Source organism: Klebsiella sp. K5-45 (assembly GCF_030128605.1).
In the GTDB taxonomy this organism is placed as follows: Bacteria; Pseudomonadota; Gammaproteobacteria; order Enterobacterales; family Enterobacteriaceae; genus Klebsiella; species Klebsiella quasipneumoniae.
In genome coordinates this window covers 391382-440770 of record NZ_JAKUZW010000005.1, presented here as the reverse complement: position 1 = coordinate 440770, position 49389 = coordinate 391382, and the positions used below count along the sequence as shown (strand labels likewise).

The window sequence follows — 49389 nt, the reverse complement described above, 5'->3', positions numbered from 1 at the left end:
GCTTTATTGTAGGTGGGCCAGTTGGAGATTTTGAACTTTTGCTTTGCCACGGAACGGTCTGCGTTGTCGGGAAGATGCGTGATCTGATCCTTCAACTCAGCAAAAGTTCGATTTATTCAACAAAGCCCTATTCCGCATCTCTGCATATAATTTGCCAGGAAAACTCTTAAAGTAAAGTCGAGAACCGGTAGTGTGAGCGAATTAAAAACAAAAAGTGCCCGTGGCTGCTATGGTTAGGCGCCAAAGATTCTTTTACTTTCAGAATTTCCTTATTTCATATGAAGGTCGCGATGCCTGGCCGTGTTTTACCCGGCTTCTCCGCCCGCAGCGGGGGTGGAAGGCTTAACGCTTTAATGCCACAATACTTTTTTATCAGCTTGTGGGATGAATGATGAAACAGTTAGTTTTTGCTGGCATGGTGGTGGCGCTGGCCGGATGCGTGCAGGTTGATCGTTACGAAGACGTTGTTAAAGCCCCTGCGCCGGCAGGCCTGGAAGGCTACTGGCAGACGAAAGGGCCGCAGAGTGAGATGATGAGTCCGGACGCCATCGCCAGCCTGATCGTCACCAAAGATGGGGACACCTTCGACTGCCGCCAGTGGCAGCGCGTGATCGCCCAGCCGGGGAAACTGATGAACCGCGATAGCGATATCTACAACGTGACCGCTTCCCTGGATATCTACCCGATCGAGCGCGAGGGCAACACCCTTTCCTACGATCGTATGACGTTGACCCGCGTTGAACGTCTCACCCCGGAGTGCGAGAAAGCGTGGGCTAAAGCGCGTGCCACCGCTCCAGTCAGCGCGCCGACCACCGCGCACTAAGATTCCGGCGGGCCACCGCTGGCCCGTCCGGCGTCAGATGACTACAGCACCGCCTCCAGCACCCACACGCTGACGCTTCCTCCGTTACAGGTAAAGGTGGCGCAGCCTTCGCCGTCGGTTTCGACAATCTCTTCCCGATTGCCCAGGAAATCCCGCCAGCGTTTGTTGCCATAATTCTCGCCCAGCGTCAGGGTCTTTTCTCCCTCATCACCATTGGACATCACCACCACGCAGCCGGGATCCTCGTCCGTGCCGCTGCGGCTGAAGGCAATGCAGTTGGGGTGATCGAACCAGAGAGTCTGCACGCCGTGGGCAAAACGCTGACGGGCGTCGATCAGCTCGTGGAGTTGTTCGATAACGGGCATTTCTATGGCGTAGGTTTGTCCGTCGCCGCCGGTATCCTCATAGGAGGCGCCGAAGAGATCGGCATAGAAGACCGAGGGTACGCCATTTTCACGCAACAGGATCAGCGCATAGGCCAGCGGTTTAAACCATGGCTCAACAGGCGCCTCGAGCGCCTGCAGCGGCTGGGTATCATGGTTGGTGACCAGGGTGACGGCATGGAAGGGGTCGGCTTCCACCAGCGTCCCGCTGAAAATCTGGCTCATGTCGTAATCGCGCCCCTGGCGGGACGCTTCATGAAATTTCATCTGCAGCGGGGCGTCAAACAGCATCGTCTTGCCCTCGACCAGATCGATATACTGCTGGAGCTTTTCCACTTCATGGGACCAGTATTCCGCAACAATAAACAGCGGCTGCGGGGCTACCTCCTGAACATGCTCGATCCACGCTTTGTAAAACCATGCGGGGATATGCTTCACAGCGTCAAGACGAAAACCGTCGCAACCGGTTTGCTCCATCACCCAGCGCGCCCAGTATTTGATCTCTTCGGTGACGGCGTGATTACGAAAATCGATATTGGCGCCCATCAGGTAGTCGAAGTTGCCAAGCTCGTCATCGACCTGTTCATTCCAGCCTTCGCCGGTGTAGTCGTTGACGATTTTAAATACACCGTCTTCCGTCGGATTCTCGATGTGGTCAATGCCGCTAAAGCACTTGTAGTCCCAGACAAACTGCGAATACTGTCCGGCGCGCACCGGGAAGGTATAGCGAGTCCATGCCTCGCACTCGATGATCGTCTCGTCAATTTGCGTGCGATCCTGCTCATCAACGCGCTGCACGCGCAGGGCCTCTTTTTCATCGGCGCCCATTTTATGGTTCACCACCACGTCCAGCAGCACGGCGATGTCGTGCTCCTTCAGGGCGTTGATTGCCGCCAGCAGCTGGGTCTTATCGCCATATTTGGTGGCGACAGAGCCCTTTTGATCAAACTCGCCGAGGTCGAAGAGATCGTAGGTGTCATAGCCGACGGAATAGCCGCCCGAGGCGCCTTTGTAGGCGGGGGGCAACCAGACCATATTGATGCCGATTTCGTTAAGACTGGGGGCCAGCGCTTCGACTTCACGCCACAGTTCGCCGCCGGCGGGGTAGTACCAGTGAAAACATTGCAACAAGGTGGGGTTTTTCATCTTCCATGCTCCAGACGTCAACAGGCTGACCTTTGCAGTATGGGAGATATCCCGCAAAACGGGTGAGGAAAGCCCTGAATTTCGCTATACCCTAAAGCGGATCATATATAATAAATTTGCATAAGATGTAGCGTAACGATGTTGGTGTCGGGCCGTTAAGCGCTTTACACTACAGGAAAATCCTAACCTTCGGGGTATCTATGAAATTAGCACTTCTGGGTCGTCAGGCGCTGATGGGCGCGATGGCCGTTGTTTTGATGGCTGGCGTTAGCGTGAAAACTTTTGCGGCGGAAAACCTGCTCAATCAGATTAAAGAGCGCGGCACCCTGCGCGTGGGCCTCGAAGGCACCTATCCTCCTTTTAGCTTCCAGGGCGATGACGGTAAGCTGACCGGCTTTGAAGTGGAGTTCGCCAACGAGCTGGCGAAACATCTGGGCGTGAAGGCTGACCTCAAACCGACCAAGTGGGACGGTATGCTGGCCTCGCTGGATTCCAAGCGCATTGACGTGGTGATTAACCAGGTCACTATCTCTGATGAACGTAAGAAAAAATACGATTTCTCCACCCCGTACACGATCTCCGGTGTGCAGGCGCTGGTGAAGAAAGGCAACGAAGGCGCGATTAAAACCGCGGCGGATCTGAAAGGCAAGAAAGTGGGCGTCGGGCTGGGCACTAACTATGAAGAGTGGCTGCGTCAGAACGTCCAGGGCGTGGATGTCCGCACCTATGATGACGATCCGACCAAATACCAGGATCTGCGCGTAGGCCGTATTGACGCGATTCTGGTTGACCGTCTGGCGGCGCTGGATCTGGTGAAGAAAACTAACAACACGCTGGCGGTAACCGGCGAAGCGTTCTCCCGTCAGGAAGCTGGCGTTGCACTGCGCAAAGGCAACGATGACCTGCTGAAAGCGGTAGATGGCGCGATCGCGGATATGCAGAAAGATGGCAGCCTGAAGGCCCTGTCAGAGAAATGGTTTGGCGCTGACGTGACAAAATAAAGGCCAGCGGTGAAAAAAGGCGCTCCTGGAAGCGCCTTTTTTTATTTAGCGCGTAACTGTGTGCATAATGAAGCATAACTGAGTCAGGAGGGGCCATGTCACTGCAAAATTTAACCCGCTTTCCGCGTCTGGAATTGATCGGCGCGCCGACGCCGCTGGAGTATCTGCCGCGTCTGTCCGATCACCTCGGGCGCGAAATATTTATCAAACGTGATGATACGACGCCGTTGGCGATGGGGGGAAACAAACTGCGCAAGCTGGAGTTTCTCGCCGCCGATGCGCTGCGCGAAGGGGCGGATACTTTAATTACCGCCGGCGCGATCCAGTCTAACCATGTGCGCCAGACGGCGGCGGTCGCCGCCAAACTGGGCCTGCACTGCGTGGCGCTGCTGGAAAATCCCATCGGCACCCGTGCGGAGAATTATCTGAGCAATGGCAACCGCCTGCTGCTGGATCTGTTTAATACCCAGGTTGAGATGTGCGATGCCCTGACCGATCCCGCTGCGCAGCTCGACGAGCTGGCGACCCGTATCGAAGCGCAGGGGTACCGCCCGTATGTCATTCCGGTCGGCGGTTCAAACGCCCTTGGGGCGCTAGGCTATGTGGAAAGCGCGCTGGAAATCGCCCAGCAGTGCGAAGACGCGGTGGAGATTTCGTCGGTGGTGGTGGCCTCCGGGAGCGCCGGCACCCATGCCGGACTGGCGGTCGGCCTTGAACAGCTGATGCCGCAGGCGGAACTGATTGGGGTGACGGTGTCGCGCGCGGTTGCCGACCAGCTGCCGAAAGTGGTAGCGCTGCAGCAGGCCGTGGCCAACAGCCTTGAGCTGCAGGCGAAAGCCGACATCATCCTGTGGGACGATTACTTTGCCCCAGGCTACGGGACGCCAAATGAGGAAGGAATGGCCGCCGTGAAGCTGCTGGCGCAACTGGAAGGTATTTTGCTCGACCCGGTTTATACCGGCAAAGCGATGGCCGGACTTATCGATGGCATTACGCAGAAACGCTTTAAGGATGAAGGGCCGATTTTGTTCGTCCATACCGGCGGAGCGCCGGCGCTGTTTGCCTATCATCCTCACCTCTAATACAGAAACCACAGCATGCAAGAAAGTATTCAACTGGTCATCGATTCTGCGCCTTTTCTGCTGAAAGGCGCCGTCTTTACGCTGCAGCTGAGCATTGGCGGGATGTTTTTCGGCCTGGTGCTGGGCTTTATCCTGGCGCTGATGCGCATGTCGACCCTCTGGCCGGTAAAATGGCTGGCGCGCATGTATATCTCCATTTTTCGCGGGACACCGCTTATCGCCCAGCTGTTCATGATCTACTACGGCTTGCCGCAGTTTGGCATTGAGCTTGACCCGATCCCGGCGGCGATGATCGGCTTATCGCTGAACACGGCGGCCTACGCGGCGGAAACCCTGCGCGCGGCCATCGCCTCGATTGACAAAGGGCAATGGGAAGCGGCGGCCAGTATCGGTATGACCCCCTGGCAGACGATGCGTCGGGCTATTTTACCCCAGGCGGCGCGGGTCGCTTTGCCGCCGCTCTCTAACAGTTTTATCAGCCTGGTAAAAGATACCTCGCTGGCGGCGACGATCCAGGTGCCGGAGCTGTTCCGTCAGGCGCAGCTTATCACCTCGCGTACGCTGGAGGTCTTCACCATGTATCTGGCCGCCTCTCTGATCTACTGGGTGATGGCGACGGTACTCTCCTCGCTGCAGAACTATTTTGAAAACCAGCTGAACCGCCAGGAGCGTGATCCGAAATGAGTGCGATTGAAGTAAAAAGCCTGGTGAAAAAATTCCATGGCCAGACGGTGCTCCACGGTATCGACCTGGAGGTGCAGGAAGGCGAAGTGGTGGCAATCATCGGCCCCAGCGGCTCGGGTAAAACCACCCTGCTGCGCAGCATTAATCTGCTGGAGCAACCGGAGAGCGGCACTATCCGCGTCGGCGATGTGACGATCGACGCTGGTCGCAGCCTCGGGCCGCAAAAAGGGCTTATCCGTCGGCTGCGCCAGCACGTTGGCTTTGTCTTCCAGAACTTCAACCTGTTTCCCCACCGGACGGTGCTGGAGAACATCATTGAAGGGCCGGTCATCGTAAAAGGTGAAGACAAGCAGGAGTCGATGGCGCGGGCGCGCGATCTGCTGGCGAAAGTGGGCCTCAGCGGCAAAGAGAACAGCTATCCGCGCCGCTTCTCTGGCGGGCAGCAGCAGCGGGTCGCGATTGCCCGCGCGCTGGCCATGCGTCCGGACGTGATCCTGTTTGATGAACCGACCTCGGCTCTCGATCCCGAGCTGGTAGGGGAGGTGCTCAATACCATCCGCCAGCTGGCGCAGGAGAAACGTACCATGGTTATCGTGACCCATGAAATGAGCTTCGCTCGCGACGTTGCCGATCGGGCGATTTTTATGGATCAGGGACGCATCGTTGAACAAGGCGAGGCCAAAGCGCTGTTCGCCTCGCCTCAGCAGCCGCGTACCCGCCAGTTCCTCGAAAAATTCCTGATGCAATAGAGCAGGCGCAGGCGCGGCGGCTCGCCTTCGTGTGAGCCGCCGCAATGAGCCCAATTCCACGCTGGGGTAACACCCCATCGTCACGTCTTTGTGCTATTTACTCCCCTGGCCGTATACACCGCTTCCCATCCCCCCTTGTAGGGTGTAGAAAATGAAGGGAGGGGCCTTAGTTTCAGCGCAGCGAACTGGGAAAAGGCAAGTCTTCAGGCTAATAAATGCGACAGCTACGATATTTTATACATATAAATAAGATTTATGTGTTAGTTTTCTGTATTTATAATAATGATTATCAATCAGGAGTTATTTGCACAGCTATGAGGGACAATGATTTTTTCAGCTGGCGGCGGGATATGCTGCATCAATTTCAGTCCATGGCCGCCGCTCAGGAGGTTTATAATCTCCTGCAACGAGAAACAGAAACGCTGGAATATGATTTCTATACGCTTTGTGTGCGTCACCCGGTGCCTTTCACTCGCCCCCGCGTCACGTTTCAGTCGACCTATCCCCGCGCATGGATGTCTCATTACCAGGCAGAGAATTATTTCGCCATAGATCCCGTATTACGCCCGGAGAATTTTATGCGTGGCCATCTGCCGTGGGAAGATGGGCTGTTTCGCGATGCGCAGGCGTTATGGGACGGCGCGCGCGACCATGGTCTGCAAAAAGGGGTGACACAGTGCCTGACGTTGCCGAATCATGCTCAGGGTTTTCTCTCCGTCTCCGCGAACAACTGTTTGCCGAACGCTTATGCTGAAGATGAGCTGGAGCTGCGCTTGCGAACGCTGACGGAGCTGAGCCTGCTGACGCTCTTGCGTCTTGAAGATGAGATGGTGATGCCGCCGGAGATGAAATTCAGCCGGCGCGAACTGGAGATCCTCAAATGGACCGCGGAAGGAAAGACCTCTGCGGAGGTGGCGATGATTCTCTCGATTTCGGAAAATACGGTCAATTTCCATCAGAAGAATATGCAACGGAAATTTAACGCGCCGAATAAAACGCAAATTGCCTGTTACGCTGTGGCGACAGGGTTAATCTGAAGGCGCCTGCCGTTCTGCGTGCCAGACGTGATACCGGCTGTCAGTCATACTTTCAGCCGGTACAGGATTACTGCCGATAAGCTTGTTTAATTTGCTTAACGGTGCTGGAGAATACGGCGGCCTGAGCCTCATCTTCCATCTGCGCGATCTGCTTTTCCATTTTAATAATCACGCGACCCGCATCTGCCTGGCCCATCGCCTGCAGCATCAGCGTCATCATCGCTTTCAGGCAGGAGACTTCCTGCGCCAGTTCCTGATTATTTTCTGCAGTGGAAAAATCTGGTGTGCTCATCGATATCCTCGTTTACTCGCTGCGCTATTGCGCTCTACTCAATGTGAAGGCCGCGCAGTATACCACAAGCGACAGAAAAAAAAGGAGTGCTTAATTTCTGTTCTCTCATCTGAGCTGTGAATGGTTTTATGCTTCAGATAAGACGTAATAGCCATCGTCAGGCCAATAATTGCCACTATCTATTTAGTACGTTAATAATTGTTACATATTTAGCTTCGTATTTATGCGCTACGTAATCTGTTGTGTTTTTTGTGCCTTCTGTATGGGGATTGTTAAAAAATAAGACTCGTGCAACCGACTGTTCGCAATGACTTTCCACTGAGTGTGCACAGACATTGCCATAAATGAGAGCCAAATCGAGGCGAGGGCATTTTTTTGCCTTTTAAAATAGCAATAAAACCCGGTAATATGTGGGAGATAAAGTATCAGTAGCGTTATCCCTCATTCTGGAGATTATTCCTTTGATCAACGTTCTTCTTGTTGATGACCACGAACTGGTGCGCGCAGGGATACGACGCATTCTGGAAGATATAAAAGGGATTAAAGTCGCTGGCGAAGCCTGCTGCGGCGAAGACGCCGTCAAGTGGTGCCGGGCTAATTCCGCCGATGTCGTCTTGATGGACATGAACATGCCCGGGATCGGGGGTCTGGAAGCGACGCGCAAAATTGCGCGCTCGGTAGCGGGCACGAAAGTGATCATGTTGACCGTGCATACTGAGAATCCCTTACCTGCCAAGGTCATGCAGGCGGGGGCGGCAGGTTATCTCAGTAAGGGCGCCGCGCCACAGGAAGTGGTGAATGCGATTCGCTGCGTCGCGTCAGGGCAACGTTATATTGCCTCTGATATTGCTCAGCAAATGGCGTTAAGTCAGATTGAACCGGAAAAAACAGAATCGCCGTTTGCCAGTTTGTCTGAACGCGAATTGCAGATTATGCTGATGATCACCAAAGGTCAGAAGGTGAATGAGATCTCAGAGCAGCTGAATCTGAGTCCTAAAACGGTTAACAGCTATCGCTATCGGATGTTCAGCAAATTGAACATTCATGGCGATGTCGAGCTGACCCACCTGGCAATTCGCCATGGCCTGTGTAATGCGGAGTCGTTAGCAAGCCAGTGAGTGATGTTTTTGACGCAAAAGCTTTCCTGAAAACGGTAACTAGCCAGCCCGGTGTGTATCGGATGTATGATGCTGGCGGAACCGTCATCTATGTTGGCAAAGCCAAAGATTTGAAAAAGCGGCTCAGTAGCTACTTCCGCAGCAACCTCGCGTCGCGTAAAACGGAAGCGCTGGTGGCGCTGATCGCGCAAATCGACGTGACCGTCACCCATACCGAGACGGAAGCGCTGCTGCTTGAGCACAACTATATCAAGCTGTACCAGCCGCGGTACAACGTGCTGTTGCGCGACGATAAGTCGTATCCTTTTATTTTCCTCAGTGGCGATACCCATCCGCGTCTGGCGATGCATCGTGGCGCCAAACATGCGAAGGGCGAGTATTTTGGTCCTTTTCCCAACGGCTATGCCGTGCGCGAGACCTTGGCGCTGCTGCAGAAGATCTTTCCCATCCGTCAGTGTGAAAACAGCGTCTACCGCAATCGCTCCCGTCCCTGTCTACAGTATCAGATTGGCCGCTGCCTCGGGCCGTGCGTGGCGGGGCTGGTCAGTGAAGACGAGTATGCACAGCAGGTGGAGTATGTGCGGCTGTTTCTTGCCGGCAAAGATGACCAGGTGCTGACTCAGCTCATCGCGCGGATGGAGAAGGCGAGCCAGAACCTTGAGTTTGAAGAGGCGGCGCGCATTCGCGACCAGATTCAGGCCGTCCGCCGCGTGACTGAGAAACAGTTTGTCTCTAACACCGGCGACGATCTTGACGTGATCGGGGTTGCCTTCGATGCCGGCATGGCTTGCGTCCATGTACTGTTTATCCGCCAGGGTAAAGTACTGGGCAGCCGCAGCTACTTCCCGAAAGTGCCTGGCGGCACCGAGCTGGGCGAGGTCGTCGAGACCTTTGTCGGCCAGTTCTATCTGCAGGGCAGCCAGATGCGCACGCTGCCGGGGGAAATTTTGCTCGACTTTAACCTCGGAGATAAGACGCTGCTGGCCGAGTCGCTGTCAGAACTGGCGGGGCGTCGAATCCATGTGCAGACCAAGCCGCGCGGCGACCGGGCGCGTTATCTTAAGCTGGCGCGCACCAATGCCGCGACGGCGTTAACCACCAAATTGTCTCAGCAATCGACCATTCATCAGCGTCTGCAGGCGCTGGCCTCCGTGCTGGAGCTGCCGGCGGTGAAGCGGATGGAGTGCTTTGATATCAGCCACACCATGGGCGAACAGACCGTCGCCTCCTGCGTGGTATTTGACAGCAATGGTCCGCTGCGCGCGGAGTACCGGCGATACAATATCGCCGGCATCACCCCGGGCGATGACTATGCGGCGATGAATCAGGTCCTGCGCCGTCGCTATGGCAAAGCGATTGATGACAACAAGATTCCTGATGTGATCCTGATAGACGGCGGCAAGGGGCAGCTGGCGCAGGCGAAAGCGGTATTTGCGGAGCTGGACGTCCCCTGGGATAAACATCATCCGCTGCTGCTGGGCGTGGCGAAAGGTAGCGATCGTAAAGCCGGCCTGGAAACGTTATTCTTTGAGCCGGAAGGCGAGGGGTTTAGCCTGCCACCGGATTCGCCGGCTCTGCACGTGATCCAGCATATCCGCGATGAATCGCATGATCATGCAATCTCCGGCCATCGCAAAAAACGGGCGAAAGTGAAGAACACCAGCTCGCTTGAGACTATCGAGGGGGTGGGGCCGAAGCGTCGCCAGATGCTGCTGAAGTACATGGGTGGACTGCAGGGGCTGCAGCAGGCCAGCGTCGAAGAAATTGCCAAAGTACCGGGCATCTCTCACGCTCTGGCAGAAAAGATCTTCTACTCGTTGAAACATTAGGGGCTCTGTAGCAACATAGGGCTAATTTTTACTTACAACAGATAGTTACCCGTCACTATGCAATTTAATATCCCTACGTTGCTTACTCTGTTCCGCGTCATCCTGATCCCGTTCTTTGTGCTGGCGTTTTATCTGCCCTTTAGCTGGGCGCCGTTTGCCTGCGCGCTGATTTTCTTTGTTGCCGCTGTGACCGACTGGTTTGATGGTTTCCTCGCCCGACGCTGGAACCAGAGTACCCGGTTCGGCGCCTTCCTCGATCCGGTGGCCGATAAAGTCATGGTGGCTATCGCCATGGTGCTGGTCGCTGAGCACTATCACACCTGGTGGGTCACGCTGCCGGCGGCGACGATGATTGCCCGGGAAATTATTATCTCCGCGCTGCGCGAGTGGATGGCGGAGTTGGGAAAACGCAGCAGCGTGGCGGTCTCGTGGATTGGCAAAGTAAAAACCACCGCTCAGATGACCGCCCTGGTGTGGATGCTGTGGCGTCCTTATCCGTGGGTGGAATGGGCAGGGATCGCGCTTTTCCTCGTGGCGGCGGTGCTGACGCTGTGGTCGATGCTGCAATATTTGAACGCGGCGCGCGGCGATTTGCTTGATCAGTGATCGTTTCGCCGTTATTTTCAGCAAACGATGCAAAGTTGCGAAAAATACCGTTGACTCACCGCGAGAGATAAGTAGAATGCAACGCATCGAACGGCGGCACAGTCTTCCAGACGATAACAAAATCAAGTGATTAGCAAATAACTTGATGATGCGGGAATAGCTCAGTTGGTAGAGCACGACCTTGCCAAGGTCGGGGTCGCGAGTTCGAGTCTCGTTTCCCGCTCCAAATTAATAGCATCGGCATAGGCGGGTGCTTCAGTATCAAAGGCGCGTTAGCAAAGCGGTTATGTAGCGGATTGCAAATCCGTCTAGTCCGGTTCGACTCCGGAACGCGCCTCCACTTTATATCCCGAGCCCGGATGGTGGAATCGGTAGACACAAGGGATTTAAAATCCCTCGGCGTTCGCGCTGTGTGGGTTCAAGTCCCACTCCGGGTACCATTGGGATAAAAGCAGAATAATCAAAGCAATAAGCAGTGTCGTGAAACCACCTACGGGTGGTTTTTTTGTTTTTAAATCCCTCTTCATCACGACATGTCATCCTGTTTCTCTTGTCCATCTTGCGCTACACCCGAATTATTGTCACTGGTTAAGCCTGCGCCTGGAGATACGGGGTGCCGCTCTGAATCCGGGCAAGGAGAAGCTTGAAGTCAAGGTCTGTGACCGGCACAGACTTCTGGCGTAAAGGCTTACCGTCGCGAAGCAGGTCCGAGTCGCGGTGGATAATCGGCTTAACGGGTGGGGGATAAGGCGTTCGGGACGATCTCGCTCCCCCAGGCCAACAGGGAGGAAGCGAGTGGGAAGAATACGAGACAGCGGACCGGTGTTGGAACCGTCTCTATAGTTCGAGTTTGAAAGAAAGTACTTTCGATATAAATACCATCTCATCCGTAAGCGAAGGGAATTTGCCGGTAAATTTTTCTTCAGACTCCGGGGTAAAACGATATAGCGAATAATTATCCCCGGACGCGATGCTCTCCAGCTGAAGGTGAGGGGGGTTCCGCAGTGAAAAAGCTAACAGATAGAAGTTCGTCGTGTGCTGAGCCAGTTCAGCGACTAATGCCGGGGGCACCTTTACAAGATTGATCTCTTCTCTGCAGCAAATGACAAAAAGCTTGCCATCCGCGCTTTTTAATATGTTCCTGAACCTCTTTACTGCCCGGACGTAATACGCCTAAACGGTTCGAGGGATCGCGATGGGTGAAAATCGTCCCACAGGCAATCGATGACCATCGCGGGGCAGGAAAAAATCCAGTCAAAAGGCAGAGAGGTGTTTTCAGATTGAATTTTTTCAGTGTCCGCGATGTTAAACAATGGCTTCCTGGCGACACAATGTGCTTTACAGCCAACCGCTCTTGAGTCTCCGTCCCTGATACACAATGTGGCGGGAGACACATATTCTCGAATGCCATTCTGGATGTTGTTAATCCCATGAACTCGTCACTGTTTATCAGCGATGCGTTAAGAAGTTGCGCTGATTCTGCAAGCGGCTTGTCAGAAGTTGCGTGATAATAGTTTTCAGGACCGTCAGGATCTCCAGGTCGACCCAGTAATATTTTATACGTTGACTTTATTAATCATATTTCTAGATATTTTTCCTGGTTGTCATCTGCCATTTTTTATCCATTTGAAGCCGTAGTGGTACCTTATTTAATTGCTGCTTATATATAACAACATCAATCATGCGGTCTTATGGCAAATTGATTTAAGATTGGCAATGCAGCAAAAATAGCGACTGCAGGGAACGGCGTCGTTGAATATCCTCGGCAGAATCGGGTGGCTATCGATGTCTGGGCTGAAAGCGGCAATATCGCGAATGGGATCACCCCGTAGTGGGGAACCACCCCATTGTCACCGGCAATCGCTGATTTGTCCCAGGACAAAACCATCTCTCCCTGCTACTATCGTCCGGACACTTCTCCCAGCCTGCCGGAGGCATCATGTTCACAGGGCTTTGCGCATTTCCGTTAACGCCGCTGCATCAGCAAAATATCGATGAAAAAGCGTTTATTCGTATTCTTGCTCGTCTTACCGATGCGGGAGTCGACTCCCTGGGCATCTTAGGTTCAACCGGCAGCTACGCTTATCTCAGTCGTGAGCAGCGCAAGCGGGTCGTGCAGGTGGCGAAGGCGCATGCCGGGTCGACCCCGATGATGGTCGGCGTCGGCGCCATCGCCACCAGCGAGGTGCTGCGGCTGGTGGAAGATGCCCAGCAGGCCGGGGCGGATGCATTGCTCCTGCCGATGATGTCCTATCAGCCGCTGTTTGCGGAGGAGATCTATGCTTTTTACGAGGAGGTCTGCCGGCATGCCTCGGTGCCGGTTTGCCTGTATGACAATCCCCGTACCACCCATGTGACGTTATCGGATGAGCTGCAGGGGCGTATTGCCGCCTTACCGGCCATCGCCTCGATTAAAATTCCCGGTCTGCCCGCGCCACAGGCCAGCGAACGGGTGGCGGCGCTGCGTCGTCATCTGCCTTGCGGCGTCACGCTTGGCGTGAGCGGTGACGTCCGGGCGACAGCGGGCTTGCAGGCCGGCTGTGAGGTCTGGTACTCGGTTTGCGGCGGACTCTTTCCCTGGATCTCACTGGCGCTGGTAAAAGCCATCCGTCACGGCGACGCGGAACAGGTGGCGGCGCTGAATAAGCAACTGGCGCCCCTCTGGCGGTGCTTTGACCGCTACGGCGGCAGCCTGCGGGTGATCGCCGCCGCTGCGGCCATCCTGGGATTGTGCGACCCTGACTCGCTTCCCCGCCCCTTGCTGCCGTTAGGGGAGGAGGCCTGTCGCGACGTGGCGGCGGCGCTACAAGGGCTGGCCTGATTGTGTCAGGGCGGCGCAGGCGCAATGGGCGCTGCCGGGTGGCTTTCTGCCGGCATTTCGGCTACTGTAGGCCCGATTTTTACCATGCGAGCCTGTGAATGAATACCGGACCCTTAAACGAAAACGAACTGGAATGGCTGGACGAGACGCTGGCGAAATACGCCACCGAAGGCGCTATTCTGGATGTCTCTGAACTGGATGGCCTGCTGACGGCGATCCTCTCGGCGCCCACCGCTATTGAACCCGCCCAGTGGCTGTTGGCGATCTGGGGTGGCGCAGATAATGTGCCACGCTGGGCCAACGACCGCGAGCGCGATCGCTTTGTCAATCTGACGCTGCAGCATATGAGCGATATCGCCGAACGACTTGAGTCTTATCCCGATCAGTTCGAACCGCTGTTCGGCACCCGCGAAGCGGAAGGTCAGGAGCTGACCATCGTTGAAGAGTGGTGTTTTGGCTATCTGCGCGGCGTGGCGCTGAGCGACTGGTCGACGCTGCCCGCTGAACTTCAGCCTGAGCTGGAGGCGATTGCGCTTCACGGTAGCGAAGAACAGTTTTCCGCGCTGGATAATCTGACGGCGGATGAATTTATCGCCAGTATCGAGCGTATCACCCCGGCGGCGCTGGCGCTTTACCAGTACTGGATGGTGAATCCGCAGCCGGAGGTGGTCCCGCAGCCGGTAAGAAATGAGACGAAAGTCGGACGTAACGATCCCTGCCCGTGCGGCAGCGGTAAAAAGTATAAGCAGTGTTGCTTAGCGAAATGAAAAAGGGGCCGGCTGGCCCCTTCTTTTATCCCACCGCCGGTAACAGCCCGGCGACGATGCAGAACTGGATCGCCACGATGCCGATCCCGCACAGCAGGACCAGCCACAGCGCCGGGGCGCCGCCGGCCACCCGCCAGGCGGCCTGCGGATGCAGTCGGCGACTCTTCATGACCAGCATGGCCGGTAACATCAGGGCCAGAACGGCCAACGCCACCCCGGCGTAGCCCAGGGCCATGACGAAGCCGCGGGGATAGAACAGGGCGAACGCCAGCGGCGGCAGAAAGGTGATCATCCCGCTCTGCAGACGCCCGCTGACGTTGTTTTTGCGCTGAAACATATCGGCCAGATAATCAAACAGCCCGAGCGAGACGCCGAGGAAGGAGGTCGCCAGCGCAAGGTCGGCAAACAGGTGTACTGCCAGCTCCACGTGCGGTGACGCTACCACTTCGCGGATCGCCTCCAGCAGACCGTTCAGACCGGCATGTTGCGCCAGCAGGGCGGTAAAGGCTGGGGCGTCGATACTGCCCAGCGTCGCCAGCTGCCAGAAAATATAGGCCACCAGCGGAATAAAACTGCCGATAATAAACACCCGACGCAGTTTACGGATATCGCCCCCCAGATAGCTGACGATACTCGGCACGCTGCCGTGAAAGCCGAAGGAGGTAAAGATCACCGGAATGGCCGACAGCGCCAGGCCTTGCTCAACCGGCAGCGTGAGCAGATTCACCTGATGAATGTGCGGCATCAGCAGGGCCAGCATAATCACCAGGAAGACGATTTTGGCGCTAAACAGGAAGCGATTGAACAGGTCGACCAGCGCGGTGCCAATGCACACCACCGCCCCGCCGAGCAGGGTGAAGATCAGTACGCCTGCGGCCGGCGGCAGCTGCCAGTCCAGCCACTGGTTTAGGCTGGAAGCGAGTAATTCGCCGGCGCCACTAATGTAGGCCGCCGTGAGGGCGTATAACAGAAACAGCATGCACAACCCGGTGATCCACTGTCCGTAACGGCCCAGATAGCGCGCCGCCAAAGAACCGAGCCCCATATCGGCAGGGACATGCTGGTAGACTTCCAGTAGCAAAAGGGCGGTATAGCACATCAATGCCCACAGGGTGAAAAGTAAACCCAGCGTGACGGTAAACCCGACGCCTGCGGCGGCCAATGGCATTGCCAACATTCCTGCACCGATTGTGGTGCCGGCTACGATTAAAATACTGCCCAGAGTGCGGTTCTTCACGCTTTTCGCTATCCCTACAGCAAATCACAATAATTTATGCCGCGCAGAGTAGGGGATATTGCGTCTTTCGTCAAATCAGGGTTACAAGCAGTGTAATTAAAACTTTACGAACTCGAAAGGGCGAAAGCCTGCGCTGGCGCAAGGCACGGGCCGCCGGTCTGGCCTAAGCTGACGTTTTTTCCGGAGGGGTTATGTCTTCTATTCATGGTCATGAAGTGCTGCAGATGATGCTGGCGTCGGGGGAGTGCTGGACGGCAGCTTCGCTGGAGGCGGCCATTCACCGTCGCTTTGGCGCAGAGGCGCGCTTTCATACCTGTTCGGCGGAAAATCTGAGCGCTGCGGAGCTGGTGGCGTTTTTAGAGCAAAAAGGTAAATTTATTGCCAGAGCGACAGGGTTTACCACCGCAGAAAATAAGATTTGCCAGCATTAAAAATGCCGCGACGGAGAAGCGTCGCGGCGCGAGCAATTAATTCTGCGTATCGAGAGTGGCCAGCTCTTTGTCGATAAAGTACAGACCTTCACCGCTTTTCCCGGCGAGGGTCAGTTTGTCAATTACCGATTTAAATAATTTCTCTTCTTCATGCTGTTCGGCGACATACCACTGCAGGAAATTAAAGGTCGGGTAATCCTGACTGGTCATAGCCGCGTGCGCCAGTTCATTAATTTTTTGCGTGATCAGCTGCTCGTGCTCATAGGTCTGGCGGAACAGTTCATCCAGTGACGCATACTCGGCAAACGGGGAGGCGATGGCGTTGATGCGCGGCAGGCTGCCGGTGTCGGTCAGGTAGTCGAACAGGCGCTGCATATGGGTCATCTCTTCCTGGGCATGGCGACGCAGGAAGGCCGCAGCCCCTTCAAAACTATGGTAACTGCACCAGGCGCTCATCTGCTGATAAAGAAGAGAAGAATAAAGTTCAAGATTCATCTGTTCATTCAGTTTGTCGATCATTTCCGTTTTCAGCATCGTCGCGCTCCTGGAATTAAAAAATAGATGTTATCGGCTGCCACTATAATTTGTTATTTAATTATTTGCAAAAAGTAAATTTAAAAATATTTTATTTAAAATGCTAATGGGAATAACACGCATTGGCAATTTAATAATAAATGAGAATAGTTTTAATTTATTATTAGTTTTTTGCGGAAGCGAAACGACGCCCTCTGCGGGTTGCCTGGTGGGGAGCGCCAGGCGGAGTCGTCCTGATGAGGGGCGACACGGTAACCTGAGCGGCAGAGGCGGTGAAAGTGTGAAGCGCTGCGTAATTTATAAAACAACTTTTCATAAAATTTGAAAGTTTGTTTTCCAGGTAGTAGAGTGCAGTCAACGCCAATGACATTCTGCGGGCAGGCCCGCACAGCATTCAGGAGAGTAAACCATGAAGATTGCACTGATGATGGAGAACAGCCAGGCGAACAAAAACGCCATCATTCTCAAGGAGCTTAACGCGGTTGCCGACGAAAAAGGATTTCCGGTCTTTAACGTCGGTATGAGCGATGAGAACGATCATCATCTGACCTATATTCACCTCGGGATCATGGCCAGCATCCTGCTGAATTCGAAGGCGGTTGACTTCGTGGTCACCGGCTGCGGTACCGGCCAGGGAGCACTGATGTCGCTGAACATCCATCCTGGCGTGGTCTGCGGCTACTGTATCGACCCGGCGGACGCGTTCCTGTTTGCCCAGATCAACAACGGTAACGCGCTGTCGCTGCCGTTTGCCAAAGGTTTCGGCTGGGGCGCCGAGCTGAATGTGCGCTTTATCTTTGAAAAAGCCTTTACCGGTCGTAACGGGGAAGGCTACCCGCCGGAGCGCAAAGAACCGCAGGTGCGTAATGCCGGGATCCTCAACCAGGTCAAAGCGGCGGTAGTCAAAGAAAATTATCTCGACACCCTGCGCGCCATCGATCCGGAGCTGGTGAAAACTGCGGTCTCTGGCCCTCGCTTCCAGCAGTGCTTCTTCGAAAACTGCCAGGATAAAGCGATCGAAGCGTTCGTCCGTCAGATCGTCGGGTAATCGTTATCAGGGCCAGCGCCGCTGGCCCTTCCATCATTCAGGTTTTCTTCGCCGACACGCTGCTGCCTGCCGTTTTAGCCAGATGCAGGCTGTCGATCATCCCCACCAGACAGATCACCGCGATAAACACAAACGCCAGGCGAAAGCTGATCCCCGGCACGGCGGAAAGGTGCAGCCAGTCGCCGACCTGTTCCCCCAGGCGAATGCCGATCGCCCCAAGCGTGATCCCCAGCCCCACCGCCAGCTGCGACGCGGTACTGAACAGGGTATTGGCATCGCTCATCTGCGCGGCGGGGACATCGGCAAAGGCCAGCGTGCTCACGCCCGTGAACTGAACAGAGCGAAACACCCCGCCGAGATAAAGGATCAGCATGATCGCCCAGACCGGGGTTTGCGGCGTGAGCAGCGCGCATGCCAGCAGCGAACAGACGTTCAGCGCGCCGTTGACCAACAGCAGGCGACGAAAGCCCAGCCAGCGGATCAGCGGCGTGGTGGCGGGTTTAATGGTTAAATTGCCGACAAATACCGCCAGCACCAGCAGGCCGGAGTGAAAGGGATCCATACCGAACCCCACCTGGAACAGCAGGGGGAGCAGAAAGGGCACCGCGCTGATGGAGGCCCGGAACAGCGAGCCGCCGTACATCGTCACCCGGAACGTCGGCACCTGCAGGGCGTCGAGACGAACCATAGGCGCCGCCGCCCGGCGGAAATGACGAATGGAATATAACAGACAGCCGAAGCCCAGCGCCGCGAGGGCCAGCGTGGGCCAGATCTCCGGCTGGCGAGCGCCGAGCCGTTCCATCGCGGTGACCAGGCTAACCATCGCCACCGCGGTCGTGATAAATCCTGTCATATCGAAGGCGCGCCGCTCCGTTTCGCGGATATCAGGAATGATGCGCAGCGACAGGATAATCGCCGCAACGCCCAGCGGGACATTGATAAAGAAGATCCAGTGCCAGCTGGCGTAGCGGGTAATAAAGCCTCCCAAAGGCGGGCCGATAATGGGGGCCACCAGCGCCGGCCAGGTGAGGGTGGCGATGGCCTTGATCAGCAGGTGTTTCGGCGTGGTGCGCAGTACCGCCAGACGGCCGACGGGGACCATCAGCGCGCCGCCGATCCCCTGCAGGATACGCATGGCGACAAAGGTATGCACGTCGCTAGAGAGGCCGCAAAAGATCGAGGCAAGGGTAAAAATGGCCAGAGCGAGGGTGAAGATAGCCCGGGCGCCGAAGCGATCGGCGATCCAGCCGCTGGCCGGGATCAGCACCGCGAGGGTTATCAGATAGGCGCTGATGCCGATATTAAGCTCGACGGCGGTGACGCCAAAATCTCTCGCCATGTCGGGCAGGGCGGTAGCGATCACCGTCCCGTCGAGAAACTCCATAAAAAAGGCGCCAGCCACCAGCAGCGCCGGGGCTGAAAAGGCACGTTCGTTACCGGAAGAGATCGCGGTGTTCATGTTGTCGCTGCCATCAAGAGGATCCTCGGCAAAGCGGCAGCAGAGGCGCCGCCAGCCACTCGGGTGGTGAAAAAAACCTGCCGCGGCAGGTTTTATTATCGTTATCGATTTAGGGTACTATTACGCTCCTGAAAAAAGGAGTAATTAATGTCTCAACATCTTACCGAACACGACGAGCTGGTTTCCGATGTGGTTGCCTGCCAGCTGGTTATCAAGCAGATCCTCGACGTGATTGACGTCATCGCGCCGGTGGAAGTGCGTGAAAAAATGACCAGTCAGCTGAAAGCCATCGACTTCGCCAGCCACCCGGCTTCTGCCGACCCGGTGACGCTTCGCGCGGTGCAAAAAGCGATTGCCCTGATTGAGCTGAAGTTTACCCCGCAGGAAGAAACGCATTAATAACCGGCCCCGCGGATTCCCGCCGGGGCCTTTTTCTTTAATGAGAAACCACGGTCTGCACTGGCGCAGACTCAGCGGTTTTAAACAATTTGCTGTTGCCCCAGCACTCTTCGTAGCGATGGCCAACCAGATCCTCAACGATTGCCCGCACCTCCGGCGCAATATCACTGATTTTACCGCCTGCTTTAATCCGCGCGACTTCCTGCAGAACCACCAGATGGGCTTTACGGTCCAGTTTCATCTGCTTACTGAAGACGATGGCGGCCAGGGCTAAGGCGACGACACCGACGCAGAATACCACCGCGATGGCGGTCACGGCGCTTTCCGGTTGGCTGTGCGCTTTTGACTGGAAACCGTAAAAGCTCAGGATGGCCCCCATCGAAAACACCACAATCGAGCGCAGAATTTTCCCTGAGAAGGTCATGGCGCCGGCATAGATGCCTTCCCGGCGGCGTCCGGTGTAGATTTCGTCGACATCGGCGAGGAAGGTGTAAACGGTCCAGGGAATATAGTAAACCCCGCCGGTCCCCAGGCCGAACAGCACGGTAATACCGAACATCAGCACTGTCGCCAGGCCTGACGGCAGATGGAAGAACCACAGCGAGGTATACAGCAGGACTGCGAAAATCACGATCCCCAGCGCGAGGATATAGGGTTTGCTAAAGCCCTTTTTCACACACAGGCCGATAAACAGCGCGGTGGAGATCAGCTGCAGAATCGAGTTCAGGCTGTTCAGCCCGGCCACCATTGCCGGATCGTGCTGCAGAACGAATATCACGAAATAGGTGAAGATGGAGGCAAACAGCCATTCCGCGCCAAACCCGCACAGGTACATACCGAGATGTTTGCGGAACACGCGCAGATAAAAGGTGGAACGCATGTCTTTCGCCAGCGACAGCAGGGTGCTCAGCAGCCGCTTTTTCGCGCTGGTATCCACGGCTTCCGCACGCTCGCGCTCCCAGCTGCACAGCCACAGGCAGGTAATCGCGACGATCAGGATCGCGCCATAGGTCAGCCCGGTGAGGAAGAAAGGGGTGGCGGAATCTTTGCCGTACAGCAGAATGAACTGTCCGGGAATAAACGCGGCGAGGAAGTTGGCCAGCTTGCCGAAGATGGCTTTATAGCCGGTGAGCTTTGAGCGTAGCGAGAAATCATCGGTCATCTCTGTCGCCAGCGTCTCATAGGGCACCATGATGGAGGTATAGATGATCTCAAACACCACATAGGTACACAGGTAGTACCAGAAACTCAGGCCCTCTACCCATAGCAGCGGGTAGAACAGCATCAGAGGAATGCCGATCAGCAAAAAGAAGCGCCGACGTCCAAAGCGCTTGCCTAACCGCGTTTTGCCAAAATTATCCGTCAGATAGCCCATCAGCGGGTTGCTGATGGCGTCGATGATGCTGGCGACGGAGAAGATAAATGAGGCCTCGATCAGCGTCAGGCCGCAAAAGGTCGTATAAAAATAGAGTAGCCATGCTCCGCTTATCGCCAGTGCGCCACTCCCTAACAGATTACCGCCGCCGTAGGCTAACTGATGGCGTAACAAGATCGGTCTTCCCTGCAGCCCTTCAGAGGCTGAAGCCGTGTATCTAGCCATAAAAAATAAACCTCGTGTTTTATATTTTTGAAACAGTGTTTTTATATTTCTTTATGACTCAACAAAAAGTGACCGCGCTCACTAATCCCCCCTAAGGGGTAACGGTGACGAGGGAATGGGATCGAGTTAAAACTTTTTTATTCGTTTGAGGAATAAATAGCAGGGGAGAATAGCAAGAACGGATTAATAAACAGGGCGGGGCAGCGCGAACGCGCTCCCCCTGACCGGGCGAGAAAGGCCCGGCGCGTCTGATTAGTGGGGGTTCTGTGACGCTCCGACGAGGGCCATCAGACGGCGATCGGTCTGTTCCATACCTATCCCGGCTTTGTCGGCATTGCGAATTTCCTCGAGCACGCTTTGCAGCAGCAGCCCATCCTGCTGCTGCTCTTCCGCCAGGCGGGTCAGAAAACGCCAGGTGTTGTCATCGCTCTGCGCTTTGGCTTCCTCGGCGAGACCGCTCAGCATACTGCTCCGCTGGCGGTAATCGACCAGGGTTTGGGTAAAGAGATCTTCCAGCGAGGTACATTCGGGATTACAGGCGCGGTCGGGATTGACTATCGGCCAGTTGCCGGCTTTTTTCAGATAGTCAAATACGCGCATGGTGAGGGTGATGCTGCATTGCGCGCGGTTGCGCAGAAATGTCGCGGCGCCGTCGAAGCGATGCCGGGCACACCACTCGCTTAAGTTCAGGTAAACGTTAGAGGCGTGGAACTCAAGGTTCATCTGGGTGTTTAGCTTTTGTGCCATTCCTGGAACTGCCATAAAAATATCCTTATTAACCGGGAAGGGGTTACTGGTGCGCGTCAGCGGTTCCTGGAGCAAACAACAGGATAAAAGAGTGACGCGCTGCACTGTTGCAGAATAATAAAACTCTACACATTCCGTATGAGTCGGGTAATTTTTCCACTTGCCGACAATTTAAGAATACTCGCTGAGTGCGATTAAGAAAACTCTCAAGATGGATAATTTACGTTTTGTTACACCATTATTCCTGCATGACGACATGCAGTGGGATTGCGGCTCAGGCTGGGGAATGAGTGCGGTGTGTCAGGTATAAGTTATAGATATTTGACTACGAGATTCATCGTATAACTCAAAGCTATAAGTTATTTCAGAGGGCAATGTTTCGTTGTGATGATAATTATTTTTATTTTTTGTTGCAGGCTTTCCTATGCAGCGGGAATATCTTTTATCAATTCGGAATAAATTACGCAAAAGATCCGTTTTATCGCGATATAAAACGGCCGACGCTGGACTGGCGGCGCGCGTCTGTTGCACAACAGCGCCGGCGGGCAGTCGACCGCCGCTGCGACCCCCTTAGCCGCTGGTTATAACAGTGCCGTAACCCTCTGTTAAACACCCACTGACATCACAAGGATAAGCCTGCTGGTGGTATAGATGATCCTGCTATTCACTGGTTAAATTGTATGACAATTATGTCTTTTTTTATGTCTTTTTTTGCTAAATCTATGTACGCAATTACTGTAATTTCGCGATGTGATAATGCTCTCGTATGGAGAAATAATTTCCGGGTATTACTACTCTAACAACGGCAGTAGGGGATGCGATTTTTCTAATGCCTTGTTTTGATGCTGATAAAAAAGTTAATTCCGATTTTTCCCTACATGAAAGCGAATTAAAGCTGGAGTTTACCATGCACAAATTTACTAAAGCGCTGGCGGCCATTGGTCTCGCAGCGGTTATGTCACAATCAGCTATGGCGGAAAACCTTAAATTGGGTTTTCTGGTGAAACAGCCGGAAGAGCCATGGTTCCAGACCGAGTGGAAATTTGCTGATAAAGCAGGAAAAGATTTAGGCTTTGACGTCATTAAAATAGCGGTACCGGATGGTGAGAAAACCCTGAACGCCATCGATAGCCTGGCGGCCAGCGGCGCGAAGGGCTTTGTCATCTGTACCCCCGATCCTAAACTCGGCTCGGCGATAGTCGCTAAAGCACGCGGCTATGACATGAAGGTGATTACCGTCGATGACCAGTTCGTCAACGCCAAAGGTAAACCGATGGAGAGCGTGCCGCTGGTGATGATGGCGGCCAGCGAAATTGGCGCCCGCCAGGGACAGGAGCTGTATAAAGAAATGCAGAAACGCGGCTGGGATGTCAAAGACACTGCGGTGATGGCCATCACCGCCGATGAGCTGGACACCGCCCGTCGTCGCACCACCGGCTCCATCGATGCCCTGAAGGCGGCCGGCTTCCCGGAAGCGCAAATCTACCGCGTTCCGACAAAATCTAACGATATCCCGGGGGCGTTTGACGCCGGTAACTCAATGCTGGTCCAGCACCCGCAGGTGAAACACTGGCTGATCGTTGGGATGAACGATAACACTGTGCTTGGCGGCGTGCGTGCCACTGAAGGGCAGGGCTTTAAAGCGCCGGATGTGATTGGTATTGGCATCAACGGCGTGGATGCCGTCAACGAACTGTCGAAGGCGCAGGCGACCGGCTTCTATGGCTCCCTGCTGCCAAGCCCGGACATCCATGGCTATAAAACCAGTGAAATGCTCTACAACTGGGTCACCAAGGGCGTTGAGCCGCCGAAGTTCACGGCGGTGACCGATGTGGTGCTGATTACCCGCGATAACTTCAAAGAAGAGCTGGCGAAAAAAGGGCTGTAACAGCCCGGTTGAACTGGCCCCCGCCGCGGCGGGGGCTGAGTGCAGAAGAGCGGAGTCGTTATGCAACAGTCTACCCCTTATCTCTCATTTCGCGGCATCACCATGACGTTCCCTGGCGTAAAGGCCTTGTCCGATATCAGTTTTGACTGCTACCCAGGACAGATCCACGCGCTGATGGGCGAAAATGGCGCAGGCAAATCGACGCTGTTGAAAATTCTCAGCGGTAACTACATCCCCACCGCTGGCCACCTGCAGATCGGCGGCCAGCAGATGGCGTTCACTAATACGATGGCGGCGCTCAACGCCGGCGTGGCGATTATCTATCAGGAGCTGCATCTGATCCCGGAGATGACCGTCGCCGAAAATATCTATCTTGGCCAGCTGCCGCACAAAGGCGGCATCGTCAACCGCTCGCTGCTCAACTATGAGGCCCGTCTGCAGCTGGAGCATCTGGGGCTGGATATCGACCCGGAGACGCCGCTGAAGTATCTCTCTATAGGCCAGTGGCAGATGGTGGAGATTGCCAAAGCGCTGGCGCGTAATGCCAAGATTATCGCCTTCGATGAACCGACCAGCTCGCTCTCCGCCCGGGAGATCGACAATCTGTTTCGCGTTATCCGCGAGCTACGGGAGGAGGGGCGGGTCATCATCTATGTCTCACACCGGATGGAAGAAATTTTTGCCCTCAGCGATGCCATCACCGTCTTTAAGGATGGTCGCTACGTCTGCACCTTTGACGATATGTCGAGCGTCAGCCACGACGCGCTGGTCCAGGCGATGGTCGGGCGCAATCTGGGTGATATTTACGGCTGGAAACCTCGTCCCTATGGCGAAGAGCGGCTGCGTCTGGAGGAGGTCAAAGCCCCGGGCGTGCGCACGCCGGTCAGCCTCTCGGTGCGCAGTGGCGAAATCGTCGGCCTGTTCGGGCTGGTGGGCGCCGGGCGCAGCGAACTGATGAAAGGTCTGTTCGGCGGGACGCGGATCACCGGCGGTCAGGTGTATATCGATGGCCAGCCCGTCGACATCCGCAAACCGGCCCAGGCCATCCAGGCCGGGATGATGCTGTGTCCGGAAGATCGTAAAGCGGAGGGGATTATTCCGGTTCACTCCGTGCGCGACAATATCAATATCAGCGCCCGGCGCAAGCATATCCACGCCGGCTGCCTGATCAACAACGCCTGGGAGGCGGACAACGCCGATCAGCATATCCAGTCGCTGAACATTAAAACGCCGGGCCCGGAACAGCTGATCATGAACCTGTCTGGCGGCAACCAGCAGAAAGCGATCCTTGGCCGCTGGCTGTCGGAAGAGATGAAGGTGATCCTGCTCGATGAGCCCACCCGCGGCATCGATGTCGGCGCCAAACATGAAATTTACAACGTGATATATGGCCTCGCCGCCGCCGGTGTCGCCGTGGTATTTGCCTCCAGCGACCTGCCGGAAGTGCTGGGCGTCGCCGACCGCATCGTGGTGATGCGTGAAGGGCAAGTCGCCGGCGAACTGCTGCATGAAGAAGCCAATGAACAGCAGGCGTTAAGCCTTGCGATGCCAAAAGTGAGTCAGGCTGTCGCCTGAGTAAGGAGTAAATGATGTCATCAGTGACTACGTCCGGCGCTACCCGCTCTGCCTTTAGCTTCGCCCGTATCTGGGATCAGTTTGGCATGCTGGTGGTGTTTGCGGTGCTGTTTATCGGCTGCGTAATTTTTGTGCCTAACTTTGCCTCATTCGTCAATATGAAGGGGCTGGGGCTGGCGATCTCGATGTCCGGGATGGTGGCCTGCGGCATGCTCTTCTGCCTGGCCTCCGGCGATTTCGACCTGTCGGTGGCGTCGGTTATCGCCTGTGCCGGGGTCACTACCGCGGTGGTGATTAACCTGAGCGAAAGCCTGTGGCTGGGGATTGCCGCCGGTCTGCTGCTGGGGGCAGTCAGTGGCCTGGTCAACGGCTTTGTCATTGCCCGTCTGAAGATAAACGCCCTGATCACCACGCTGGCCACTATGCAGATTGTCCGCGGCCTGGCCTACATTATCTCCGACGGTAAAGCGGTGGGGATCGAAGATGAGCGCTTCTTCACCCTCGGTTACGCCAACTGGTTTGGTCTGCCGGCGCCGATCTGGCTGACGGTTGCCTGCCTGGTGGTTTTCGGATTATTACTAAACAAAACCACCTTTGGCCGTAATACGCTGGCTATAGGCGGCAATGAAGAGGCGGCGCGTCTGGCCGGTGTTCCGGTGGTGCGCACCAAGATTATTATCTTTGTGCTCTCCGGTCTGGTGTCGGCCGCGGCGGGGATTATCCTGGCGTCGCGAATGACCAGCGGCCAGCCGATGACTTCGATTGGCTATGAGCTGATTGTTATTTCGGCCTGTGTGCTGGGCGGGGTGTCGCTGAAGGGCGGGATCGGCAAGATCTCCTACGTGGTGGCCGGGATCCTGATCCTCGGGACCGTGGAAAATGCGATGAACCTGCTTAACATCTCGCCGTTCTCGCAATACGTCGTGCGCGGGGTCATCCTGCTGGCGGCGGTGATCTTTGACCGTTACAAACAAAAAGCCAAACGTGCGGCCTGATTTCAGGCATAACTTTTAAGTCTACAGAGTAATTGCCGCCAGCGCCCGTTTCGCTGGCGGTATCTATCAAAAATTGCGAGGTTGGTCACACTGTCTATACTTACATGGCTAACATATAATTAACAACCAGCTTCGGCTGGCCATGATAAGGAGGAAATAGGGTGGATAACCAGATATCTGTACCGCCTGCGCTAACCGGAAACTACGCTTTTTTCTTTGACCTCGACGGTACTCTTGCCGATATCCAGCCGCACCCCGATCAGGTGGTGATACCCGACAACACGCTGCAGGCGCTCAACGCGCTGGCCCGGCAGCAGGGCGGGGCGGTGGCATTGATTTCAGGGCGCTCAATGGCTGAACTTGACGCGCTGACCCATCCCTGGCGGCTACCGCTGGCCGGCGTTCACGGGGCCGAGCGCCGTGATATCAATGGTAAAACCTATATTGTCTCTCTGCCGTCGGCCCTGCGGGATGAAATCGCGGCTGAGCTGAGCTCGGCGCTGCAGGCGCTCCCCGGGTGCGAGCTGGAGAGTAAAGAGATGGCCTTCGCGCTGCACTACCGTCAGGCCCCGCAGCAGCAGACCGCGGTGCTGGAGCTGGCGCAGCGCATTGTTCAGCGCTACCCGCTGCTGGCGCTGCAGCTTGGCAAGTGCGTGGTGGAGATTAAACCCCGCGGTGTCAACAAAGGGGAGGCGATCACTGCCTTCATGCAGGAAGCGCCGTTTGCCGGTCGCGAACCGGTTTTTGTCGGCGATGATTTGACCGACGAGGCGGGATTCAGCGTGGTGAATCAACTGCAGGGAATGTCGATAAAAGTTGGCGCCGGGGAAACTCAGGCGCACTGGCGGTTGGCGGATGCCGCCGCCGTAAGGACGTGGTTGCAACATCTGGCGTATGACGCGCAAACCGAAAGGAGGGATGACCATGAGTCGTTTAGTCGTAGTCTCTAACCGTATCGCCTTACCGGACGATAAAAAATCGAGCGCTGGCGGTCTGGCCGTCGGCATCCTGGGGGCACTGAAAGCGGCAGGGGGTCTGTGGTTTGGCTGGAGCGGCGAAATTGGCGATGACCAGCAGCCGCTGAAGCAGGTCTCCCGCGGAAATATTTCATGGGCATCGTTCAACCTTAACGAACGTGACCATGATGAATACTACAACCAGTTCTCTAACGCCGTGCTGTGGCCGGCCTTCCACTATCGTCTTGATCTGGTCAGCTTCCAGCGCGAAGCCTGGGAGGGATATCAGCGAGTTAACGCCATGCTGGCGGACAAGCTTCTACCGCTGATCGAGCCAGATGATACGTTGTGGATCCATGATTACCATCTGCTGCCCTTCGCCAGCGAACTGCGCAAGCGCGGGGTCAACAACCGCATCGGCTTCTTCTTGCATATTCCTTTCCCGACGCCGGAGATTTTTAATGCGCTACCGCCGCACGCTGAGCTGCTGGAGCAACTGTGCGACTACGATCTGTTGGGCTTCCAGACTGAAAGCGACAGAACCGCCTTTCTCGACAGCATTGCCATGCAGACCCGACTCTCCGACCTCGGAGACAAACGCTATCAGGCGTGGGGTAAAGCGTTTAGCACCGAGGTTTATCCGATAGGGATCGATCCGGACGAGATTACGCGCAACGCCAAAGGTCCGCTGCCGCCGAAGCTGGTCCAGCTGAAAAACGAGCTCAAAAACGTGAAGAATATCTTCTCAGTGGAGCGCCTTGACTACTCGAAAGGGTTGCCGGAGCGGTTCCTCGCCTATGAGACGCTGCTCGAAAAGTATCCTCAGCATCACGGTAAGATCCGTTATACCCAGATCGCGCCGACGTCCCGCGGCGATGTGCAGGCCTATCAGGATATCCGCCACCAGCTGGAAACCGCAGCCGGACGCATCAATGGCCAGTTCGGCCAGCTTGGCTGGACTCCGCTTTACTATCTGAACCAGCATTTTGACCGTAAGCTGCTGATGAAGGTCTTCCGCTACTCTGACGTTGGGCTGGTGACGCCGCTGCGCGATGGCATGAACCTGGTGGCGAAGGAATACGTGGCGGCGCAAGATCCGGATAACCCTGGCGTACTGGTCCTGTCGCAGTTTGCCGGCGCGGCGCAAGAGCTGAACAGCGCCCTGATCGTCAATCCCTACGATCGCGACGAGGTTGCTGCCGCGCTGGATCGCGCCCTAAGCATGCCGCTGGCGGAACGTATTGCCCGTCATTCCGCGATGCTGGATGTGATCAGAGAAAATGATATTCATAACTGGCAGGCGCGCTTTGTCGACGATCTGCAGCATATTTCGCCGCGCAGCGAGGAGAGCCGCCTGCGGGGGAAGATAGCCACGTTCCCTAAACTGGCCTAGTTCAGGAAAAGGGCTAACCGGCGTTAGCCCTTTTCAAGGGAAACCAGCAGGACATCGACGCCGCAGCTGCCGACGATATTTTTCGCCGAGCAGGTGGCGCGCGAAAAAAGGGAATGGTTATGATTGCCGCAGATCACCAGATCGACCTGGTGTGACCGGCAGAAGTCCTTAATATGATGACCCAGTTCGCCGCAGGCGATGGTCATTTTTTCTATCGGGTAGTCCGCGTGACGCGCCAGCTCGTTGAGAAAATCACGCGTCTCTTCCTGCATCACCTCGCGCAGATTTTCCATCATCGGCGCGGCGAACTGGTTATACAGCTCCGGATCCGTGGCGAGGGTGATAAAGCTCACTTTCGCGTTCACGGGGCGGGCAATTGACACCGCTTTTTTAATTAATACCTGACTCTCCGGCGTTGGCGCGACGGCAACCAGCAGATGTGAATAAGGCATCTGGCCTCCTTGAGATACGCGGAATAACCCTTTCTTTCCTTCTTTACTCCTGTTTACCCTGCTACGCAAGGGCCGCTCCCGTGATTTGCGACGCTCTTCGCCAGTCCGTGTTTCCCCGACAAGATCACATAAATGAACCTAATTTTTTATTTAAAAGAAATGCTGTTTTATAAATGAGTGAAGTTGAGACATCGTCTCTTTGTCATTTTGCCATCGGCGGTTCTTCCGTGGCAAAAACACAAAGGTAACGTCGTTTCACTGCTTTTAGTGTAGCCAGGTACCCACTCCCTTCCGGTGGCAAATCCGGAAAGATTGTCGGCGTTCTCTTAAAAAAAGACACAGGATCACGGCGATGAAAACACGAAAGATTGGACTGGCTAACTACCTGGCCTACGGCGCGGGCGATTTTCTCGGCGCCGGCACCACGGCGCTAACCGCCGCATGGCTGCTCTACTTTTACACCACCTTCTGCGGACTCTCCCCGATAGAAGCCACGCTTATATTCGCTTCCGCCCGCGTACTGGATGCGGTGGTGAGTCCGCTGATGGGCTTTCTCACCGATAACTTCGGCACCACCTGGCTCGGCAAGCGCTTCGGCCGCAGAAAATTCTTTATTCTGCTCGGCATCCCCTGCGTATTCAGCTACTCGGCGATGTGGGTCGGCGAGATGGGATTCTGGTACTACCTGGTCACCTATCTGCTGTTTGATATGGTCTACACCATGATTCTGGTGCCCTACGAGACGCTGGTGCCGGAGATGACCGATGACTTTAAACAGAAAACCAAATTCTCCGGCGCGCGCATCTCAATGGCGCAAATGTCGGCGATTTTAGCCTCCTTTCTGCCGGGGATCCTCCTTACCTGGCTCGGCAAAGACAATGCCAGCTCGTTCTTTTATGCCAGTCTGGTGTTCTCGGTCCTGTGCGCGGTGATGCTGACCTTCGTCTGGTGTTTCACCTGGGAGCGGCCGCGTGAGGCCTGGTCAGAGGCGGCGCTACGGGCGGAAGCGGAAAAACAGAACCTCACTCTCGCCCAGAGCCTCAATCGCCTGGTGATTGAGCTGAGCTCTACGCTGCGGATAAAAATTTTCCGCCAGCACCTCGGCATGTATCTGGGGGGCTATATCGCCCAGGACGTCTTCAATGCCGTGTTTACCTACTACGTGGTCTTTGTTCTGATGCAGGAAGCTTCTGTCGCCTCGAATCTGCTGGGGACGATGGCGATTTTCCAGTTTATTGCCGTGATCGCCATGATCCCGCTGTGCATTCGCTTTGGCCCCGCGCCGTCGTACCGCATGGTGGTGGTCCTCTTTGGCCTGAGTTCGCTCTCCTATGCGCTGCTCTATTACGCCGGACTGAGCGACGTCTATTCATTATTGTTGCTCATCTCTGCTGTCGCCGGACTGGGACGCGGCGGGATTAACTACGTGCCGTGGAATACCTACACCTATATTGCCGACGTCGACGAAGCGATCACCGGCCAGCGCCGGGAGGGGATTTTTGCCGGCATCATGACCCTGACCCGCAAAGCCTCGCAGGCGGGGGCGGTGATGCTGGTGGGCATCATTATGCAACTGTCGGGGTTTGTCTCCGGGCAAAAAATACAGCCTGAAGGGGTCAGCCATACCATTCTGCTGATCCTCAGCGTCGGTACATTGGTGGTGTTAGCCTGCGGCTTCCTCGTTTCACTGCGCTTCAAACTCAATCTGCACACCCACAGCGTCCTGCGCAGCGAAACCCTCAGAATGCGCGAAAGCGGTCACGCCCGGCCGGAGCTGACCAGTGCGGAACACCGCGCGGTGGTCGAGATGCTGGCGGGGATGCCCTACGACTGCCTGTGGGGGAATAACAATATTGGCTATCTGAATCGTCATAAACCTGCTGCCCCGGCGCTCACCCAGGGCGGCGCTTTGAATTCGACATATACCCGAGGTTAACAACATGAAAGTTTGGCCGGTCAAACATAGCCCATTACTCTGTCAGCCTGAGCGTTTTATCGCCCGCAGCGAATTGCAGGCGCTGATCCGCAACGTGACGCAAAACCTGGTGAATATTAAGGATGAGAGCGGGCAATTTTTACTGCGCCTGGATGACGGGCGCGTTATTGATACCAAAGGCTGGGCCGGCTGGGAGTGGACCCACGGCGTAGGGCTGTACGGCATCTATCAGTATTATCAGCAAACCGGCGATATCGAGATGCGCGATATTATCGACCGCTGGTTTGCCGACCGCTTCGCCGAGGGGGCAACGACCAAAAACGTCAACACCATGGCGCCGTTCCTGACCCTGGCTTATCGCTTTGAAGAGACCGGGTGTAAGGCGTATCTGCCGTGGCTGGAGAGCTGGGCGGAGTGGGCGATGTATGAGATGCCGCGTACCGAGCAGGGCGGTATGCAGCACATCACCCTGGCGGAAGAGAACCACCAGCAAATGTGGGATGACACGCTGATGATGACCGTGTTGCCGTTAGCCAAAATAGGCAAGCTGCTTCACCGTCCGCAGTATGTGGAGGAGGCGACCTATCAGTTCCTGCTTCATGTGCAAAACCTGATGGACCGGGAAACCGGACTGTGGTTTCACGGCTGGAGCTATGACGGTCGGCATAACTTTGCCCGGGCGCGCTGGGCACGGGGCAACAGCTGGCTAACCATGGTGATCCCGGATTTTCTTGAGTTAGTGGATCTTCCGGAAGGGAATGCGGTACGGCGCTATCTGACCGAGGTGCTGAACGCGCAAATTGCCGCTTTAGCGAAATGCCAGGATGACAGCGGCCTGTGGCATACCCTGCTGGACGACCCGCACTCTTATCCTGAGGCTTCGGCGACCGCCGGCTTTGCCTACGGCATACTTAAAGCGGTGCGCAAGCGATATGTCGGGCAGCACTATGCCGGGGTGGCAGAAAAAGCGATTTGCGGAATTGTGCAGAATATATCGCCGCAGGGGGAGCTGCTGCAGACTTCCTTTGGCACCGGCATGGGGTCAGACCTCGATTTCTATCGCCAGATCCCACTCACCTCGATGCCCTACGGCCAGGCGATGGCGATCCTCTGTCTGACCGAGTATCTGCGCAAGTATTTTTGAGCAAGAGAGCCCGCTGGCGCGGCGCCTGAAAAAACTAACCCGGCTTTCGCCGGGTTGGTTTTACATACGCTCGACGGTTTCGATACCGAGGGTATCAAGACCCAGCTTGAGGGTTTTCGCCGTCAGCAGCGCCAGCTTCAGGCGGCTGTTGCGGGTCGCTTCGCTCTCCGCGCTGAGGATCGGGCAGTGCTCGTAGAAACCGGAGAACAGGCCCGCCAGATCGTAGAGGTAGGCGCACATCACGTGCGGCGTCCCTTCGCGAGCGACCACGGAGAGGGTCTCTTCAAACTGCAGCAGGCGCGCGGCCAGCTGGGCTTCGCGATCTTCCGCAATCACCACCGGTGCGTCGGTGAGGGCGTTTTCATCAATGCCGGCTTTACGGAACACGGAGAGCACGCGGGTATAGGCATACTGCATATACGGCGCGGTGTTGCCTTCGAACGCCAGCATATTATCCCAGTCGAAAACGTAGTCGGTGGTGCGGTTTTTCGACAGGTCGGCATATTTCACCGCGCCGATACCCACCACTTTCGCCAGATTTTCCAGCTCATCAGCGGACATTTCCGGGTTCTTCTCGGCCACCAGGCGACGCGCGCGCTCCAGCGCTTCGTCCAGCAGATCCGCCAGCTTCACGGTGCCGCCGGCGCGGGTTTTAAACGGCTTGCCATCTTTACCCAGCATCATGCCGAACATATGGTGCTCCAGCGGCACGGAGTCCGGCACATAGCCTGCCTTACGCACGATGGTCCACGCCTGCATCAGGTGCTGGTGCTGACGGGAGTCGATGTAGTAGAGCACGCGGTCGGCGTGCAGCGTTTCATAGCGATACTTCGCACAGGCGATATCGGTGGTGGTATAGAGGTAGCCGCCATCCTTTTTCTGGATGATGACGCCCATCGGTTCGCCTTCCTTGTTTTTATACTCATCAAGGAACACCACGGTGGCGCCTTCGCTCTCAACGGCCAGCCCTTTGGCTTTCAGATCGGCGACGATCCCCGGCAGCATCGGGTTGTACAGGCTTTCGCCCATCACGTCATCGCGGGTCAGCGTCACATTCAGGCGATCGTAGGTGATCTGGTTCTGCGACATGGTGATGTCGACCAGCTTACGCCACATCTGCAGGAAGTACTCATCGCCGCCCTGCAGCTTAACCACGTAGCTGCGTGCGCGCTCGGCGAAGGCTTCGTCTTCGTCGTAGTGTTTTTTCGCTTCGCGATAGAAACCTTCGAGGTCGGCCAGGGCCATCTCACCGGCGTTTTCCTGCTGCTGTTTTTCAAGATACGCGATCAGCATGCCGAACTGGGTGCCCCAGTCGCCGACGTGGTTGGCGCGGATCACCTTATGGCCAAGAAACTCCAGGGTACGGACCGAGGCATCGCCAATGATGGTCGAACGCAGATGGCCGACGTGCATCTCTTTCGCCACGTTCGGCGCCGAGTAGTCGACGACGATGGTCTGTACCTGCGGCGTGGCGACGCCCAGGCGTTCGGACTGCAGCGCGCGGTTGATGTTGTCCGCCAGGAACGCGGGGTCAAGGAAAATATTGATAAAGCCCGGCCCGGCGATTTCAACCTTGCTGGCAATGCCGTTGAGGTCAAGATGAGACAGTACCTGCTCTGCAAGTTGTCGCGGCGCCATGCCCAGTTTTTTGGCGACAGCCATCACGCCGTTGGCCTGATAGTCACCGAACTGAACTTTTGCTGACTGGCGGACCTGAGGTTCGCAATCGGCAGGCGCGCCTGCCGCGATCAGGGCCTGGCTGACTTTTTCTGAGAGAAGAGCCTGAATATTCACCGGAATACCTTACGTGTAATGCGCCAGCCCCCGAGGGAGGCGGCGCCGGAATGTGGACAAATTAGGGCGGGAGTATACTGCATTTGTCCCCGTCCGTCAGCATCGCGCGCGGCCCGGCGGCGTGGGCAATCCATCGCCGGTCAGTCACGCATCGGCAGGGTGGCGGTTGGTCCGCGGCCGGAAACACGGTAGATTAGCCTTTTTATTATTGACGAACCTAATTGACGAGCAAACCCATGGCGAACTGGCAGCAGATTGAACAACTGGCCGATATTACGGCGGATCTCCCGCGATTTTCCGATGCGCTGCAGCGCTTCGCTGCGCGACTGGGACTGGAGATCGGCGGACTCGACGCCGACCATATCTCCCTGCGCTGTCATCAGAACGCTACCGCGGAGCGCTGGCGCAGCGGTCTGGCGCAGTGCGGCACTCTGCTGTCGGAGAATATAATCAACGGCCGGCCTATCTGCCTGTTTAAACTGGCTGAGCCGGTCTGCGTGGCGCACTGGCGCTTCCATATCGTTGAGCTGCCGTGGCCGGGTGAAAAGCGCTATCCCCATGAAGGCTGGGAGCATATCGAAATTGTCCTGCCCGGCGATCCGGCTACCTTAAATGCCCGCGCTCTGGCGCTGCTGGCCGATGACGGACTCAGCCAGCCGGGGATCGTCGTCAAAACCAGCTCGCCGAAAGGGGAACACGAGCGCCTGCCTAATCCCACCCTGGCGGTCACCGACGGCAGCGTGACGGTCAAATTTCATCCGTGGTCTATTGAACAAATCGTCGCCAGCGAGCAAGCCGATACGTAACAGTGTGAAGCTGCGCGGCGTCTGCCGCGTGAAATCATGACATGCTAAGAAAGTTGTCTGGATCAGGGAGTGAGGAATGGCGGTACTGGAAGTTTGTTGTTACAGCATGGCGTGCGCCAGGGAAGCTGAGCGCTGCGGCGCCGATCGTATTGAACTCTGCGCCGCGCCGCAGGAAGGGGGATTAACCCCCTCTTACGGGGTGCTGGTCTCGGTCCGCGAGGCGATTATTCTCCCGGTGCATCCGATTATCCGCCCGCGTGGCGGCGACTTCTGCTATACCGAAGAGGAGTTCGCCGCGATGCTTAGCGACATCCGCATGGTGCGGGAGCTCGGCTTTCCCGGGCTGGTGACCGGCGTACTGAATGTCGATGGTCAGGTCGATATCCCGCGGATGAAAAAAATAATGGCTGCGGCCGGGCCGCTGGCGGTGACCTTTCATCGCGCGTTCGATCTGTGCGCCGACCCGCGTCAGGCCTGGGAGACGCTGGGTGAGCTGGGGGTTAAACGTATCCTGACTTCCGGTCAGCAATCCTCGGCGGAGAAAGGTATTTCATTAATTACGGAACTTATTGCCGCAGGGGATACTCCAATCATTATGGCCGGTGCGGGAGTGCGCGCCGCGAACCTGCCGCTGTTTCTGCAGGCGGGGGTGAAAGAGGTTCATAGCTCTGCAGGCCAGTGGTTGCCATCGGAAATGCGCTTTCGTCATCCAGGCGTTTCGATGTCAGCCGATCCCGATGCGGACGAATACAGACGCTACGCCGTGAATGGCGCAGCGGTGGCGGAGATGAAAAAGATAATTTCCGCTAACAGAAGTTAAACGGTTTTTGCTGCACATCATGTCGCCCAATATGATGATTGCCCGTACCAGGCCCCTGCCCATTAAACAGGGGCCTTTTTTTATCTCGCTTTTTTTGCCAGCGATTGCTGGGTTTCCGGTTTAGTGGCAATGATGACAGCCCGTAATGGCGCCGGATAGCCTTCCACGGTTTTGCGCTGATCCTGCGGGTCGAGGAAATCGGCCAGCGATTCGCTGGTCATCCATTCTGTGCGCCGCTGCTCCTCCGTCGAGGTGACGCAGGCGTCGACGATGCGCACATCGATAAATCCGCACTTCTCCAGCCACATTTTCAGGGCCGCCGCCGAGGGGATAAAATAGACGTTGCGCATCTGCGCATAACGGTCGCCCGGAACCAGCACCGTATTTTCATCCCCTTCGACCACCAGCGTCTCCAGCACCAGCTCGCCTCCCGGCGCCAGCTGATCTTTCAGCTGCCATAGATGATCCAGCGGCGAGCGGCGGTGGTAGAGCACGCCCATCGAGAACACGGTGTCGAAGGCCTCCAGCGCCGGCAACTGCTCGATGCCCAGCGGCAGGAGATGCGCCCGCTGGTCGTTGCCGAGGAGCTTACGTACCGCTTCAAACTGACACAGGAACAGCTGGGTGGGATCGATGCCGACCGCCAGATGCGCGCCGGCGCCGATCATTCGCCACATGTGATAGCCGCTGCCACAGCCCACGTCGAGGATGGTCCGTCCGGTGAGATCGGACAGGTGCGGCAGGACGCGCTCCCATTTCCAGTCGGAGCGCCATTCGGTATCGATGTTGATGCCGTACAGCGAATAAGGCCCTTTGCGCCATGGCATCAGGTTTTTCAGCAGATTTTCTATCCGCAGCCGATGGCCTTCGCTGAGCGGCGTTTCGCTTTCGGCGGTGACGCTGTGCAGGAGGTCCAGACGCCAGGGCGTTAATTCCGGAAGAAACTCAACGGCGCGCTCCCATTCGCGAAACTTGCCGTGCAGGGCCTCGCGCTGCCAGGCGGCTACCTGGGCAGGCAGCGTCTCCAGCCAGTGAGACAGCGGGCTTTTGGCGATCAGCTGATAGAAGTTACTGAAGTCGATCATGCCTGCTCCCCGGATTTTACTGCCACCAGCGAGCCAAAGTTAAAGCACTGGAACCACAGTTCGGCATGTTCGAACCCAGCCTGACGCAGGCGTTTTTTATGGGTTTCCACAGAGTCGGTCAGCATTACATTTTCCAGCATGCTGCGTTTTTGACTGATCTCCAGCTCGCTGTAGCCGTTCGCGCGCTTAAAGTCATGATGCATATTGAACAGCAGCTCGCCGACGTGGGCGTCTTCGAAGCTAAATTTCTCCGAGAGCACCAGCGCGCCGCCGGGATTCAGCCCCTGATAGACTTTATTGAGGATCGCCTGGCGATCGCCCGGCTCAAGGAACTGAATGGTAAAGTTCAGGATCACCAGCGAGGCGTTTTCAATGGCCACATCGCGGATATCCCCTTCAATCACCTCGACCGGCGTCGGTGCTTTATAGGCGTCAATATGGCGACGGCAGCGCTCCACCATCGCCGGGGAGTTATCGATGGCGATAATGCGGCAGCCCGGGTGGCTAATATTGCGGCGCACGGAAAGAGTGGCGGCGCCCAGCGAACAGCCAAGATCGTAAACCTGGGTGTGGGGCTGAACGAAGCGCTCGGCCAGCATGCCGATCATCGAGATGATATTGGAGTAGCCAGGCACAGAACGCTGGATCATATCGGGGAAGACTTCAGCAACCCGTTCATCAAAGGTCCAGTCGCCGAGGCTGGCAATCGGCGCGGAAAAAAGCGTATCGCGGTGAGACATAACGTTAAACCCGAAAAAACGAAAACGGCGTATTGTGCGCTAACGGAGGGAGAAAACCAACTCCCAGGGCATATACCAGAGATTGGCCAGCACCATCAGCAACAACGCGCACCAGGTGGCGCTCATGCCGGAGCGGCGCCAGTGGTAGACACGGTGATGAAAACCCCAGGAGTGCATTAGTCGTCCGAGGATCAATAAAATGCCGCAAACGTGCACCATCCAGGTCTGGGCGCCGTTCATCTCCATAAATAACAGCAAAATGAGGCCAATCGGCACATATTCGACGGCATTGCCGTGAACGCGGATGGCGACCTGCAGCTCGCTGAAGCCGCCGTCGCCATAGCCTACATGGTATTGGGTGCGCAAACGCACCACGTCAAATGAGAACTTCACTAACAATAACGCACCTAAAACGGCATACAGCGCGCTGACCATACGAAAACTCCCTTTAACTCTGGCAGATGGCTCCGGATATGATAGCAGGATATCAGAAAAGAGAAGATTGCTGCGGAATCGACGGCGCATTTCCTAGCGCCGGCAGGGCAGCGCGCAGATCGCCCCACAGGGTATCCACCAGCGCCGGCGCGTAAGCAATGTCGGGGGTATGGAGGAACAGCCACGGCGTCCCCGACTGATGCCATTTCGGCAGCGTCTGCAGCCAGACGCGAAACAGTTCCCGATTATGGACCATATCGTCGCCGCCAATAAAGCGCACCATTGGCTGCCGGGCGGTCATCACTGCATGCACCGGCACCTTCGGTTTCTTTTGTTGCGCGTCGATCATCGCCGGACTGGTGGCTGCGGCGCTGTGGACCGGGCGGCTGTCGAGGATCACGCGGTTGACGTTGCGCTGGTGCAGCCCGCGGTTGAGCTGCTGTTCCGCTTCCCCTTTGGCGAAGAACTCGGGGTGACGAACTTCGACGCCGTAGGTGAAATCCTTCGGCAGCCCATCGAGAAAGTGCCATAGCGCGGGGAGATCGCGAGGACCAAAGGTCGCCGGCAGCTGCAGCCAGTACTGGCCGATGCGCGAGGCCAGCGGCGCCAGGCGGGTGAAGAATTCACTACTTAACTCGTCGCAATGGCGCAGGGCGGCCTGGTGCGAGATAGTCGCCGGGAATTTAAAGCAGAAGCGGAAGTCATCGTGGGTCTGCTCGTACCAGCGGGCGACAATCTCCGGCTTGGGCAGCGCATACAAGGTGGTGTTGCCCTCGACGCAATTGAAGTGGCGGGCGTACTCTTCAAGGCTGGTGATGCCAAGGCGCACCCATTTCGGGTGCGACCACTGGGGAAGCCCAATATAAATCATAACGCGGCGAGGATCTCCTCGGTGCTGCGCACGCGGCCGATGCGCGGGAAAATATGCTTCATGCTGCCCTGATGCTGTTCGGCGGAGGCGGCGCTGCAGGCATCTTCGGCGATGACCAGGTTAAAGCCCAGCTCCCAGGCGTTGCGGGCGGTGGATTCGACACCGATGTTGGTGGAGATGCCGCAGAGAATAATGGTGTCGATACCGCGGCGGCGCAGCTGAAGCTCAAGGTCGGTGCCATAGAACGCGCCCCACTGGCGTTTGGTCACTTCGATATCGCGCTCTTGTTTACCCAGCGCGGCCGGATAGGTCCACCAGTTCTCAGGCAGCGTATGCGCCCCGGCCTGAGCGTCGACAGGCTGTTTCAGCGCTTCGGCGAAATCGGCCGACCAGCCGACGCGGACCATGATCACCGGCGAACCCTGTTGCCGGCATTTGTCTGCCAGGCGAGCGGCGCGCGCCACCACCTCGTCAGCCCGATGTGGGCCGCCGGCGAAAGGCAGAATGCCTTCCTGCAGATCGATCACCACCAGCGCCGTGTTTTTCGCATTGAGTTCTAACATGGTATCCCCGTATCTTCATCTGTTGTCAGGCGGCTACAATACCTTTGCGGCTTCAGCAAAAGGGTAACAAATTTTGTTAATTTATGTGAGTGTGGACGTTAAGCGCGCAGCAAAGCAGCGTACATCGTGCGTCGGACTTATCGAACGACAGAATTTCCAGTATAATAGCCGCCTTTTTTCATTCAGTTGTGACATCAGCTAAAGCTGCGACCTCGTCGCCTGCAGGGCAGACGACAATCCGCCGACGGCTAAGTTAAGGGATATCTCATGCGTACAGAATATTGCGGACAGCTTCGACAGTCCCACGTTGGGCAGCAGGTGACTCTGTGTGGTTGGGTCAACCGCCGTCGCGATCTCGGTAGCCTCATTTTTATCGATATGCGCGACCGCGAAGGCATCGTTCAGGTGTTTTTCGATCCGGATCGTGCGGATGCGTTGAAGTTAGCCTCTGAACTGCGTAATGAGTTCTGCATTCAGGTCACTGGCACCGTTCGCGCGCGTGAAGAGAAAAACATCAACGCGGACATGGCCACCGGCGCTATCGAAGTGCTGGCTTCCGATCTGACGATCATTAACCGCTCAGAATCGCTGCCGCTGGACTCCAATCACGTCAACACCGAAGAAGCGCGTCTGAAATACCGCTACCTCGACCTGCGTCGTCCGGAAATGGCGCAGCGTCTGAAGACCCGCGCGAAAATCACCAGCTTTGTGCGCCGCTTTATGGATGACCATGGCTTCCTCGACATCGAAACCCCGATGCTGACCAAAGCTACCCCGGAAGGCGCCCGCGATTACCTCGTGCCTTCCCGCGTGCATAAAGGCAAATTCTACGCGCTGCCGCAGTCGCCGCAGCTGTTTAAACAGCTGCTGATGATGTCCGGCTTCGACCGCTACTATCAGATCGTCAAATGCTTCCGCGATGAAGACCTGCGTGCCGACCGTCAGCCTGAATTTACCCAGATCGACGTGGAAACCTCCTTTATGACCGCGCCGCAGGTGCGTGAGATCATGGAAGCGATGGTGCGTCAGCTGTGGCTGGAGATTAAAGGCGTCGACCTGGGCGATTTCCCGATCATGACCTTCGCCGAAGCCGAACGTCGCTACGGTTCCGATAAACCGGATCTGCGTAACCCGATGGAGCTGGTGGACGTCGCCGACCTGCTGAAATCGGTGGAGTTCGCGGTCTTTGCCGGCCCGGCCAACGATCCGAAAGGGCGCGTGGCGGCGCTGCGCGTTCCGGGCGGGGCTTCTCTGACCCGCAAGCTGATTGACGAATACGGCAACTTTGTGAAGATCTACGGCGCGAAGGGGCTGGCCTATATTAAAGTGACCGAGCGTGCCAAAGGCATGGACGGGATCAACAGCCCGGTGGCCAAATTCCTCACCGCTGAAATCGTGGAAGCGATCCTTGACCGCACCGGCGCGCAGGACGGAGACATGATCTTCTTCGGCGCCGATAATAAGAAAGTGGTGGCCGACGCGCTGGGCGCGCTGCGTCTGAAGCTGGGTAAAGACCTGAGCCTGACTGACGAGAGCAAATGGGCGCCGCTGTGGGTGATCGACTTCCCGATGTTCGAAGACGACGGCGAAGGCGGCCTGACGGCGATGCACCATCCGTTCACCTCGCCTAAAGATATGACGGCGGACGAGCTGAAAGCCGCGCCGGAAGAGGCCGTGGCCAACGCCTACGATATGGTGATTAACGGTTATGAAGTCGGCGGCGGTTCGGTGCGTATCCACCGCGGCGACATGCAGCAGACGGTATTTGGTATTCTGGGCATTAACGAGCAAGAGCAGCGTGAGAAATTCGGCTTCCTGCTCGATGCGCTGAAATACGGTACCCCGCCGCATGCGGGCCTGGCGTTCGGTCTTGACCGTCTGACCATGCTGCTGACCGGTACCGATAACATCCGCGACGTTATCGCTTTCCCGAAAACCACCGCAGCCGCCTGCCTGATGACCGAAGCGCCAAGCTTCGCCAATCCGGCGGCGCTCGGTGAACTGGGTATTCAGGTTGTGGAGAAAGAGGCAAAAGCGTCTCTGGAGAACAAGTAATATGTCATTTAAGCTGCCCGTTTCGGTGCTGGTGGTGATTTACGCCGAAGATACGAAACGGGTGCTGATGTTGCAGCGGCGCGACGATCCCGCGTTCTGGCAGTCGGTCACCGGCAGCCTGGAAGCAGGAGAGACCGCGCTGCAGGCTGCCGCGCGTGAAGTAAAGGAAGAGGTCGCCATTGACGTTGCCTGCGAGCAACTGACCTTAATCGACTGTCAGCGCACGGTGGAGTTTGAGATCTTTTCTCATTTGCGTCATCGCTATGCGCCGGGAGTGGAGCGAAATACGGAATTCTGGTTCTGTCTTGCGCTGCCTCATGAGCGGGAAATTACCTTTACCGAACATCTGGCCTACCGCTGGGTCAGCGCGACGGAAGCCGCTGCGCTGACCAAGTCGTGGAGCAACCGGCAGGCGATTGAAGAATTTGTAATTAACGCCGCCTGAAAGGGCGCGCTTTTTGGAGAGTTTTTTATGGCAGGTCATAGTAAATGGGCCAACACCAAACATCGCAAAGCGGCACAGGATGCCAAGCGCGGTAAAATCTTTACGAAAATCATTCGCGAACTGGTTACCGCAGCGCGTCTGGGCGGCGGCGATCCGGCGTCCAACCCGCGTCTGCGTGCGGCGGTGGATAAAGCGCTGTCTAACAACATGACCCGCGACACTCTGAACCGCGCCATCGCGCGCGGTGTCGGCGGCGATGAAGACGCGAACATGGAAACCATCATTTACGAAGGCTATGGCCCTGGCGGCACCGCGGTGATGGTGGAATGTCTGTCCGACAACCGTAACCGTACCGTTGCGGAAGTGCGTCACGCCTTCACTAAAACCGGTGGTAATCTCGGCACCGACGGTTCTGTCTCCTACCTGTTCAGCAAAAAAGGCGTCATCTCCTTCGAGAAAGGCGATGAAGACACTATCATGGAAGCGGCGCTGGAAGCTGGCGCTGAAGACGTGGTGACCTATGACGACGGCGCGATCGACGTCTACACCGCATGGGAAGAGATGGGCGCCGTGCGCGACGCGCTGGAAGCCGCTGGCCTGAAAGCCGACGCTGCTGAAGTCTCGATGATCCCGTCCACCAAAGCGGATATGGATGCTGAGACGGCGCCGAAGCTGCTGCGTCTGATCGATATGCTCGAAGACTGCGACGACGTGCAGGAAGTGTACCATAACGGCGAGATCTCCGACGAGGTCGCAGCCACCCTGTGATGCAGCCGCATCCACGGTTCACCGGAGGCGCGTGATGGCTATTATTCTCGGCATTGACCCGGGGTCGCGCGTTACCGGTTATGGCGTAATCCGTCAGGTCGGCCGGCAGCTGAGCTACCTTGGCAGCGGCTGTATCCGCACCAAAGTGGACGATCTGCCGTCGCGCCTGAAGCTGATCTACGCCGGGGTGACGGAGATCATCACCCAGTTCCAGCCCGACTTTTTCGCCATTGAGCAGGTCTTTATGGCGAAGAATGCCGACTCGGCGTTAAAGCTCGGGCAGGCGCGCGGGGTGGCGATCGTGGCGGCGACCAATCAGTCGCTACCGGTGTTTGAATACGCCGCCCGCCAGGTTAAGCAGACGGTTGTCGGCATCGGCAGCGCTGAAAAGAGTCAGGTCCAGCACATGGTGCGCACTTTGCTCAAGCTGCCTGCCAATCCGCAGGCGGATGCGGCGGATGCGCTGGCGATCGCCATCACCCATTGCCATGTCAGCCAGAATGCCGCTCAGATCAGCGAGACCCGGCTCAATCTGGCGCGAGGGCGCTTACGATAATCGTAAATCAGGCTGGATATCTATCCAGCCTTTTTTTATGATACCGCCAGATACTTAGACCATAACGCAGGAGCCCCACGTGATAGGCAGACTCAGAGGCATCATTCTCGAAAAACAACCCCCGCTGGTGTTGCTGGAAACGGCGGGCGTCGGCTATGAAGTGCACATGCCAATGACCTGCTTTTATGAGCTGCCGGAGGCCGGGCAGGAGGCGATTGTCTTCACCCACTTTGTGGTGCGTGAAGATGCCCAGCTGCTGTATGGGTTTAACAATAAACAGGAGCGTACCCTGTTTAAAGAGTTGATTAAAACCAACGGCGTAGGGCCAAAGCTGGCGCTGGCGATCCTCTCCGGCATGTCGGCGCAGCAGTTCGTCAACGCCGTTGAGCGGGAAGAGGTCGCCTCGCTGGTGAAGCTGCCGGGGATTGGTAAAAAAACCGCTGAACGCCTGATCGTCGAGATGAAAGACCGCTTCAAAGGGCTTCACGGCGATCTGTTCACCCCGGCGGCCGATCTGGTGCTAACCTCGCCGGCAGGCCCGACGGCGGACGATGCCGAGCAGGAAGCGGTTGCCGCGCTGGTCGCGCTGGGCTATAAACCGCAGGAGGCCAGCCGGATGGTCAGCAAGATCGCGCGTCCGGACGCCAACAGTGAAACGCTAATCCGCGAAGCGCTGCGCGCCGCGTTGTGAGGTAAGGGATGATTGAAGCAGACCGGCTGGTATCGGCAGACAGCAGCGGCTTCGAAGAGGCCGCTGACCGCGCCATCCGCCCAAAATTGCTGGCAGAATATGTCGGCCAGCCGCAGGTGCGTTCGCAGATGGAGATCTTTATCCAGGCGGCGAAGCTGCGCGGCGACGCCCTCGATCACCTGCTGATTTTTGGCCCGCCAGGGTTGGGGAAAACCACCCTGGCCAATATCGTCGCCAATGAAATGGGGGTGAATCTGCGTACCACCTCCGGCCCGGTGCTGGAGAAAGCGGGCGATCTCGCCGCGATGCTCACCAACCTCGAACCGCACGATGTGCTGTTTATCGATGAGATCCATCGCCTCTCGCCGGTGGTGGAAGAGGTGCTCTATCCGGCAATGGAAGACTACCAGCTGGATATCATGATTGGCGAAGGGCCGGCGGCGCGCTCGATTAAAATCGACCTGCCGCCGTTTACCCTGATTGGCGCCACCACCCGGGCCGGTTCGTTGACCTCGCCGCTGCGCGACCGCTTTGGCATCGTGCAGCGTCTGGAGTTCTATCAGATCCCCGATCTGCAGCATATTGTCAGCCGCAGCGCCCGCCATATGGGGCTGGAGATGAGCGACGAGGGCGCGCTGGAAGTGGCCCGCCGTTCACGCGGCACGCCGCGTATTGCCAACCGTCTGCTGCGCCGGGTGCGTGACTTCGCGGAAGTGCGCCACGACGGCACCATCTCCGCCGACATTGCCGCCCAGGCGCTGGATATGCTCAACGTCGATGCGGAAGGGTTCGACTATATGGACCGCAAGCTGCTGCTGGCGGTGATAGATAAGTTCTTCGGCGGGCCGGTGGGGCTGGATAACCTCGCCGCCGCGATTGGCGAAGAGCGGGAAACCATTGAAGATGTGCTGGAGCCCTACTTAATTCAGCAGGGTTTTCTACAGCGTACGCCGCGGGGAAGAATGGCGACGGTGCGCGCCTGGAACCATTTCGGGATTACGCCGCCGGAAATGCCGTAGCGCGTTGTGGTTGAGCCGTTCATGGTGAAGCCCGGTCAGCAGCGCGACCGGGCTTTTTCACTTTTAGCTGGCGGCTTTTTTCGTCATGCTGAGAATAAACAGCACCGCAGCGCTCAGCACCACCGACGGCCCGGCCGGCGTGTCGTAGAAAGCCGAGAAGGTTAACCCGCCGGTGACGGCCAGCATGCCCACGCCCACCGCCACGGCGGCCATCTGCTCCGGCGTGCGGGCAAAACGGCGGGCGGTAGCGGCCGGGATAATCAGCAGAGAAGTGATGATCAGCGCCCCGACGAACTTCATCGCCACGCCGATAGTCAGGGCGGTGACCAGCATCAACAGCAGCTTGACCCGCTGCAGCTTCACGCCATCGACAAACGCCAGGTCCGGACTGATGGTCATCGCCAGCAGATTCCGCCACTGCCAGAGCAGAATGCCAATCACAATCACCACGCCAATAGCAATGGCGATCAGATCCTGCGGCGTGACCGCCAGCAGATCGCCGAACAGGTACGCCATCAAATCGACGCGGACGTTAGACATCAGACTGACCACCACCAGCCCAAGGGACAGCGCGCTGTGCGCCATGATGCCCAGCAGGGTATCAATCGCCAGATGCGGCCGTTTTTCCAGCCATACCAGCCCGCCGGCCAGCAGTAGGGTCACGGCGATCACCGCATAAAACGGATTGACGTTAAGCAGTAAACCGAAAGCGACGCCGAGTAGCGACGCATGCGCCAGCGTATCGCCGAAATAGGACATGCGGCGCCAGACCACAAAGGAGCCCAGCGGGCCGGCGGCGCAGGCCAGCATCATCCCGGCCAGCCAGCCAGGTAAGAGAAGTTCAATCATTAGCGGCTGTTTCCCCGACGCAATACAATTCGCCCCTGAAGATCGTGGCGGTGATTATGGTGATGGCGGTAGATCCCCAGCTGTTCCGCGCCGCGCGGGCCGAACATGGAGATAAACTCCGGATGCATCGAGACGACTTCCGGTGCGCCAGAGCAGCAGATATGCTGGTTCAGGCACAATACCTCGTCGGTTTTGGCCATCACCAGATGCAGGTCGTGGGAGACCATCAGCACCGCGCAGTCCAGCTCATGGCGCAGCTGGTCGATAAGATCGTAGAGCGCCACCTGGCCATTGACGTCGACGCCCTGGGTCGGTTCATCCAGCACCAGCAGCTGCGGACGATTGAGCAGGGCGCGGGCCAGCAGCACGCGCTGGGTTTCGCCGCCGGAAAGTTTTTGCATCGGCGCGTCGATCAGGTGCCCGGCCTGCACGCGCTTCAGCGCCGGCAGGATGTCGTCTTTGCGGGTGCCTGGACGTAAACGCAGGAAGCGGCTGACGGTCAGCGGCAGCGTGGCGTCCAGATGCAGTTTCTGCGGTACATAGCCGATCCGCAGGCGTTCTTCGCGCTTGATAACACCCTGTGTCGGTGCTACCAGCCCGAGAACCACCCGCACGAGCGTCGATTTACCGGCGCCGTTGGGCCCCAGCAGGGTTAATATTTTGCCTGGCGTGAGAGCCAGCGAGATGTCAGACAGCACGCGGCGTTGGCCAAAGGCCACCGAGACATTTTCCAGCGTTACAAGGTTTGTCATAATCATTTAGGGGTTGCACAAGCTAGTGAATGTTATAATATCACATCACACTCACTCGTTTCGATGACTAGACGCATTATGTTACATAAAAATACGCTTCTTTGCGCTGGACTTGGCGCTGTTTTTTTGTTCGCACAGGTACCGCAGGCCAGCGCCGCCGTGGTGACTTCCATGAAACCGCTGGGCTTTATCGCAGCAGCCATCGCCGATGGGGTCACCGACACCCAGGTGCTCCTGCCCGATGGTGCCTCTGAGCATGATTATTCCCTGCGTCCTTCCGATGTAAAACGCTTACAGAACGCAGACTTAGTGGTGTGGATCGGTCCGGAAATGGAAGCCTTTATGGATAAGTCGACGCAAAGCATTGCGGCGAAGAAAAAGGTGACCATCGCAGAGCTGGATGGGGTCAAACCGCTGCTGATCGCCGGCGCTGACGATGATGACGATCATCATGGTCATGACCATGGCGCAGCGGAAAAAAGTGACGGCGATCACCATCACGGTATCTACAATATGCATCTGTGGTTATCCCCAGAGATAGCGCGGCTTTCGGCGGTTGCAATCCACGATAAATTATTGGAACTTATGCCGCAGAGTCGAGCCAAACTCGACAGCAACCTACAGCAGTTCGAGGCCGCGCTGGCGGCGACCGACAAGCAGGTTAGCAATGAGCTGGCACCGCTGAAAGGAAAGGGCTATTTCGTTTTTCATGACGCCTACGGTTACTTTGAAAAACACTACGGTTTAACCTCGCTGGGGTATTTTACCGTCAACCCTGAAATACAGCCTGGTGCGCAGCGTTTACACGAAATCAGAACACAACTGGTTGAGCAGAAAGCCACTTGCGTTTTTGCTGAGCCACAGTTCAGGCCAGCGGTTATCGAAGCTGTTGCCCGGGGCACGTCTGTGCGCATGGGGACCCTGGATCCACTGGGTAGCGGAATTAAGCTGGGTAAAGCGAGTTACCCGCAATTCCTCACCCAACTGGCGAATCAGTATTCGAGCTGCCTGAAAGGAGATTAACGAGGAAGTGAATACGTGCAACAGATAGCCCGCGCTGTCACTCAGGCATTTAACAATCTGCCACGACCTCATCGCGTTATGCTGGGGTCGCTTAGCGTTCTTACCTTAGCGGTCGCCGTCTGGCGACCCTACATTTACCACCCGGAATCCGCCCCCATCGTCAGAACCATTGAGCTGGAAAAAAGCGAGATCCGCTCCCTGCTGCCGGAAGCCTCCGAGCCGATCGATCAGGCCCCGCAGGAAGAAGAAGCCATTCCTCAGGATGAACTCGACGAAAAAGCCGATAGCGATGCCGGCGGGCACGAATACGTGGTGTCGACCGGCGATACCCTCAGCAGCATCCTGAATCAGTACGGTATCGATATGGGTGATATCGCCCAGCTCTCCTCCGCCGATAAAGAGCTGCGTAATCTGAAGATTGGCCAGCAGCTCTCCTGGACCCTGACCGCCGACGGCGATCTGCAGAGTCTGACCTGGGAGATGTCCCGCCGCGAAACCCGCACCTACACCCGCGTGGATAACGGTTTTAAAATGAGCAGCGAGCTGCAGAAAGGCGACTGGGTCAACAGCGTGCTGAAGGGCACCGTCGGCGCCAGCTTTGTCTCCAGCGCGCGCGATGCCGGGCTGACCAGCACGGAAATCAGCGCGGTGATCAAGGCCATGCAGTGGCAGATGGATTTCCGTAAGCTGAAGAAAGGCGATGAGTTCTCGGTATTGATGTCCCGCGAAATGCTTGACGGCAAACGCGAGCAAAGCCAGCTGCTCGGCGTGCGTCTGCGCTCCGACGGTAAGGACTACTTTGCCATCCGTGCCGAAGACGGTAAATTCTACGACCGCAACGGGACAGGGCTGGCGAAAGGCTTTATGCGCTTCCCGACAGCGCGTCAGTTCCGCGTCTCCTCTAATTTTAACCCGCGTCGTCTGAATCCGGTCACCGGGCGCGTCGCGCCGCACCGTGGCGTCGATTTTGCGATGCCGCAGGGAACGCCGGTGCTGGCAGTGGGCGATGGCGAAGTGGTGGTGGCCAAGCGCAGCGGCGCCGCCGGGTATTACGTGGCGATCCGCCACGGCCGTACCTATACCACTCGCTACATGCACCTGCGTAAACTGCTGGTGAAGCCGGGGCAGAAAGTGAAGCGCGGCGATCGTATTGCGCTATCGGGGAATACCGGACGCTCTACCGGGCCGCACCTGCACTACGAAGTGTGGATCAACCAGCAGGCGGTCAACCCGCTGACGGCGAAACTGCCGCGTACCGAAGGGCTGAGCGGTTCCGACCGTACCGATTATCTGGCGCAGGTCAAAGAGGTCGTTCCGCAGCTGCGGTTTGACTAACCACCGGTCAGTGGAAAGCCGGTGCCCCAGGGCGCCGGCTTTTTCTTTTGTAGGATACCCAACGTCTCGCTACACTATCCCATTATCTTGATTAAGCAGTCGATCTGCGGATTGGGCATGGAAACGAAAAAAAATAATATTGAGTTTATCCCTAAGTTTGAAAAATCTTTTTTACTGCCGCGCTACTGGGGCGCCTGGCTGGGTGTTTTTGCCTTCGCCGGTATTGCGCTGACGCCGCCATCCTTCCGCGATCCGCTCCTCGGCAAACTCGGTCGTCTGGTCGGGCGTCTGGCGAAAAGCTCGCGCCGCCGGGCGCAGATTAATTTGCTGTATTGCTTCCCGGAAAAAAGCGAGCACGAGCGGGAAGCGATCATCGACGCCATGTACGCCTCGGCGCCGCAGGCGATGGTGATGATGGCCGAGCTGGGTCTGCGCGATCCGCAGAAAATTCTCGCCCGCGTCGACTGGCAGGGTAAAGCGATCATCGACGAGCTGCAGCGCAATAACGAGAAGGTGATTTTCCTCGTCCCGCATGCATGGGGTGTGGATATCCCGGCGATGCTGATGGCCTCCGGCGGGCAGAAGATGGCGGCGATGTTCCACAACCAGGGCAACCCGGTCTTCGATTACGTGTGGAATACCGTGCGTCG

50 protein-coding genes, 3 tRNA genes and 1 pseudogene (1 of these 54 running past the window's edge) are annotated in these 49389 nt (G+C 56.8%); 36 read left to right on the top strand and 18 right to left on the bottom strand.

What is annotated here, in order from left to right:
* Positions 1-95 (bottom strand): hypothetical protein (locus MKS11_RS13810; protein WP_225368923.1); only part of this gene is annotated, 95 nt, incomplete at its 3' end.
* A gap of 293 nt (positions 96-388) precedes the next feature.
* Between MKS11_RS13810 and yedD the strand changes: the two genes are divergently transcribed.
* Positions 389-823, top strand: a complete 435-nt coding sequence (yedD, locus tag MKS11_RS13805; protein ID WP_072140493.1) for a lipoprotein YedD — start codon at positions 389-391, stop codon at positions 821-823.
* Positions 824-864: 41 nt separating this feature from the next.
* On the opposite strand, the gene amyA is transcribed toward yedD, so the two are convergent.
* Positions 865-2352, bottom strand: a complete 1488-nt coding sequence (amyA, locus tag MKS11_RS13800) for an alpha-amylase (RefSeq protein ID WP_004203469.1) — start codon at positions 2350-2352, stop codon at positions 865-867.
* A 200-nt stretch (positions 2353-2552) separates the two neighbouring features.
* Here amyA and tcyJ point away from each other — a divergent pair, with 200 nt between their 5' ends.
* The 5 genes from tcyJ to sdiA all read left to right on the top strand — a co-directional run bounded on the left by tcyJ (position 2553) and on the right by sdiA (position 6905).
* On the top strand, positions 2553-3353 hold the full coding sequence (tcyJ, locus tag MKS11_RS13795; protein WP_004203468.1) for a cystine ABC transporter substrate-binding protein: 801 nt from the start codon (positions 2553-2555) through the stop codon (positions 3351-3353).
* Between the two features lie 95 nt (positions 3354-3448).
* On the top strand, positions 3449-4435 hold the full coding sequence (gene dcyD, locus MKS11_RS13790; protein ID WP_004203467.1) for a D-cysteine desulfhydrase: 987 nt from the start codon (positions 3449-3451) through the stop codon (positions 4433-4435).
* A gap of 15 nt (positions 4436-4450) precedes the next feature.
* Positions 4451-5119 (top strand): cystine ABC transporter permease, encoded by a 669-nt coding sequence (tcyL, locus tag MKS11_RS13785; protein ID WP_004203466.1) that lies wholly within the window; start codon positions 4451-4453, stop codon positions 5117-5119.
* A complete protein-coding gene (tcyN, locus tag MKS11_RS13780) occupies positions 5116-5868 on the top strand; it encodes an L-cystine ABC transporter ATP-binding protein TcyN (protein WP_284109597.1) in 753 nt (250 codons plus the stop codon). The genes tcyL and tcyN overlap by 4 nt, the downstream gene beginning before the upstream one ends.
* Before the next feature lie 314 nt (positions 5869-6182).
* Positions 6183-6905: a transcriptional regulator SdiA gene (gene sdiA / locus MKS11_RS13775; RefSeq protein WP_128335448.1), complete on the top strand. Its 723-nt coding sequence runs from the start codon at positions 6183-6185 to the stop codon at positions 6903-6905.
* A 67-nt stretch (positions 6906-6972) separates the two neighbouring features.
* On the opposite strand, the gene MKS11_RS13770 is transcribed toward sdiA, so the two are convergent.
* A complete protein-coding gene (locus MKS11_RS13770) occupies positions 6973-7197 on the bottom strand; it encodes a DUF2594 family protein (RefSeq protein WP_004203457.1) in 225 nt (74 codons plus the stop codon).
* Positions 7198-7658: 461 nt separating this feature from the next.
* Here MKS11_RS13770 and uvrY point away from each other — a divergent pair, with 461 nt between their 5' ends.
* From uvrY to MKS11_RS13730, 8 genes are all read left to right on the top strand, one after another.
* Positions 7659-8315: a UvrY/SirA/GacA family response regulator transcription factor gene (gene uvrY / locus MKS11_RS13765; protein WP_002911539.1), complete on the top strand. Its 657-nt coding sequence runs from the start codon at positions 7659-7661 to the stop codon at positions 8313-8315.
* Complete coding sequence (gene uvrC / locus MKS11_RS13760) at positions 8312-10144, top strand: excinuclease ABC subunit UvrC (protein ID WP_017900233.1); 1833 nt, start codon at positions 8312-8314, stop codon at positions 10142-10144. Before uvrY ends, uvrC begins: the two co-directional genes overlap by 4 nt.
* Positions 10145-10201: 57 nt before the next feature.
* Complete coding sequence (gene pgsA / locus MKS11_RS13755; RefSeq protein ID WP_004141115.1) at positions 10202-10750, top strand: CDP-diacylglycerol--glycerol-3-phosphate 3-phosphatidyltransferase; 549 nt, start codon at positions 10202-10204, stop codon at positions 10748-10750.
* A 150-nt stretch (positions 10751-10900) separates the two neighbouring features.
* Positions 10901-10976: transfer RNA gene (locus MKS11_RS13750), tRNA-Gly, on the top strand.
* A gap of 40 nt (positions 10977-11016) precedes the next feature.
* Positions 11017-11090: transfer RNA gene (locus MKS11_RS13745), tRNA-Cys, on the top strand.
* Positions 11091-11103: 13 nt separating this feature from the next.
* Positions 11104-11190, top strand: a tRNA-Leu gene (locus MKS11_RS13740).
* Positions 11191-12689: 1499 nt separating this feature from the next.
* Complete coding sequence (locus tag MKS11_RS13735; RefSeq protein WP_211773186.1) at positions 12690-13571, top strand: dihydrodipicolinate synthase family protein; 882 nt, start codon at positions 12690-12692, stop codon at positions 13569-13571.
* A 98-nt stretch (positions 13572-13669) separates the two neighbouring features.
* Entirely contained in the window at positions 13670-14338 is a 669-nt protein-coding gene (locus MKS11_RS13730) for a YecA family protein (protein WP_284109596.1), read from the top strand.
* Between the two features lie 25 nt (positions 14339-14363).
* On the opposite strand, the gene tyrP is transcribed toward MKS11_RS13730, so the two are convergent.
* Positions 14364-15575, bottom strand: coding sequence for a tyrosine transporter TyrP (gene tyrP, locus MKS11_RS13725; RefSeq protein WP_004203453.1), 1212 nt, complete (start codon positions 15573-15575; stop codon positions 14364-14366).
* A gap of 191 nt (positions 15576-15766) precedes the next feature.
* On the opposite strand from tyrP, the gene MKS11_RS13720 reads away from it, so the two are divergent.
* Complete coding sequence (locus MKS11_RS13720) at positions 15767-16006, top strand: YecH family metal-binding protein (protein ID WP_004203452.1); 240 nt, start codon at positions 15767-15769, stop codon at positions 16004-16006.
* Positions 16007-16042: 36 nt separating this feature from the next.
* On the opposite strand, the gene ftnA is transcribed toward MKS11_RS13720, so the two are convergent.
* Positions 16043-16540 carry a non-heme ferritin gene (gene ftnA / locus MKS11_RS13715; RefSeq protein WP_004203451.1) on the bottom strand — a complete coding sequence of 166 codons (498 nt, stop codon included), beginning with the start codon at positions 16538-16540 and terminating at the stop codon, positions 16043-16045.
* Positions 16541-16597: 57 nt separating this feature from the next.
* On the bottom strand, positions 16598-16762 hold the full coding sequence (locus MKS11_RS13710) for a hypothetical protein (RefSeq protein ID WP_032456329.1): 165 nt from the start codon (positions 16760-16762) through the stop codon (positions 16598-16600).
* Positions 16763-16949: 187 nt separating this feature from the next.
* On the opposite strand from MKS11_RS13710, the gene MKS11_RS13705 reads away from it, so the two are divergent.
* The gene (locus tag MKS11_RS13705; RefSeq protein ID WP_004203450.1) at positions 16950-17588 is read left to right on the top strand and encodes an RpiB/LacA/LacB family sugar-phosphate isomerase; all 639 of its coding nucleotides are present in this window, start codon (positions 16950-16952) and stop codon (positions 17586-17588) included.
* 37 nt (positions 17589-17625) lie between these two features.
* Here the strand turns inward: MKS11_RS13705 and MKS11_RS13700 are convergent, their stop codons facing one another.
* Positions 17626-19047, bottom strand: a complete 1422-nt coding sequence (locus tag MKS11_RS13700; protein ID WP_053810180.1) for an MFS transporter — start codon at positions 19045-19047, stop codon at positions 17626-17628.
* Between the two features lie 147 nt (positions 19048-19194).
* On the opposite strand from MKS11_RS13700, the gene MKS11_RS13695 reads away from it, so the two are divergent.
* The gene (locus tag MKS11_RS13695; RefSeq protein ID WP_004203448.1) at positions 19195-19446 is read left to right on the top strand and encodes a DUF2766 family protein; all 252 of its coding nucleotides are present in this window, start codon (positions 19195-19197) and stop codon (positions 19444-19446) included.
* A gap of 37 nt (positions 19447-19483) precedes the next feature.
* On the opposite strand, the gene MKS11_RS13690 is transcribed toward MKS11_RS13695, so the two are convergent.
* The gene (locus tag MKS11_RS13690; protein ID WP_211773194.1) at positions 19484-20995 is read right to left on the bottom strand and encodes an MFS transporter; all 1512 of its coding nucleotides are present in this window, start codon (positions 20993-20995) and stop codon (positions 19484-19486) included.
* A gap of 65 nt (positions 20996-21060) precedes the next feature.
* Between MKS11_RS13690 and MKS11_RS27685 the strand changes: the two are divergent.
* Positions 21061-21138, top strand: a pseudogene (locus tag MKS11_RS27685) (succinate dehydrogenase); the annotation flags it as partial.
* A 160-nt stretch (positions 21139-21298) separates the two neighbouring features.
* Here the strand turns inward: MKS11_RS27685 and MKS11_RS13680 are convergent.
* Complete coding sequence (locus MKS11_RS13680) at positions 21299-21808, bottom strand: non-heme ferritin-like protein (protein ID WP_048324866.1); 510 nt, start codon at positions 21806-21808, stop codon at positions 21299-21301.
* Positions 21809-22700: 892 nt separating this feature from the next.
* On the opposite strand from MKS11_RS13680, the gene MKS11_RS13675 reads away from it, so the two are divergent.
* From MKS11_RS13675 to otsA, 5 genes are all read left to right on the top strand, one after another.
* Positions 22701-23681, top strand: a complete 981-nt coding sequence (locus MKS11_RS13675) for an arabinose ABC transporter substrate-binding protein (RefSeq protein ID WP_048295835.1) — start codon at positions 22701-22703, stop codon at positions 23679-23681.
* A 60-nt stretch (positions 23682-23741) separates the two neighbouring features.
* Positions 23742-25256 (top strand): L-arabinose ABC transporter ATP-binding protein AraG, encoded by a 1515-nt coding sequence (araG, locus tag MKS11_RS13670; protein WP_004203440.1) that lies wholly within the window; start codon positions 23742-23744, stop codon positions 25254-25256.
* Between the two features lie 14 nt (positions 25257-25270).
* Positions 25271-26251: an L-arabinose ABC transporter permease AraH gene (araH, locus tag MKS11_RS13665; protein WP_004203438.1), complete on the top strand. Its 981-nt coding sequence runs from the start codon at positions 25271-25273 to the stop codon at positions 26249-26251.
* A 161-nt stretch (positions 26252-26412) separates the two neighbouring features.
* Positions 26413-27201 (top strand): trehalose-phosphatase, encoded by a 789-nt coding sequence (gene otsB, locus MKS11_RS13660; protein WP_004203436.1) that lies wholly within the window; start codon positions 26413-26415, stop codon positions 27199-27201.
* Positions 27176-28600, top strand: a complete 1425-nt coding sequence (otsA, locus tag MKS11_RS13655; RefSeq protein WP_004203435.1) for an alpha,alpha-trehalose-phosphate synthase — start codon at positions 27176-27178, stop codon at positions 28598-28600. The genes otsB and otsA overlap by 26 nt, the downstream gene beginning before the upstream one ends.
* A gap of 23 nt (positions 28601-28623) precedes the next feature.
* Here the strand turns inward: otsA and uspC are convergent, their stop codons facing one another.
* On the bottom strand, positions 28624-29052 hold the full coding sequence (gene uspC, locus MKS11_RS13650; protein WP_004203433.1) for a universal stress protein UspC: 429 nt from the start codon (positions 29050-29052) through the stop codon (positions 28624-28626).
* Positions 29053-29404: 352 nt separating this feature from the next.
* Between uspC and MKS11_RS13645 the strand changes: the two genes are divergently transcribed.
* Positions 29405-30988: an MFS transporter gene (locus tag MKS11_RS13645; RefSeq protein WP_017900226.1), complete on the top strand. Its 1584-nt coding sequence runs from the start codon at positions 29405-29407 to the stop codon at positions 30986-30988.
* A gap of 4 nt (positions 30989-30992) precedes the next feature.
* Positions 30993-32132, top strand: coding sequence for a glycoside hydrolase family 105 protein (locus MKS11_RS13640; RefSeq protein WP_284109594.1), 1140 nt, complete (start codon positions 30993-30995; stop codon positions 32130-32132).
* A 60-nt stretch (positions 32133-32192) separates the two neighbouring features.
* On the opposite strand, the gene argS is transcribed toward MKS11_RS13640, so the two are convergent.
* The gene (argS, locus tag MKS11_RS13635) at positions 32193-33926 is read right to left on the bottom strand and encodes an arginine--tRNA ligase (RefSeq protein WP_053810184.1); all 1734 of its coding nucleotides are present in this window, start codon (positions 33924-33926) and stop codon (positions 32193-32195) included.
* Between the two features lie 236 nt (positions 33927-34162).
* On the opposite strand from argS, the gene MKS11_RS13630 reads away from it, so the two are divergent.
* Both MKS11_RS13630 and cutC read left to right on the top strand, forming a co-directional pair.
* Positions 34163-34732, top strand: coding sequence for a VOC family protein (locus tag MKS11_RS13630; RefSeq protein ID WP_048295107.1), 570 nt, complete (start codon positions 34163-34165; stop codon positions 34730-34732).
* A 76-nt stretch (positions 34733-34808) separates the two neighbouring features.
* Positions 34809-35552: a copper homeostasis protein CutC gene (gene cutC, locus MKS11_RS13625; protein WP_053810185.1), complete on the top strand. Its 744-nt coding sequence runs from the start codon at positions 34809-34811 to the stop codon at positions 35550-35552.
* Positions 35553-35632: 80 nt separating this feature from the next.
* Here cutC and cmoB read toward each other — a convergent pair whose 3' ends face one another.
* From cmoB to MKS11_RS13600, 5 genes are read right to left on the bottom strand one after another with little or no spacing between them, the layout of a single operon-like run.
* A complete protein-coding gene (cmoB, locus tag MKS11_RS13620) occupies positions 35633-36637 on the bottom strand; it encodes a tRNA 5-methoxyuridine(34)/uridine 5-oxyacetic acid(34) synthase CmoB (RefSeq protein ID WP_053810186.1) in 1005 nt (334 codons plus the stop codon).
* On the bottom strand, positions 36634-37377 hold the full coding sequence (gene cmoA / locus MKS11_RS13615) for a carboxy-S-adenosyl-L-methionine synthase CmoA (RefSeq protein WP_004203422.1): 744 nt from the start codon (positions 37375-37377) through the stop codon (positions 36634-36636). The genes cmoB and cmoA overlap by 4 nt, the downstream gene beginning before the upstream one ends.
* A 39-nt stretch (positions 37378-37416) precedes the next feature.
* Entirely contained in the window at positions 37417-37812 is a 396-nt protein-coding gene (locus MKS11_RS13610; RefSeq protein ID WP_004203421.1) for an MAPEG family protein, read from the bottom strand.
* A gap of 52 nt (positions 37813-37864) precedes the next feature.
* Positions 37865-38683 (bottom strand): DUF72 domain-containing protein, encoded by an 819-nt coding sequence (locus MKS11_RS13605; RefSeq protein ID WP_004203419.1) that lies wholly within the window; start codon positions 38681-38683, stop codon positions 37865-37867.
* Positions 38680-39246, bottom strand: coding sequence for a hydrolase (locus MKS11_RS13600; RefSeq protein WP_064183807.1), 567 nt, complete (start codon positions 39244-39246; stop codon positions 38680-38682). The genes MKS11_RS13605 and MKS11_RS13600 overlap by 4 nt, the downstream gene beginning before the upstream one ends.
* Positions 39247-39513: 267 nt before the next feature.
* Here MKS11_RS13600 and aspS point away from each other — a divergent pair, with 267 nt between their 5' ends.
* The 6 genes from aspS to ruvB all read left to right on the top strand — a co-directional run bounded on the left by aspS (position 39514) and on the right by ruvB (position 44780).
* On the top strand, positions 39514-41301 hold the full coding sequence (gene aspS, locus MKS11_RS13595) for an aspartate--tRNA ligase (protein ID WP_004203416.1): 1788 nt from the start codon (positions 39514-39516) through the stop codon (positions 41299-41301).
* 1 nt (position 41302) lies between these two features.
* On the top strand, positions 41303-41746 hold the full coding sequence (nudB, locus tag MKS11_RS13590; protein WP_002911477.1) for a dihydroneopterin triphosphate diphosphatase: 444 nt from the start codon (positions 41303-41305) through the stop codon (positions 41744-41746).
* Between the two features lie 27 nt (positions 41747-41773).
* The gene (locus tag MKS11_RS13585) at positions 41774-42514 is read left to right on the top strand and encodes a YebC/PmpR family DNA-binding transcriptional regulator (protein ID WP_002911459.1); all 741 of its coding nucleotides are present in this window, start codon (positions 41774-41776) and stop codon (positions 42512-42514) included.
* Positions 42515-42548: 34 nt separating this feature from the next.
* Positions 42549-43070, top strand: coding sequence for a crossover junction endodeoxyribonuclease RuvC (gene ruvC, locus MKS11_RS13580; protein ID WP_004203412.1), 522 nt, complete (start codon positions 42549-42551; stop codon positions 43068-43070).
* A 79-nt stretch (positions 43071-43149) separates the two neighbouring features.
* Entirely contained in the window at positions 43150-43761 is a 612-nt protein-coding gene (gene ruvA, locus MKS11_RS13575) for a Holliday junction branch migration protein RuvA (RefSeq protein ID WP_002911454.1), read from the top strand.
* Between the two features lie 8 nt (positions 43762-43769).
* On the top strand, positions 43770-44780 hold the full coding sequence (gene ruvB, locus MKS11_RS13570; RefSeq protein ID WP_004148860.1) for a Holliday junction branch migration DNA helicase RuvB: 1011 nt from the start codon (positions 43770-43772) through the stop codon (positions 44778-44780).
* A gap of 63 nt (positions 44781-44843) precedes the next feature.
* Here the strand turns inward: ruvB and znuB are convergent, their stop codons facing one another.
* The gene (gene znuB / locus MKS11_RS13565; protein ID WP_004203408.1) at positions 44844-45629 is read right to left on the bottom strand and encodes a zinc ABC transporter permease subunit ZnuB; all 786 of its coding nucleotides are present in this window, start codon (positions 45627-45629) and stop codon (positions 44844-44846) included.
* Positions 45629-46348 carry a zinc ABC transporter ATP-binding protein ZnuC gene (gene znuC, locus MKS11_RS13560; protein ID WP_229583919.1) on the bottom strand — a complete coding sequence of 240 codons (720 nt, stop codon included), beginning with the start codon at positions 46346-46348 and terminating at the stop codon, positions 45629-45631. The genes znuB and znuC overlap by 1 nt, the downstream gene beginning before the upstream one ends.
* Positions 46349-46459: 111 nt before the next feature.
* Here znuC and znuA point away from each other — a divergent pair, with 111 nt between their 5' ends.
* From znuA to lpxM, 3 genes are all read left to right on the top strand, one after another.
* A complete protein-coding gene (gene znuA / locus MKS11_RS13555; RefSeq protein WP_087771162.1) occupies positions 46460-47404 on the top strand; it encodes a zinc ABC transporter substrate-binding protein ZnuA in 945 nt (314 codons plus the stop codon).
* 15 nt (positions 47405-47419) lie between these two features.
* The gene (mepM, locus tag MKS11_RS13550; protein WP_004203403.1) at positions 47420-48739 is read left to right on the top strand and encodes a murein DD-endopeptidase MepM; all 1320 of its coding nucleotides are present in this window, start codon (positions 47420-47422) and stop codon (positions 48737-48739) included.
* A 117-nt stretch (positions 48740-48856) separates the two neighbouring features.
* Positions 48857-49389: the 5' portion of a lauroyl-Kdo(2)-lipid IV(A) myristoyltransferase gene (gene lpxM, locus MKS11_RS13545; protein ID WP_017900217.1), read on the top strand. The gene runs 439 nt beyond the window's last position; only the first 533 of its 972 coding nucleotides appear in the window; the start codon lies at positions 48857-48859; its stop codon lies off the right edge, out of view.

Bases quoted from the DNA above. Each gene is read 5' to 3' on its own strand.
- yedD (WP_072140493.1), top strand. From the start codon at position 389: ATGATGAAACAGTTAGTTTTTGCTGGCATGGTGGTGGCGCTGGCCGGA.
- amyA (WP_004203469.1), bottom strand. From the start codon at position 2,352: ATGAAAAACCCCACCTTGTTGCAATGTTTTCACTGGTACTACCCCGCC.
- tcyJ (WP_004203468.1), top strand. From the start codon at position 2,553: ATGAAATTAGCACTTCTGGGTCGTCAGGCGCTGATGGGCGCGATGGCC.
- dcyD (WP_004203467.1), top strand. From the start codon at position 3,449: ATGTCACTGCAAAATTTAACCCGCTTTCCGCGTCTGGAATTGATCGGC.
- tcyL (WP_004203466.1), top strand. From the start codon at position 4,451: ATGCAAGAAAGTATTCAACTGGTCATCGATTCTGCGCCTTTTCTGCTG.
- tcyN (WP_284109597.1), top strand. From the start codon at position 5,116: ATGAGTGCGATTGAAGTAAAAAGCCTGGTGAAAAAATTCCATGGCCAG.
- sdiA (WP_128335448.1), top strand. From the start codon at position 6,183: ATGAGGGACAATGATTTTTTCAGCTGGCGGCGGGATATGCTGCATCAA.
- MKS11_RS13770 (WP_004203457.1), bottom strand. From the start codon at position 7,197: ATGAGCACACCAGATTTTTCCACTGCAGAAAATAATCAGGAACTGGCG.
- pgsA (WP_004141115.1), top strand. From the start codon at position 10,202: ATGCAATTTAATATCCCTACGTTGCTTACTCTGTTCCGCGTCATCCTG.
- MKS11_RS13735 (WP_211773186.1), top strand. From the start codon at position 12,690: ATGTTCACAGGGCTTTGCGCATTTCCGTTAACGCCGCTGCATCAGCAA.
- MKS11_RS13730 (WP_284109596.1), top strand. From the start codon at position 13,670: ATGAATACCGGACCCTTAAACGAAAACGAACTGGAATGGCTGGACGAG.
- MKS11_RS13720 (WP_004203452.1), top strand. From the start codon at position 15,767: ATGTCTTCTATTCATGGTCATGAAGTGCTGCAGATGATGCTGGCGTCG.
- ftnA (WP_004203451.1), bottom strand. From the start codon at position 16,540: ATGCTGAAAACGGAAATGATCGACAAACTGAATGAACAGATGAATCTT.
- MKS11_RS13705 (WP_004203450.1), top strand. From the start codon at position 16,950: ATGAAGATTGCACTGATGATGGAGAACAGCCAGGCGAACAAAAACGCC.
- MKS11_RS13700 (WP_053810180.1), bottom strand. From the start codon at position 19,047: ATGAACACCGCGATCTCTTCCGGTAACGAACGTGCCTTTTCAGCCCCG.
- MKS11_RS13695 (WP_004203448.1), top strand. From the start codon at position 19,195: ATGTCTCAACATCTTACCGAACACGACGAGCTGGTTTCCGATGTGGTT.
- MKS11_RS13680 (WP_048324866.1), bottom strand. From the start codon at position 21,808: ATGGCAGTTCCAGGAATGGCACAAAAGCTAAACACCCAGATGAACCTT.
- MKS11_RS13675 (WP_048295835.1), top strand. From the start codon at position 22,701: ATGCACAAATTTACTAAAGCGCTGGCGGCCATTGGTCTCGCAGCGGTT.
- araG (WP_004203440.1), top strand. From the start codon at position 23,742: ATGCAACAGTCTACCCCTTATCTCTCATTTCGCGGCATCACCATGACG.
- araH (WP_004203438.1), top strand. From the start codon at position 25,271: ATGTCATCAGTGACTACGTCCGGCGCTACCCGCTCTGCCTTTAGCTTC.
- otsA (WP_004203435.1), top strand. From the start codon at position 27,176: ATGAGTCGTTTAGTCGTAGTCTCTAACCGTATCGCCTTACCGGACGAT.
- uspC (WP_004203433.1), bottom strand. From the start codon at position 29,052: ATGCCTTATTCACATCTGCTGGTTGCCGTCGCGCCAACGCCGGAGAGT.
- MKS11_RS13645 (WP_017900226.1), top strand. From the start codon at position 29,405: ATGAAAACACGAAAGATTGGACTGGCTAACTACCTGGCCTACGGCGCG.
- MKS11_RS13640 (WP_284109594.1), top strand. From the start codon at position 30,993: ATGAAAGTTTGGCCGGTCAAACATAGCCCATTACTCTGTCAGCCTGAG.
- MKS11_RS13630 (WP_048295107.1), top strand. From the start codon at position 34,163: ATGGCGAACTGGCAGCAGATTGAACAACTGGCCGATATTACGGCGGAT.
- cutC (WP_053810185.1), top strand. From the start codon at position 34,809: ATGGCGGTACTGGAAGTTTGTTGTTACAGCATGGCGTGCGCCAGGGAA.
- cmoB (WP_053810186.1), bottom strand. From the start codon at position 36,637: ATGATCGACTTCAGTAACTTCTATCAGCTGATCGCCAAAAGCCCGCTG.
- cmoA (WP_004203422.1), bottom strand. From the start codon at position 37,377: ATGTCTCACCGCGATACGCTTTTTTCCGCGCCGATTGCCAGCCTCGGC.
- MKS11_RS13610 (WP_004203421.1), bottom strand. From the start codon at position 37,812: ATGGTCAGCGCGCTGTATGCCGTTTTAGGTGCGTTATTGTTAGTGAAG.
- MKS11_RS13605 (WP_004203419.1), bottom strand. From the start codon at position 38,683: ATGATTTATATTGGGCTTCCCCAGTGGTCGCACCCGAAATGGGTGCGC.
- MKS11_RS13600 (WP_064183807.1), bottom strand. From the start codon at position 39,246: ATGTTAGAACTCAATGCGAAAAACACGGCGCTGGTGGTGATCGATCTG.
- aspS (WP_004203416.1), top strand. From the start codon at position 39,514: ATGCGTACAGAATATTGCGGACAGCTTCGACAGTCCCACGTTGGGCAG.
- nudB (WP_002911477.1), top strand. From the start codon at position 41,303: ATGTCATTTAAGCTGCCCGTTTCGGTGCTGGTGGTGATTTACGCCGAA.
- MKS11_RS13585 (WP_002911459.1), top strand. From the start codon at position 41,774: ATGGCAGGTCATAGTAAATGGGCCAACACCAAACATCGCAAAGCGGCA.
- ruvC (WP_004203412.1), top strand. From the start codon at position 42,549: ATGGCTATTATTCTCGGCATTGACCCGGGGTCGCGCGTTACCGGTTAT.
- ruvB (WP_004148860.1), top strand. From the start codon at position 43,770: ATGATTGAAGCAGACCGGCTGGTATCGGCAGACAGCAGCGGCTTCGAA.
- znuB (WP_004203408.1), bottom strand. From the start codon at position 45,629: ATGATTGAACTTCTCTTACCTGGCTGGCTGGCCGGGATGATGCTGGCC.
- znuA (WP_087771162.1), top strand. From the start codon at position 46,460: ATGTTACATAAAAATACGCTTCTTTGCGCTGGACTTGGCGCTGTTTTT.